Consider the following 57,671-nt stretch of genomic DNA (forward strand, 5'->3'; position numbering starts at 1 on the left):
CGCTGCCGCGGTGAAGTCGAGCATGCGCTTGAGCGGGCGAATCGCCTGAGGGATCAGCGCCGGCTCGACGAAGATCTCTCCTGAGCCCTCACGCAGGCACTGAAGCGTGCGCTCAAGGGTGTTCATCGCCATCCACGGGCAATGTGCGCAACTGCGGCAGGCCGCGCCGTTGCCGGCGGTAGGCGCCTCGATGAAGACCTTGTCCGGGCACAGCTGCTGCATCTTGTAGAAGATGCCACGGTCGGTCGCAACGATCAGGGTCTTGTTCGGCAGGTTTTGCGCAGCGGCGATCAGCTGGCTGGTGGAGCCTACCGCGTCGGCCAATTCGATCACCGCTGTCGGCGACTCCGGGTGCACCAGAATCGCGGCGTCCGGATACAGGGCCTTCATGTCTTCCAGCTGCTTGGCCTTGAACTCTTCGTGAACGATGCAGGCACCGTCCCAGAGCAGCATGTCGGCGCCGGTCTTGCGCTGAATGTAGGTGCCCAGGTGTTTGTCCGGGCCCCAGATGATCGTTTCGCCGTTATCCATCAGGCTCTCGACAATCTCCAGCGCGCAGCTGGAGGTCACCACCCAGTCTGCCCGCGCCTTTACCGCTGCCGAGGTGTTGGCATATACCACCACCGTACGCTCCGGGTGCTGATCGCAAAACGCCGAGAACTCGTCGACCGGGCAACCCAGGTCCAGCGAGCAGGTCGCCTCCAGGGTCGGCATCAGTACGCGTTTTTCAGGGTTGAGGATTTTTGCGGTCTCGCCCATGAACTTCACACCGGCAACCACCACGGTCTTGGCCGGGTGAGCGTTGCCGAAGCGGGCCATTTCCAGAGAGTCGGAAACGCAGCCACCGGTTTCTTCGGCCAGGGCCTGAATGATCGGATCGCAATAGAAGTGGGCAACCAGCACCGCGTCCTGAGCCTTGAGCTCGGCGGCGATGGCGGCGCGGTAATGGGCTTGCTCTTCGGCGCTCAGCGGTTTGGGCTGTTTGGCGTCGAGGTGGGCTTGTACCAGAAGGCGTTCTGAAATTTGCGTCATGATCGCAAGACCTACAGGCGCTTTCGCGCGAAAGTCGAGTATACACCCGGCTCCGGACCACAGAAGGTACCGCCGGGAGAGTGAGTATTCATCAGGCATGGACAGCATTGAAGCTGCGCAAGGCTACAGAATATCCCCGAGATGCAAAAGATCATTCTGACCTGCGTCACGCGGTGCAACACCCGGATTGAGCCAGGCTCAAATCGCGGGCAAAAAAAAACCCGGAAATCCTCACTTACGTGGGCCTTCCAGATTTTTTAAAATGGTGGGTCGTGTGGGATTCGAACCTACGACCAATTGGTTAAAAGCCAACTGCTCTACCAACTGAGCTAACGACCCGCTGTGTGGTGGCGCGTATAATACTGATTTTTAAGGACTATTCAACACCTAATTTGAAATAAATCAAAAATAAACGGTTGGGTCGCTGATTCCGGCCGCCAGGAAGCCTTCCGCACGCAGACGGCAGCTGTCGCATTTGCCGCATGCACGGCCGTTATCGTCCGCCTGATAGCAGGAAACCGTCAGCCCATAGTCGACGCCAAGCTTCACGCCCGCCTGGACAATTTGCGCCTTGCTGAGGTTTTGCAGCGGTGCCTGGATACGGAAACCGTTCCCCTCTACCCCGGCCTTGGTCGCCAGATTGGCCATGCGCTCGAAGGCTTCGATGAACTCGGGACGGCAATCCGGGTAACCGGAATAATCCACCGCATTCACGCCGATGAAAATGTCGCGCGCGCCGAGCACTTCGGCCCAGCCCAATGCCAGAGACAGGAACACGGTATTGCGGGCCGGCACGTAAGTGATCGGGATACCTTCGCTCGGCGCCTCAGGCACATCGATGGAGCTGTCGGTCAATGCCGAGCCACCAATGCCGTTCAGGTTCAGGCCAATCACTTTATGTTCGATGACGCCCAGATCACGCGCTACACGCTCAGCAGCGTGCAACTCGGCGCGGTGGCGCTGACCATAGTCGAAACTCATGGTGTAGCAGCTGTAGCCGTCAGCACGGGCCATCGCCACGACCGTTGCCGAGTCCAGACCGCCAGACAGCAGGATGACCGCACGTTTTTCAGTAGTGTTCAGTTGCTCAGTCATTTCAGCGCCCCGGCTCGTCGTTCCAAAGATATTTATGCAGCTGCAATTGCAGGCGCACCGGCAGGTTGTCCGCGACAATCCAGTCAGCCAGCTCGCGCGCGCTCAAGTCATGGTGACTTGGCGAGAACAGGACTTCGCCAGCACGCTGGTCGAGACCGTACTGAATCAGCTTGGAGACCGCCCAGTCGTAGTCTTCGCGAGAGCAGATCACGAACTTGACCTGATCGTTGGCCGTCAGCAGGGCGATGTTCTCGTAGAGATTGCGGTGCGCTTCTTTCGATCCGGGTGTTTTCAGGTCAAGCACCCGGCTGACTCGTGGATCGACAGCTGAAATATCCAGGGCGCCACTGGTTTCCAGCGACACCTGGTAACCGGCGTCACACAGCTGCTTGAGCAAAGGAATGGCGTTAGGTTGTGCCAACGGCTCACCGCCGGTGACACAGACGTAGCGCGGACGAAAGCCGGCCACTTGCTCGAGGATATCCTCGAGCGGGCGAACGGTGCCGCCAGTGAAGGCATAGGCGCTGTCGCAGTATTGGCAACGCAATGGACAACCGGTCAGGCGCACAAATACAGTGGGCAGCCCGGCAGTCCGCGTTTCACCCTGCAACGAGTAAAAAACTTCGGTAATTCTCAATGTGTCTTGCATAGTCGCCACGGGCGTAACAGCTAAACAGGCTGTCCGCCTCCGTCAGGCACTTAAAGGAACCCCGCCAACGCGCAGATCCCCAAAAGCGGTGTTTCATAAAAAAGGGGGGTGAATTCTAACGAAAAAACCCGCGGCAAGCGCGGGTTTCTTGTAAACGGGTCAAACAGCCTTACATGCGCTGCAGATCGCGTTGGGCCAGCTGAGCGGCGGAAGTACCCGGGTATTGGGAAACCACCTGCTGCAGAATGCCTTTGACCTTGTCGGTATGACCCAGGCGGCGCTCTACATCAGCGAGCTTGTACAGCGAGTCAGGCACTTTGGCGTGCTTGGGGTACAGCTGCGAAACCTTGGCAAAAGCCTGACCCGCACCTTGCAGGTCGCCCTTGGCCAGGTTCACTTCGCCCAACCAGTATTGGGCATTGCCCGCGTACTGACTGTTCGGGTATTTGCGCAGGAATGCCGCAAACGCCTGGCTGGCCTTGTCGAAATCCTTGGCTTTGATCAGGTCGAAGGCCGCATCGTAATAGAGCTTTTCCTTCGCCGGATCACCCGGTTCGCTGCTGGCCGCAGGGGCTTGAGTGGCAGCACTCGCACCTGCAGCTGCACCGGTGGCATTATTCATATCGCCACCGACTGGAGAATTTTGAGGAGCCGCAGCGGGTGCACCGCCGGTTCCAATACGCCGATCAAGATCCTGGTATCGCTCCAGGCTTTCCTGCTTCATGCGCGCTACATCATTTTGCAGAACTTCGATCGCACCTTGTTGGCGCGCGATTTGTTCCTGCATTTGTTGCAGTTGGTTGAACAGCACGCCCTGTGCCGAGGCAGGGGCCGTAACCCCTCCCCCGGCATAGGCGCCGTTCGTACCGTAACCCGCAGGCGGATAACTGCTCCCGCTATTGTTATAACCGGAGTTGTCATCGACCACAGGAACCGCAGCCCACACCGCAAGCGGTGCGAGACTGAGAGCCAGAACAGTTACAGCACGACGGCACGTTCGCATGACGAATTACTTACGCAGTTCGACGCGACGGTTTTGAGCCCAGGACTGCTCGTCGTGGCCAGTAGCAACTGGACGCTCTTTACCGTAGGAAACCAGTTCCAGCTGAGCTGGGGAAACACCTTGCAGTACCAGGTAGCGTTGAACGGCTTTCGCACGACGCTCGCCCAGTGCCATGTTGTACTCACGAGTACCACGTTCGTCGGTGTTGCCTTCCAGAACAACGCGAGCGCCGTTTCCTTTCAGGTCTTTGGCGTGAACGTCCAGAGCGCGCATGGCTTCTGGCTTCAGGTCCGAACTGTCGTATTCGAAGTAGAAGGTGGTGATTGCGCGCAGAGCAGCTTCTTCGCTCAGGGAGCCGTCAACTGCACCAGTGTTAGCGCCGTAACCAGCGTTTGGATCTACAGCGCCTGCACCGGCGTTGTCGCCGCCTTTGGACGAGCAACCTACAGCTACAGCCATGGCCAGGGCCAGCGCAGCAAACTTACCAAACTTCAGCATTTCCATCGTGAAACTCCTAATGAACCCCAATGTGTTAAGTAAAACGTGTAGCGCCGCGTCAGTTCAGGTAAGGGGACCAGGAAGGTTCTCTGACTTCGCCTTGAGCGGTAGGAAGCGGGAGCCTTACGCGTCCATTGATGGACACGAGCATCAAGACTCCCCGGCCCTGCTGGGCGGTGGCGTAGATTACCATGGTGCCGTTGGGCGCAACAGTGGCTGACTCATCTAGGTTGGTGTCTGTCAGGATCTTTACACTACCGCGCTGCAAATCCTGAGCCGCCACCCGGAAATTGGTGAAGCCATCCTGACGGTGAATCATGACAAGCGTCTTTTCGTCAGCCGACAGTTTCGGGTTGGCGTTGTAGTTACCGATAAAGGTCACACGCTCCGCACCACCACCATTGACGTTGGTCTTGTAGATCTGCGGCTTGCCGCCACGGTCGGAGGTGAAGTAGATGGTCGAACCATCCTTGCCCCAGAACGGTTCGGTGTTGATGCCAGGACCAGCCGTCACGCGATTGATCTGACGCGACCCCAGGTTCATCACGTAGATGTCCGGGTTGCCGTCCTTGGACAGCACAAACGCCAGGCGAGTACCGTCCGGAGACCAGGCTGGCGCGCCGTTGAGGCCTTCGAAGTTGGTGATCTGCTCGCGGCGACCGGTGTCGATGTTCTGCATGAAGATGCGCGGACGCTTCTGCTCGAACGACACATAGGCGATGCGCTTGCCATCCGGAGCGAAACGCGGCGACAGGATCGGCTCACGCGATTGCAGCAGGGTCACGGCACGAGCACCGTCGTAGTCCGAACGCTGCAGGGTGTAGCGCGTGTTGTTCACCGAAAAGCGCTCGGCCGTTACATACAGCAGGCGTGTGGAGAACGCGCCCTTGATGCCGGTCAGCTTTTCGAACGACTGGTCGGAGATGTAGTGCGCCATGTCGCGCAGTTGATCGACACCACCCGACACGCTACCGGTCAGCACTTGCTGCTCGGTGGCGACGTTGAACAGTGCGTATTGCACCTGCAGGCGACCGCCCGCCGGAACGATGCTGCCGACCATGATGTACTGGGCGCCCAGGGCTTTCCAGTCACGGTAGATGACTTCGCTGGCCGAAGTTGGCTGGCTGATCATGTTCTGCTTCGCAATTGGCGAGTAGTAACCCGAGTTGCGCAGGTCGTTACCGATGATTTCCGCCATGTCGTCCGGCAGGACGCTACCGCCCTGCCAGCCAAATGGAACAACCGCAATCGGTGTTGCCCGGTCACTGCCGCTGGTGACCAGAATGTTCTTTTCATCTGCTGCCGCTATCCCTGCCATGCAGCAAATAACGACAAGCATTCCTCGAAGAAGGTTTCTCACAAGGCTAGATCCTCAGGTGTGAATGTCATCTTGAATGAACGATAGGGAGCGAAATCGCTCGACTTCATTCCCTGCATTTCTGTCAAACGTCCAATATTCTTGACCGCCGCTACAGCCGAAGCGTCAAACGGACCATCGCCACTGGACTTGGCCACGCTGACCGAAGTCACCGTACCATCGGGCAACATGCCGATTTGCAGCACAACCGTCATGCCTTTGCGTGCCGAAGGAGGACGAGCCCAACCTTCCGCTGCCCGAGCACGAATCAGATCATCGAAACTGCCCGCGGTTTCATCGCCCTGCTCATCGGCCAAGGCCTGCTGACGCTGCGGCGTATCGGAAAGCAAATCAGCCAGGGCCTGAGCCTTTTTCTCTTCGGCAGATTTACGTGCCGCTTCCTGCGATTTTTTCTTCGCAGCATCGGCAGCAGCTTTCTTCTTCGCTTCCTCGGCGACTTTCTTCTTCGCCTCGTTTGCTTCAGCTACCTTCTTGGCGTCTTCCGCGGCTTTCTTCTTCGCGTCTTCGACTATCTTTTTCTTCGCTTCTTCAGCGGCCTCTTTCTTGGCCTCTTCTTCAGCGGCTTTCTTGGCTTCTTCTTCAGCTTTCTTCTTGGCTATATCAGCCAATTGTTTCTGTTCGGCCTTTTTGGCTTCGGCGGTCTTCTTCGCTTCATCGGCTTTCTTGGCTTCATCAGCCTTTTTCGCCTCTTCCGCTTTCTTCGACTCGTCGGCCTTCTTGGCTTCCTCGGCTTTTTGAGCCGCCGCTTCTTTCTTTTGTTCCGCAGCCTTCACCGCTTCCTGCTCGACCTTCTTCTGTTCCATCTGTTCGACTTCGGTCTGGCGCGCAGCGGATTTCTGCGCTTCACCCGCAATCTTCTGATTGGTCTGGGTGGTCGCCCGACTTTTCGATTTCAGTTGGTACAGGGTCGCCTGGACGATCGGTTTGGCCGGCGGCAATTCCGGTGTCATGGAAAAACTGACGAACAGCATGCCAAACACCAGCACGTGCAGGCCGATCGCCCAGACACTAGGCCAGAAATAGCTTTCCGAGGCTGTCGGCTCTCGCTGTTGCTGCATCAGGGCGCCTCGGTAATCAAGCCAACATTACCGACCCCGGCTTTCTGCAACCCACCCATGGCGCCCATGACGGAGCCGTAATCGACGCTCTTGTCGCCACGAATGAAGACCTGGGTGTGCTTGCCGTTTTCATTACCGGCGCTGATGATCTTGGTCACGGCGCTGGTCATCTGCGGCAGGGTCATGGCCCTGTCCTGCTGCTTATCGGTGTCGACTTCGCTGCCAAGGTTCCAGTAATAGGTCTTGTCAGCCTTGATCGAAATGGTCAGGACCTGGGTGTTGTTGTCTTGCGGCAAGGCTTCGCTGGAAACCTTGGGCAGATCAACTTTCACGCCCTGATTGAGCATCGGTGCGGTCACCATGAAGATAACCAGCAGTACCAGCATCACGTCGATGTAAGGCACCACGTTCATCTCGGCAACCGGCTTGCGCTTTTTGCGAGCTCGAGCGATTAAAGCCATTGGGAATTACCTGCTTATTCTTCGCTGGTGTGCACTTTGCGGTGCAGGATCGCCTGGAACTCGTCGGCGAAGGTGTAGTAACGGCTAAGCAAGGTTTCGCTGCGGGCAGAGAAACGGTTGTAAGCGATAACGGCCGGGATCGCCGCGAACAGGCCGATGGCCGTTGCAACCAGTGCCTCGGCAATACCTGGAGCCACGGTGGCCAGGGTTGCTTGCTGGGCAGTTGCCAGTCCACGGAAGGAGTTCATGATGCCCCAGACTGTACCGAACAGGCCGATGTACGGGCTGACGGAACCGACGGTCGCAAGGAACGGCAGGCTCTGCTCGAGCTTTTCTTCTTCGCGGGAAATGGCCACGCGCATGGCGCGCGCCACACCTTCCATGACCGCTTCCGGATCAACGCCTGGCTGCTGACGCAGACGGGAGAACTCCTTGAAACCTGCACGGAAGATCTGCTCTACGCCGGAATCCGGGTCAGGGTTGCTGCCGGCCTGACGGTAGAGTTTGGACAGGTCGATGCCGGACCAGAAGCGCTCTTCAAAGCTCTCCAGGGCACGTCGACCGGCGCGCAGCAAATTGCTGCGCTGAAAGATCATGATCCACGAGGTCACCGATGCGGCTACCAGGATCAGCATTACCAACTGCACCACAACGCTGGCATTGCTGACCAGGCTCCACATGGAGGAATGGTCGACGACGTTAGCTTCCACGCTTTATCTCCTGCTCTGAGTGTGTACCCGCGCCGCTCACGTCGGCAAAGGCCGCACGTAGAGCTTCGGGAATGGCCCGGGGTTTCAAACTATGGGTGCGCACACAGGCCACCAAAAACTGCCCTTCGCAGAGCAGTGCATTATCCGCGGCTCGCCTGACCTGCTGTTTAAAGCGCAGGCTGACGCGGTTCAATTCGATTACTTCTGCACTTACCAGAAGCTCGTCGTCCAGTCGCGCCGGCGCGTGATAGCGCGCTTCGCTGGAATGCACGACGAACAACAGGTCCTCACCAGCAAGCTGCGATTGGGCAAAGCCCAGATCCCGTAGCCGCTCGGTTCGAGCCCGCTCCATAAACTTAAGGTAATTAACGTAATACACGATGCCGCCGGCATCGGTGTCCTCGTAATAAACGCGACAACGATGTGCGAACGACTCAAGCCCGTTTTGCGCGCGCATACTCTAGTGGTTACTCCTCAGGTTGCCAATCCGGCCAGGCAACTGTTTTTTCATTCTCGAACGACTTTCGTGCGAAAGATCGGCAATCGCAGTCCCCTAGGACCGCACAAAGCCGAAATAAATCGGCACGCAGAGGTCGTCATTCGTCTACTGCATCAAGAAACTCGTCTGGCACGGGCATTTCACCTAACCGCGACGGGATATTCAAACCGAAATGCAGGTACGCATGCCGGGTCACGACCCGTCCACGCGGGGTCCGCATGATATAGCCCTGCTGAATCAGATAGGGTTCCAGCACATCCTCGATGGTGTGCCGCTCTTCGCTGATCGCCGCCGCGAGACTGTCCACCCCGACCGGGCCGCCATCGAACTTCTCGATCATGGTCAGCAGCAGACGCCGGTCCTGGTGATCGAAGCCACGCTCATCGACGTCCAGCAGGTTCAGCGCCAGATCGGCAATCGGTTTAGTGATATGCCCCTTCGCCCGGACTTCGGCAAAATCGCGCACCCGGCGCAACAAGCGGTTGGCGATACGCGGCGTACCACGGGCCCGACGGGCGATTTCAAAGGCACCCTCCGGGTCCAGCGGCAAGCCGAGGATGTTCGCCGAACGGCTGACGATGGTCGCCAGATCCGCCGTGCTATAGAACTCCAGGCGCTGAACGATGCCGAAGCGGTCACGCAACGGGTTGGTCAGCATCCCGGCACGGGTGGTGGCGCCGACCAGGGTGAACGGTGGCAGGTCGAGCTTGATCGAACGCGCCGCCGGCCCTTCACCGATCATGATGTCGAGCTGGAAGTCTTCCATGGCCGGGTACAGCACTTCTTCGACAATCGGCGACAGTCGATGGATCTCGTCGATGAACAGCACATCATGCGGCTCGAGGTTGGTCAGCAACGCCGCCAGATCCCCCGGACGCTCGAGGACCGGCCCCGAGGTGCTTTTGATCGACACGCCCATTTCCTGGGCAATGATGTTGGCCAAGGTGGTTTTACCCAGCCCCGGTGGACCGAAGATCAGCGTGTGATCGAGGGATTCGTTGCGCCCGCGGGCAGCCTGGATAAACAACTCCATCTGCTCGCGAACGGTCGGCTGGCCGATGTATTCGGCCAGGCTGACGGGACGAATCGCGCGGTCCTGGACTTCTTCGCGGTCACGGGGGCCACCCGTGGCGGCGATCAGACGATCAGCTTCAATCACTTAAATCATTCCCTTCAGGGCGCGACGAATCAGGTCTTCACTGCTCAAGCCTTTCTCCTTGATGGCAGAAATCGCCTTGCTGGCCTCCTGCGGCTTGTAGCCCAGGGAAATCAACGCACTCACCGCGTCATTTTCGGCGGTGGCCACGGGTATTGGCGCATCCGGCTGATTCGGCACCAGGGCGAACATGCTTGGCACGGTCTCCCAGGCCTTGAAACGATCCTTGAGCTCCACCAGCAAACGCTCGGCGGTCTTCTTGCCGACGCCCGGCACCTTGGTCAACGCCGATGTGTCCTGCGCCTGCACGCAGCGCACCAGCTCATCGACTTCAAGGCTCGACATCAAGGCCAGCGCCAACTTGGGGCCCACACCATTGAGGCGGATCAATTCACGGAAAAAATCGCGCTCACGCTTGCCAATGAAGCCGTAGAGCAGCTGGGCGTCTTCACGCACAACCAAATGGGTGTGCAAGGTGATCGGTTCTCCGACCGACGGCAGTCGATAAAGCGTGGTCATCGGCACTTCCAGCTCATAGCCCAGACCATTTACATCCAGTATCAGGTGCGGCGGCTGCTTCTCAGCCAAGGTGCCGCGCAAACGTCCAATCACGTTTCAAATCCTTAAGCGTTGGCCAGATCTGGCTGACGAGTACCAAAGTGAGCGTGGCGGCCGGCAAAACAGGCGCAAAACGCTCAACGGATAAAATGAGTGGGCTGATGCTATCAGATCAGAGGCGAAGGCGACCGCCACGACTGCGAGCCGTCCCCAGACCATGGGGTAACAGGCTGGAACGGGTGTGAGCATGACAAATGGCGATTGCCAGGGCATCCGAGGCATCGATTTGCGGTTTGCTGGTCAGTTTCAGCATGTGCATGACCATCATCTGCACCTGCTCTTTATTCGCCGCGCCCGTCCCGGTCACCGCCTGCTTGACCTGGGTTGCGGTGTATTCGGCAATTTCCAGGTTTTCTTCGGCGCCGGCAACGATGGCCGCGCCACGAGCCTGGCCCAGCTTCAGGGCCGAGTCGGCGTTACGGGCCATAAAGACCTTTTCGATCCCCATGGTGACCGGGCCGTAGGTCTGGATGACTTCACGCACACCGCGATAAACAATTTGCAGCCGTTCATGCAACTCGCCGCTGCCGGTACGAATGCAACCCGAGGCGACATACACGCAGCCACGGCCGGTATCGCGTACCACGCCGTAACCGGTAATGCGCGAACCGGGGTCGATACCAAGAATTAAAGTCATAACGCCTGCGGGTTTAGAGAGTTAGGCCAGCACAGAGCAGGCTGTGCCGAGTGCACATTTTGCGGCCCTGCCGAAAACCCTGTGGGAGCCGGGCTTGCCCGCGATAGCGGTAGAACATTCAACATCAATGTCGAGCCTGCCGACGTCATCGCGGGCATCGGAACGCCGCCCGGCCCGCTCCCACACCAGATCTGCGTCGCCCATCAGCCCAGCTGCGCGGCCACCGACTCTGGAATATCCGCATTGGAATAAACGTTCTGCACGTCATCCAGGTCTTCGAGCATGTCGATCAGCTTGAGGATCTTCTCGGCGCCTTCCAGGTCCAGTTCGGCACTGGTGGTCGGCAGCATGACGATTTCCGCGTCATGACCTTTGAAGCCAGCAGCTTCCAGAGCATTACGAACCGAGTAGAAGCCGGCGAACGAAGTGAACACGTCAATCGAGCCGTCTTCGTGGGTGACCACGTCATCGGCGTCAGCTTCCATGGCCGCTTCCATCAGCGCGTCTTCGTCGACGCCCGGCGCGAAGGAAATCTGCCCCTTGCGCTCGAACAGGTAGGCCACCGAGCCGTCGGTCCCCAGGTTGCCGCCACACTTGCTGAAAGCGTGACGAACAGCCGCTGCGGTGCGGTTGCGGTTGTCAGTCATGCACTCGACCATCACCGCTACGCCGCCCGGACCGTAACCTTCGTAGCTCAGCTCGACCATGTCGTCGGTGTCGGCAGCGCCAGCACCACGAGCCACCGCGCGATCGATGATGTCACGGCTCATGTTCGCGCCAAGGGCTTTATCCAGCGCCAGACGCAAACGCGGGTTGGAGCCCGGATCACCGCCACCCTGACGGGCCGCGACAGTCAGTTCACGAATCCACTTGGTGAAAATCTTGCCCTTCTTGGCATCCTGACGTTCTTTGCGGTGCTTGATGTTCGCCCACTTGGAATGACCCGCCATAACTCGCTCCGAATTCTCTTTAAAACAATTCTCTATAAAACAATGCCCGCACGCCCATAAAGGCGAGCGGGCAACACAATCTGGATCTGACACCCTGGCGCATCGCTTGATGTGCCAGGGTGCTAGGTCTTACTCAGCCTTAGGCTGTTCGCGCAGGCGAATGTGCAGCTCGCGCAGCGCCTTGGCGTCGACCAGGCCAGGAGCCTGAGTCATGACGCAGGCAGCGCTCTGGGTTTTCGGGAAGGCAATCACTTCACGGATCGACTGGGCGCCGGTCATCAGCATCACCAGACGGTCGAGACCGAAAGCCAGACCACCGTGCGGCGGCGCGCCGTATTTCAGGGCGTCGAGCAGGAAGCCGAATTTCTCTTCCTGTTCCGCTTCGCTGATACCCAGCAGACGGAAGACCGACTGCTGCATTTCCTTGCGGTGGATACGGATCGAACCGCCACCCAGCTCGGTGCCGTTCAATACCATGTCGTAGGCACGGGACAGAGCGGTCGCCGGGTTGGCTTCGAGCTCTTCTGGCGTGCACTTCGGTGCGGTGAACGGGTGGTGCAAGGCGGTGAAGCTGCCGTCGTCGTTCTCTTCGAACATCGGGAAGTCGACAACCCACATCGGTGCCCACTCGCAGGTCAGCAGGTTCAGGTCGTGACCGACCTTGATCCGCAGTGCGCCCAGCGCTTCGCTGACAATCTTGGCCTTGTCGGCACCGAAGAACACGATGTCGCCATCAACCGCGCCAACGCGATCGAGGATCACATTGAGGTTGGCTTCAGGGATATTTTTGACAATAGGCGATTGCAGCCCTTCAACGCCCTTCGCGCGCTCGTTGACCTTGATGTACGCCAGGCCCTTGGCACCGTAGATGCCGACGAACTTGGTGTAGTCGTCGATCTTGCTGCGCGGCATGCTCGCCCCGCCTGGAACGCGCAGAGCGGCGATACGGCTTTTCGGGTCGTTGGCCGGGCCACTGAAGACCTTGAAATCGACTTCCTTGAGCTGGTCGGCAACGTCAACCAGTTCCAGCGGGTTACGCAGGTCCGGCTTGTCGGAACCGTAACGACGCATGGCCTCGTCCCAGGTCATGTGCGGGAATTCACCGAATTCCAGACCCAGCACTTCCTTGAACAGGTTGCGGATCATGCCTTCGGTCAGACCCATGATCTCGGCTTCGTTGAGGAAGCTGGTCTCGATGTCGATCTGGGTGAATTCCGGCTGACGGTCGGCACGCAGGTCTTCGTCGCGGAAGCATTTGGCGATCTGGTAGTAACGATCGAAACCGGCAACCATCAGCAGTTGCTTGAACAGCTGCGGCGATTGCGGCAAGGCGAAGAAGCTGCCAGCGTGAGTACGGCTCGGCACCAGATAGTCACGCGCACCTTCCGGGGTGGCACGAGTCAGGATCGGCGTCTCGACGTCGAGGAAGCCATTCTCGTCCAGGTAGCGACGGATGCTGGTGGTCATGCGCGAACGCAGACGCAGCTTCTCGAGCATTTCCGGACGACGCAGGTCGATAAAGCGATAACGCAGGCGGGTTTCTTCGCCAACGTCGGAGAATTCGTTGAGCGGGAACGGCGGGGTTTCCGCTTCGTTCAATACTTCCAGCTCGTAGCCCAGCACTTCGATCATGCCCGAAGCCATGTTGGCATTACCGGCACCGGCTGGACGCAGGCGCACCTTACCGGTGATCTTGACCACGTATTCGCTGCGCACACGGTCGGCGGCGGCGAAGGTTTCAGCGCGATCCGGATCGAACACCACCTGGGCCAGACCTTCACGATCACGGATATCGAGGAAGATCACCCCGCCGTGGTCACGACGACGGTGGACCCATCCGCAAAGGGTAACTTCCTGACCTTCCAGGCTTTCGTTCAGTTGGCCGCAATAATGGCTGCGCATCATGGTAGTGGTTTCACTTCTCGTAATTCGAAATTCGTTTGGAGGCCTTGCCGCACCACCGCACTTCAATAAGGTGCCTGATGATGCAAGAGCTCACGCGTGTCGTTCAACTTAGTCAGCTTTGTCGCCGCCGGCCAGATTCTTCTTCGAACCGGTTTTGAAATCGGTCTCGTACCAGCCGGTGCCGCTGAGGCGGAAGCCTGGCATGGACAGCATCTTTTTCAATTCGGGTGCCTGGCAGGCAGGGCAGTCGACCAACGGTGCTGCGCTGATCTTCTGAATGGCTTCCAACTGATGACCACAGGAAGCACATTGATAGTCGTACATCGGCATGGGGTTGTCTCGGCAATCAGATTATCACCGCGCAAACGTCGGGTTTCGCGGCAAAGGGCGGGATTATATCCATTAAATCGAGCCTGTGCAGCCGTAACGCTGCACAGGCACATGCTCATTCGGATGACGCCTGGTCACACGAGCCGTCCCCAACACCGAGCGGCACGTCATTCAACGCTACAGGCGTCCTCATTCAAACTGTGTACGACGCACACCACCCGTACCAGCCCGCTGAAATTTTTCACCCCGCCATGACGCAGGTGCACCTCTCTATCAACGTAGGAAAGCAAAGCGCTCACCGAGCAACAGTTGATTTTCGCCATCCTGGCCAAAATGTCCCAATAGACCTGCTCAAGGCGCAAACAGGTGGCAAATCCATTCAAACGCACTGATCGGGACAATGGACGCGCCAACCCCATATCAAACTCCCGAACAAAAGGATCTCTCTTCCCCTCCTGCTTTCCATCTTGAAACCGAGCGACTTCGATTGTCCCTTGCCCTATTCCTCGACTCATACTGCTGACACTCCTTTGTCATACTTGCTTTCAACAAGAGCAACCCTCTGTTTCCTTATAGAAACGCAGGCGGATAGTTATATCCAGATGACTTTATGACCATCAACGTAGGACAAGCCAACAACCGTAGGGAGACCGTTAACACGGTCCTACATCTGCCTATAAAGCGGAATTTCAGCGCGGGAAAAGTCAGAACCACCGAGCGAATAAAGCCGAAAAAGGCTCGGACATCGCCCTATCAGAGAAGCATCTCAGACCACGGACAGGAGAAGCACTGACGGCGCCGGGCACCCTCTGACACTCGCGCACCTCTTTCCCCTCTATAGAAGAAAACACCCTGAATCCGCGAACTCAAAGCGTTTTCTCTGCCCGCAGCAGGCCAAAAAACCGATCGAGCTCTCTAGAACAAGCCTTCAGGCAACACCTGCGACCAGCACGCACAAACCGCCATCCGCCTCCGCCGCCGTGCCCCCTGCACTTGATTTGAGAAGGCCTGGGCTTTGCTGTTAAATAGAGGCGTGTCGCTGCCTCTATTTTCCTGGGTGCAGCGCATAGGCTGATAGCGGGTACGTGCCCAGCGCCTCCCATTGTTCAGAAGCGAACCGTGCTCAATCAGCTCTTCCTTGTGATCCGTCTTAACGTGAGTCAATCAAAATGTTGAAAATCGTCCACCTGCTAACGGGCGCAGCGGCTTTGCTGCTGTCCTTCATCCCTAGCTTGCGAACCGAAGCCGCACCTTACCTGCAACAACCTGACGCGCTGTACCTGGCGTTCTTCGGCTTGCTCAACCTGACCCTCGCGCCGGTTATTCCTTACTGGAACAAAGGTCCACGTCACCAACTGCAAAATCTGGTCAGTGCCTTGCTGGTGCTTGCCGTCGTCGTGCAAACCCTGACCCTCCTCGCACCGATGCCGGTCATTGGTGGTCAGCCCGCAGTCCTGCTTAGCCTCATCGTCGCCCTGATCGCCGTACTTCTGCACCTGGCCATCAGCTTTTATAAATCCTCTCCTGCTGCCGCTACGCAAAATTACGACATGACCAATCGTGATACCGGCACCGTCAAATGGTTCAACACCTCCAAAGGCTTCGGTTTCATTTCTCGCGATTCCGGAGACGATATTTTTGTGCACTTCCGTGCAATCCGTGGTGAAGGTCACCGCGTCCTGGTCGAAGGCCAGCGCGTGGAGTTTTCTGTCATGAACCGTGACAAGGGCCTGCAAGCTGAAGACGTGATCGCCGCGTTGCCGCGTCGCTGATGTAAGTTCCGCTACGCCCACACTAAAAAACCGCGATGCAGCCTGGCTGCATCGCGGTTTTTTATCGACTGCCGATGTGTCGCCCCGGCCGGCACTCAGTAATGCGGTGGTGGAGCCTCTTCTTCGAAGGACTCGAACTGCCCGGCCGCTTCTTCCTGGCGCTTGAGCAACGCTTCCATTTGCAACTGCAAGCGCTCGACCACCCGCTGCTGTGTCACCAGCACATCATTCATCGCTTCAATCGTGTCATCCTGAAACGCCAGACGACTTTCCAGTTCGGTAATGCGCTCTTCCAGGCTCATGGTTCAGCCCTCCAGAAACGTGAAGTCATCGGTCAAGACCAAACGCAGCCGTTCGCGAATTACTGCCACTTCTTCGGCACTGTAAGGCTTGGCCGGGTGTTTGCCCCAAACCGGGGCTGGCCAGGCGGCATCATTGCGCTTACGCACAATGACATGCATGTGTAGCTGACTGACAACATTCCCCAGGGTCGCGATATTCAACTTGTCGGCGTCGAACGAATCCTTGAGCGTTTCGGCCAACTCGGTTGTTTCCCGCCACAACTGCTGCTGGTCGGCGACATCCAGTTGAAACAACTCGCTGATATCCTCACGACGCGGCACCAGGATAAACCAGGGGTAATTCGAATCATTGGACAGCAACAACCGACTTAGTGGGAAATCCCCAATCGGCAGGGTGTCTTGTTCAAGTCGTGGATCTAAGGCGAACACCGCGCGCACTCCCGCACTTTGCATGAGACTCAGTTTAGCGCCCAGCCCGAAGGCTAATCGCCCGTATATAACAGCAGCATACCCGCGAACGCCGCACGGATCACTGCGAAAAAACAGGGCACACAGCCCCGAGCCGGACGACCCGATACAAACGCTCAACGCACGAACGCCCCGGCACTGAACATTTTCATTCTCGACGCACCACCTCAGCACCAGACCTCGGCGCTTCGTCAAAAAATCAACGACCTATCAGTGGATGTAGATCTGCATTCGAGGTCTTCGCTGTACGAATTTCGTACAGTCTTGAAAATTTTTTGCACCAAATCTGCACACTGCGTCTACGCTGAAAACGTCGAGCATCCGCCGTCTACTCACCCGCGAGGGTGGAGCAGTAACATTTGTGTGCTAATACTCATGCTCTTTGATGGTGCAACACTAGAAGAACCGCGGCGTCAAGCTCAAACAGATCAGCCCTGAAAGCCCCGGTTTTATGCGGCTTTAGTCATTAAGGCAGGTTTTTTTGAAAAAACCGGCAACAAAAAGCCGATTTGTGCACGCTTGTTGCATTCATACACACATCGCCTGTAAGGCATCCGCTGGAAGTCGGAACCTAAAGGCTCATAACAATAGCGGCATGGCTGCCCAGGGAGCTTCAAGTGCAAGACAGGGATTTCTTTTTCTGATACTGAAGCCTTGGAAAACAACGCTGAAGTTGTCAGTCCGAAGGCAAAAAAATTGTGAAATTACGACCTCTACAGCGCATTTTGCGACAGGGCCGTAAAGAAGCTGAAAGGTTAGATACGCAAGTATCGCCAACATTGTCGGCGTGATATAAGTTTGCGCCGACACAAAAAGAAAGAGCCGCCCAGATAATAAATCAGGTGGGACGGCAGTACTCTTCTAAAACCAAAGGAGCAAATCACGATGCGCGTGATGAAGTGGAGCATGATCGCCCTGGCTGTTACTGCAGCTACCGGCGCCCAAGTCGCTATGGCCGACCCGTTTGTAACCGACCAGGCTGACGCAAAAGGTTTCGTTGAAGGCGCCTCCGCTGGCGTGGTACTGAAGAACTACTACTTCAACCGTAACAACAAAAATGGCGCTGAAGACCAGAAAGACTGGACTCAGGGCGTACTGGGCAAGTTCAACTCTGGCTATACCCAGGGTACGGTTGGTGTGGGCGTTGAAGCCTACGGCGATGCCGCCTTTAAACTGGACGGTACTGACGCGCAGTCGGGTACGGGCAACATGAGCCGCACCACCTTCCGCGACGCAAACGGCAAAGTTATTGGCCACGACGTCAACAGCGAAATGGGTAAAGCGGGTGCAGCACTGAAGGTTCGCATCTCCAAAACCGAGCTGAAAGTGGGTGACTTCACACCTTCCACCGCCCCGGTATTCGCTGTTGGCGGCTCCCGCATGTTCCAACAAACCGCTAGCGGTTTCCAACTGCAGAGCAGCGAGATTAAAAACCTCGATCTCGAGGCCGGTCACTTCACCGGTGGTAGCAGCCAGGACCAAACCCGTCACAATGGCGAGCTTTGGACCCAGTACGCTGGCACCAAGGTCGAAGCTGCTGATTACTTGGGTGGTAAATACGGCATCAATGACAACCTGAGCGTTTCGCTCTACGGTGCCAAGTTCCAGGACACCTGGACCCAGTACTACGGCAACGCGAACTACACCATTCCGTTGGCGACTGACCAGTCCCTGAACTTCGACTTCAACCTGTATCAGACAAACGATACCGGTGCAGCGAAAGCAGGCAAAATCGATAACACCACCTACTCGCTGGCAGCGGCCTACTCCTTCCTGAAGGCGCACACCGTTACTCTGGCCTTCCAGCAGGTTCACGGTGATACACCATTCGACTACATCGGTGTAGGCGATAACAACCGCGGTGGCGACTCGATCTTCCTGGCCAACTCGATTCAGTACTCTGACTTCAACGGCCCTGAAGAAAAATCCATCCAGGTACGTTATGACCTGAAAATGGCTGAGTACGGCGTACCAGGCCTGAGCTTCATGGCTCGTTATGCTCACGGTCAAGGCATCGACGGCACCAAGATGGCTGCTGACAGCCCTTACCGCCTCTACGGCTACGGCGAAGACGGTCGTCACAACGAGACCAACCTGGAAGCCAAATACGTTGTCCAGAGTGGTCCTCTCAAAGACCTGTCCTTCCGTGCTCGCCAAGCTTGGCACAGAGGCAACAACGACCAGGCCGAAGGCAATATCGACGAGTTCCGCCTGATCACCGAGTACCCAATCAACATCCTGTAATCGCTACGACTACAGTTGTTCGGTTGATATAAAAAAGGCCCATCAGTGATGGGCCTTTTTTTTATGACTGCTTGATGACAACATGAAATTAGCTACCAATAAATAGCCTGCTAATAATAAGCCCGCACTCTATTCCGCTTTCAGAACAACAAAACAGCAGACTGTAAAAACACTCAAGGGGCTTATCGCCCCTTGAGTTCGTTACCGATACTTGACCAACAGGCCAAGTAATAATCCGCTACTTGTTACGCCGTTTCCTGAACCATACGAATCATTCGTTGCGGGTACGGGATATCAATACCTGCCGCCTTCAGACGATCACGGGCGTGTTCATTGAACATGAACATCACATCCCAGTAGTCCGCCGTTTTCACCCAGACGCGCAGGGAAACCGTAATCGAGCTATCGCCCAGGGTCGACACTACCGCTACCGGCGCAGGATCAGCCAACACGCGCTCATCCTTGGCCAACTCCAACAGCACCTCACGCGCCTTCTGCAAATCGGCGTCGTAATTCACAGCGATGTCAAACACCACTTTACGGGTCTGTTGACGGTTGTGGTTGGTGATGATGCCGTTCGACAGATTACCGTTAGGCACGATGACGGTTTTGTTGTCACCGGTGCGCAGCAGGGTATGGAAGATCTGAATGCTGTCGACGGTGCCGGTAATGCCCTGTGCTTCGATCACATCACCGATACGGAACGGACGGAACAACAGAATCAACACGCCGCCAGCGAAGTTCGCCAGACTGCCTTGCAACGCCAGACCGATCGCCAGACCGGCAGCACCAATGGCGGCCACGAACGAGGTGGTCTCAACACCGATCATCGACGCGACGCTGACCATCAGCAGCACTTTGAGGATGATGTTCGCCAGGCTGCTCATAAACCCCTGCAACGCCAGATCGGCGTTGCGCAGGGCCAGCAGCTTGCCAACCTTGTGGGTCAGCTTGTTGATCAGCCACCAGCCAATGGCCAGGGTAATGGCCGCCAGCAGCACACGGCTGCCGTATTCCATGATCATCGGGATCCAGGCCTGGGAAGCCTTGACCAGGTTGTCCACTTCAGCATTTATGTCCATCTATCTCTCCTGATTCCCGGCTACCCGGCACGTAAAAACTGCACGGCAGAAAGACCGAGCCAAGGATGATGGCTCAATCGTTTCTGCCGTTACATGGGCCTCGGACGTCATTAACGCCCGGAGGTTCCCTGAAGACTGATCAGTCGCGGAAGTTGTTGAACTGCAGCGGCATGCCAAATTCCTTGGCGCGCAGTGCCGCAATGGCTTCCTGCAGGTCATCACGCTTCTTGCCGGTGATCCGTACCTGCTCGCCCTGGATGGCGGCCTGGACCTTGAGCTTGGCGTCTTTGACGTGAGCAACGATCTTCTTCGCCAGCTCCTTGTCGATGCCTTCCTTGAGCACAGCATCCTGCTTCATCAGCTTGCCGGAAGCATAGGCGTCTTTTACCTCAAGGCACTGCACATCGATCTTGCGCTTGACCAGTGCCAGCTTGAGGATCTCGATCATCGCTTCCAGCTGGAAGTCGGCCTCGGCAGTCAGATTGACAGTCAGGTCCTTTTCCTTGAACTCGAAGCTGCCCTTGCCTTTCAAATCATAACGACGGTCGAGTTCCTTGACGGCGTTCTCGACCGCGTTGGTGAGTTCGTGTTTGTCCAGTTCGGATACCACGTCGAACGACGGCATGTAATCTCTCCAATAAAAAAGGGCGCGCTCAATAGCGATGGAACACGCCTGGCTTGCGGTTAAAATCCGCGCTGATTATAACGGGTCTTTACCTTCCTACGCTGCGAGCCTCACATGCGCCTGCCAATCCGAGCAAAAAACTGATGTCGACCACCTGGCACGTCCTTGGCGCCGGCAGCCTGGGCACCCTGTGGGCCACGCGCCTGGCACGGGCTGGCCTGCCGGTGAAACTGATTCTGCGCGACACGGCGCGCTTGCAGGCCTATCAGGCCGCTGGCGGGCTGACCTTGGTCGAACAGGGCGAAGCGCGGCAGTATGCGATCCCCGGCGAAACTGTCGACAGCGCGGGCCCGATAGACCGCTTGCTGGTGGCCTGCAAAGCCTACGACGCCGAAAGTGCAGTCGCGCAACTGGCAGCGCGTCTTGCACCCAACGCCGAGCTGATTCTGTTGCAGAACGGCCTCGGCAGTCAGGACGCCGTCGCCGCACGTGTCCCGCAGGCGCGCTGCATCTTTGCCTCAAGCACCGAAGGCGCGTTTCGCGATGACGACTGGCGCGTGGTGTTTGCCGGTCATGGGTACACCTGGCTCGGCGATGCCAGCCACCCTACCCCGCCGATCTGGCTGGATGACCTGAGCGCCGCCGGCATCCCGCACGAATGGAGCACAGACATCCTGACCCGTCTGTGGCGCAAGCTGGCGCTCAATTGCGCAATCAACCCCCTGACCGTGCTGCATGACTGCCGCAACGGCGGTTTGCAACAGCATCATTGCGAGGTCGCCACTCTCTGTGCCGAGCTGAGCGAGCTGCTGGAGCGTTGCGGTCAACCTGCCGCCGCACATAACCTGCAGCAGGAAGTCGAGCGGGTGATTCAAGCGACTGCGGCCAACTACTCGTCGATGTACCAGGACGTTGCCAGTCAACGCCGAACCGAGATCAGCTATCTGCTGGGGCATGCCTGCACTGTTGCCTCGAGACACCAACTGGTGCTGCCGCACCTCAATCAATTGCAGCAGCGGCTGATTACGCACCTGCACGCACGCGGATTGCCCAGCGACTGAGCAACGGCTACGCTGCCTTCCTGTTCCTTTTTAGCGACGACCCCGATGCCATTGCGCCAGCGCCTTGAAAACCTGCCGGTCGGCCAGAAACTGCTGGCCGCCCTGTTGGTGCTGTTGACCACCGTGTTGCTGGTGGCCAACCTGACCTTTATCAGCGCCGCCTATTGGATCTCTCAGGAAAGCATGGCCCCGCAGGCCTTGCAGACCATCGGCCGGCTGGTGGCCAACCCGTCCATCGCCGACCAGGCGCTCAACTCTCCCGAAGAAGCCCAACGGCTGCTCAACGAACTCAACAGCTATTCACCGCTGCGAGCCGCAGCGCTGTATGACGGCAAAGGCCTGCGCCTGGCGCAGGTGCAGCACGGCGACAAACTCAAGCTGCCGGAGCACTATCGAAATATCGAAGCCTGGCAGGCCTCCGAGTTTCGCAGCAATCAGCTGATCACCCTGTTGCGCCCCGGCGAGGCGCCGGGTCATCTGCTGCTGGTGGCCAGCAGCGAATTGCCGATGGCGTTCTACACCGGCACCCTGACCGCCAGCCTCGGGATTCTGATTTTCAGCGTGCTGCTGTGGCTGGTGATTGCCCGGCAGATCAAACGCCTGATCACTCGGCCGATTCATGAACTCGAAGAATTGTCCCGACAGGTGACTCGCGAAGAAAACTACGCCTTGCGTGCGTCACGCGGCAACCACGACGAAATCGGCAGCCTTGCCGAAGCCTTCAACACCATGCTCTCGCGCATCGAAGCCCGCGAACAGCAACTCAAGCGCGCGCGGGACGACTCCCAGGCCGCCTACGACCAGGCCCAGGGCCTGGCCGAAGAAACCCGTCATACCAACCGTAAACTGGAACTGGAAGTCCAGGTGCGGAGCAAGATCGAGAAGAAACTCACCGGTTTCCAGAACTACCTCAACAGCATCATCGACTCGATGCCTTCGGCGCTGATTGCCCTTGATGAACAGCTCTACGTGACCCAATGGAACCAGGAAGCCAGCGCACTTTCCGGTACTCGCCTGGACGAAGCGCTGAACCAGCCGATCTTCCTCGCCTTTGAACCACTGAAACCGTTCCTGCCGCAGCTCAAGGAAACCGTCGAGCAGCACAGCGTGGTCAAGATCGAGCGCGTCACCTGGATCAAGGATGACGAACCCAAGCATTACGCACTGACATTTTATCCATTGATGGGCGGTGCCGGACGCGGCGTGGTAATCCGCATCGACGACATTACCCAGCGCCTGTCCCTCGAAGAAATGATGGTGCAGTCGGAGAAGATGCTCTCGGTCGGCGGCCTCGCCGCCGGCATGGCCCACGAAATCAACAACCCCCTGGGAGCGATCCTGCACAACGTGCAGAACATTCGCCGGCGCTTGTCGGCCGACCTGCCGAAGAACATCGAAACCGCCGAACAGATCGGCATCGAACTGGACAGCGTCAATCGCTACCTGCAAAACCGCGAAGTACCGCAACTGCTCGACGGCATTCAACAGGCCGGCGCCCGAGCCGCAAAGATCGTCACCCACATGCTCAGTTTCAGTCGTCGCAGCAACCGCCAAATGGCACCGTGCGACTTGCCGGCACTGATCGATCAAGCCGTGGAGATCGCCAGCAACGACTTCGACCTGGCCATCGGCTTCGACTTCAAGGGCCAAGCCATCATTCGTCAGTTCGACCCGCAACTGGGGCCAGTCCCCGGCACCGCCAACGAGCTCGAACAAGTGCTGCTCAACCTGCTGAAAAACGCTGCTCAGGCGATTCACCAGCGTGAAAACGCCACAGAGCCGGGACGCATTATTCTGCGCACCCGACTGAACCCGCCGTGGGCGGAAATCCAGGTCGAGGACAACGGCGTGGGCATGAGCGAGAACGTGCGCAAGCGCACCTTCGAACCGTTCTTCACCACCAAGGAAATCGGCCAGGGCACCGGCCTCGGACTGTCGGTGTCGTATTTCATCATCACCAACAACCACAAGGGTCAGATGGAAGTGCAATCGACCCTCGGCCAAGGCACGTGCTTCACCTTGCGCCTGCCATTGGCGGGCACTACTCCGCTCGCCTCTCACGAACTCAAACAACTGGAGCGCTAAGCATGGGTTTTCGCTTGTCGAAGATTTACACCCGCACCGGCGACAAAGGTGAAACCGGGCTTGGCGATGGTCGCCGCGTACCGAAGGACCATCCACGGGTCGAAGCCATCGGCGAAGTCGATACGCTGAACAGCCAGCTCGGGTTGCTGTTGGCTGGCTTGGCCGAGCAACGCCACGCTCATCCTGGCCTGGCCGAGGTGATTGAGGTGCTTGAACCGTGTCAGCACCGGTTGTTCGATTTGGGGGGTGAACTGGCTATGCCGGTGTATCAGGCCTTGAATGCCGCAGAAGTCGAACGCCTGGAAGCGGCGATCGATGTCTGGAACGAGGAGCTGGGACCGCTGGAGAACTTCATTCTGCCCGGCGGTTCAGCCTTGATTGCCCAAGCCCACGTCTGCCGCAGCCTGGCACGCAGCGCCGAGCGACGTTGTCAGCATCTGAACGCGCTGGAGCCATTGGCCGGGGTTGGCCTGGCGTACATCAATCGCTTGTCGGACCTGTTGTTTGTGGCGGCTCGGCTGATTGCCAAGCGCCAGGGGATTGCCGAGATTTTGTGGCAGGCGGCGGCGAAGCCTGAAGCTTAACCAAGCAGAACTCCATCGCCTGTGAGGCCGCCATCGCGAGCAAGCTTTGCTCCTACGGATTGATGTCGTTCACTAGTCTTGTGAACAACCCTGCCCTGTAGGAGCAAGGCTTGCCCGCGATGAGGCCCTCAGAATCACCGCCAATCAATCAGGCCAAAACGCCCGAATCCCCGCCACGCCCTGTGCACCCGCTTCCCAGGCTTTTTGCCGTTCGGCAGGCCCCACACCACCCAGTAGAAACACCGGTTTGCTGAACCCTGCAATCAACTGCGAGGCCTGCTCCCAGCCGAGTGGTGATGCATCTGGATGAGTCTGGGTTGGCTGAACCGGTGACAGGGTGACGAAGTCCACGCCCATCTGTTCCGCCAGGCTCAGCTCTTCAGCGTTGTGGCAGGACGCCGCCAACCAGCGCGAGGCTGGCACCGGACGCCCGGCACTGGCGTATTTGCGAAGTTGCGCTGCGGTGATGTGCCAACCGGCGGCCGGGAAATCTCCCAACCACTCGAACGGCCCCTTGAGCATCAGTTGCGCCTTACCGGCACACAAACCCACGGCATCCACCGCCAGATCGCGGTATTGCGGGTCGTAGCCATTCGGCGCGCGCAACTGGATCAGCTTGATCCCGCTGGCGATGGCTTTCTGAATACCGCGCAGCAGGGCTGGCGTTTCCAGGCCTTCCGGGGTAATCAGGTAGTCGCCTGGCAGACGCGCAGCCGCCACGATCGGCTGGTTGGCGGCCGGGAACTCGTAGTCGCGCAGTTCACGCGCCGTCACCCATGCCAGAGGCTGGCCTTCGGCGCCATGAGGTTCGCCGGTAAACGCCGAGACCTCCCAGACATCCAGCAACACTTGCTTGTCTGGATAGTCATGCTGAACCTTGATCAATGGCCGAGCGGCACTGACCACGATGCCCAACTCTTCCTGCAGCTCGCGAGACAGCGCGGCTTGCACCGCTTCGCCGTCCTCGACCTTGCCGCCGGGAAACTCCCACAGGCCGCCCTGATGCTGGGTATCGGCGCGGCGAGCGATGAGGATCTTGCCGCTGGCATCACGGATGACAGCCGCTGCTACATGAACTCGTTTCACCGCACTATTTCCTCTAGACCGGCTTTCTGCCAGGCCTTGAAGGCTGGCCATTGGTAAATCGCTTCAACATAGGCCGCATCCACCGCCGGTAGCGCGACTTGATAAGTACGCAGGCGCACAGCTATGGGCGCGAAGAAGGCATCTGCCAGGCTTACGCGACCAAACAGGAACGGGCCAGGTTCGGTTGCGACCGCGCGGCATTCAGCCCACAACGCCAGCATCCGCTCGATCTCCACCTGCACTTCGGGCGGCATTGGCGACAACGGCGCATCGTGGCTCAGGTCAAACGGCATGTTGCTACGCATGGCGAAAAAGCCGCTGTGCATTTGTGCGCACGCCGAACGGGCCTGGGCGCGGGCGGCGATATCCTTCGGCCAGAGGTTGGCGTTCGGGAAACGCTCGACCAGATACTCGGCGATGGCCAACGAGTCGGCAATGGTCCCGTGTTCGGTTTTCAGCAACGGGACTTTGGCGGTCGGTGAATGCTTGAGCAGGCGTTCACGGGTGTCCGGCTGGTTCAGTTTGATCAGTTCTTCGGTGTAGGTCGCGCCGGCCAGTTCCAGCGCCAAAGCGCCGCGCAGGGACCAGGAGGAATACAGTTTGTCGCCGATGATCAGGTGGTAGCTCATGTTCAGGCGCCTTTTGATGAGGGACAAGCGGGAGGCCTGCGGCCTCCATCGCGGGCAAGCCTTGCTCCTACAGAAGCATGACTTGCCCACCATGAATTACGTGCGGTATTCGGCGTTGATTTTCACGTATTCGTGGGACAGGTCGGTGGTCCAGATGGTTTCGCTGCAATCGCCGCGACCCAGTTCGATACGAATGGTGATTTCTTCGCGCTGCATTACAGCCGAGCCCTGGGCTTCGGTGTAAGTCGCGGCACGGGCACCGCGGCTGGCGATGCAGACTTCACCGAGGAACACGTCGATCTTGCTCACGTCCAGGTTCGGCACACCGGCACGGCCAACGGCTGCCAGGATACGACCCCAGTTGGGATCGGAGGCAAACAGCGCGGTCTTGATCAATGGTGAATGCGCCACGGTGTAACCAACGTCCAGGCACTCCTGGTGATTGCCGCCGCCGTTGACTTCAACGGTGACGAACTTGGTCGCACCTTCGCCGTCGCGAACGATGGCCTGGGCGACGTCCATGCACACTTCAAACACCGCCTGCTTCAGCGCCGCGAACAGTGGACCGCTGGCGGAGGTGATTTCCGGCAGCGCGGCTTTACCGGTGGCGATCAGCATGCAGCAGTCGTTGGTCGAGGTGTCGCCATCGATGGTGATGCGGTTGAACGACTTGTTGGCGCCGTCCAGCAGCAGGTTCTGCAACACCTCGCGGGAAACCTTGGCGTCGGTGGCGATGTAACCGAGCATGGTCGCCATGTTCGGACGAATCATCCCGGCGCCTTTGCTGATACCGGTGACGGTGATGGTCACGCCTTCATGCTGGAACTGCCGGCTCGCACCCTTTGGCAGGGTATCGGTGGTCATGATCCCGGTAGCTGCAGCTTCCCAGTTATTCTCCGACAAGTCGTCGAGGGCAGCTTGCAGCGCGCCTTCGATCTTCTCGACCGGCAGCGGCTCACCGATCACGCCAGTGGAGTACGGCAGCACGAGGCTGGCGTCGACGCCGGTCAATTCAGCCAGCTTGGCGCAGGTGCGCTCGGCGGCAGCCAAACCAGGCTCACCGGTACCGGCGTTGGCATTGCCGGTGTTGGTCAACAAATAACGTACCGGGCCCTGTACACGTTGCTTGGCCAGAATCACTGGCGCAGCGCAAAAGGCGTTCAACGTGAACACACCGGCCACCGTGGAACCTTCGGCGCAGCGCATGACCACGACATCTTTGCGCCCGGGGCGCTTGATGCCGGCCGAAGCGATACCGAGTTCAAAACCGGCAACCGGGTGCAACGTTGGCAAAGGACCAAGACCAACAGCCATGAAAGCGCTCCTCTTAATGTAATGTCTGCACCGTCGTCGCCCTGTTCTTTTTAACCTGGCATCGGTGTTTTAAATGGTAAAACGCCGCGACGGCTGATGCCGGTCGCGGCGCGGGTATTTCAATGTCTGGCAGAAATCTTAGTTGATCTGGCCGTGACAGTGTTTGAACTTCTTGCCCGAACCGCAGTAGCACAGCTCATTGCGGCCCAGCTTCTGCTCGTTGCGCACCGGAGCGGCAGCGAGCGCCACATCGACCTCTTCACCCAACAATTCCGGTTGCTCGAGGCCTGGGGCTTCGTCGTGCTGGAATTGCATGCGTGCGGCCAATGCCTCGGCTTCCTGGCGCAGGCGCGCTTCCTCTTCGACCGGATCTTCGCGGCGAACCTGAACGTGCGACAGCACACGAATCGAGTCGCGCTTGATCGAATCCAGCAGTTCGGAGAACAGCGTAAACGACTCGCGCTTGTATTCCTGCTTCGGGTTCTTCTGCGCATAGCCACGCAAGTGGATGCCGTGACGCAAGTGGTCCATGGTCGACAGGTGGTCTTTCCACAGGTCGTCCAGAACGCGCAGCACGATTTGCTTCTCGAAGGTGCGCAGCGCTTCGGCGCTCGCCTGCTCTTCTTTCTCGTTGTACGCCGCCAGCAGCTCGTGCATCAGCTTCTCGCGCAGGGTTTCTTCGTACAGGTGATCGTCTTCGTCAAGCCATTGCTGGATCGGCAGTGTCACGCCGAAGTCGCTTTGCAGGGCAGCTTCCAGACCGGCAACGTCCCACTGCTCTGGCAACGATTGCGGCGGAATGTGCGCGCTGACCGTTGCATTGAGCACGTCCTGACGGAAGTCGGCAATGGTTTCGCCGATGTTGTCCGCGGCCAGCAACGTGTTACGCATGTGATAGATCACTTTACGCTGTTCGTTGTTGACGTCGTCGAACTCGAGCAGTTGCTTGCGAATGTCGAAGTTACGGCCTTCAACCTTGCGCTGAGCCTTTTCGATGGCGTTGGTCACCATGCGGTGCTCGATCGCTTCGCCAGGCTGCATGCCCAGGGCCTTCATGAAGTTCTTCACCCGGTCAGAGGCAAAGATGCGCATCAGGCTGTCTTCCAGCGACAGGTAGAAACGGCTGGAACCGGCGTCACCCTGACGACCGGCACGACCACGCAGCTGGTTGTCGATACGGCGCGATTCGTGACGCTCGGAGGCGATCACCTGCAAACCGCCCGACTCGAGCACTTGCTGGTGACGCTTCTGCCAGTCGGCCTTGATCTGGGCGATCTGCTCAGGCGTCGGATCCTCAAGGGAAGCGACTTCCACTTCCCAGTTACCGCCCAACAGGATGTCGGTACCACGACCGGCCATGTTGGTGGCGATGGTCAGTGCACCCGGACGACCGGCCTGAGCGATGATTTCAGCTTCTTTTTCGTGGAACTTGGCGTTCAGAACCTTGTGTTCGATGCCTTCCTTCACGAGCAGGCTGGACATGTGTTCGGACGTTTCGATGGTCGCGGTGCCCACCAGTACCGGCCGGCCCTGAGCCATGCTTTCCTTGATGTCGGCAACGATGGCCGCGTACTTCTCGTCCGCGGTGAGGAACACCAGGTCGTTGTAGTCCTTACGTGCCAGCGGTTTGTTCGGTGGAATGACCATCACCGCCAGACCGTAGATCTGGTGGAATTCGAACGCTTCGGTGTCCGCCGTACCGGTCATGCCGGACAGCTTGCTGTAAAGACGGAAGTAGTTCTGGAACGTGGTCGACGCCAGGGTCTGGCTTTCGGCCTGGATGTTCAGGTTTTCCTTGGCTTCGATGGCCTGGTGCAGGCCTTCGGACAAACGGCGACCCGGCATGGTACGACCGGTGTGTTCGTCGACCAGTACGACCTGACCGTCCTGGACAATGTATTCAACGTTGCGGTGGAACAGTTTGTGCGCGCGCAGACCGGCATAAACGTGGGTCAGCAGGCCCAGGTTGTGCGCCGAGTACAGGCTCTCGCCTTCAGCCAGCAGGCCGATACCGGTCAGCACTTCTTCGATGTACTGGTGACCGGCTTCGTTGAGCTCGACCTGACGGGTCTTCTCGTCGACGGTGTAGTGACCGGCCTGGGTCACTTCGCCTTCGACTTCCTCGACGTGCAGCTTCAACTGCGGGATCAGCTTGTTGACCTCGATGTACAGCTTGGAGCTGTCCTCGGCCTGACCGGAAATGATCAGCGGAGTACGGGCTTCGTCGATGAGGATCGAGTCGACTTCGTCGATCACGGCAAAATTGAGTTCACGCTGGAATTTTTCTTCCATGCTGAACGCCATGTTGTCGCGCAGGTAGTCGAAACCGAATTCGTTGTTGGTGCCGTAGGTAATGTCGGCGGCATAGGCCGCACGCTTCTCTTCCGGCGGCTGGAACGGCGTCACCACGCCGACGCTCAGGCCGAGGAATTCGTAGAGCGGACGCATCCAGTTGGCGTCACGACGAGCCAGGTAGTCGTTCACGGTAACAACGTGCACGCCCTTGCCGGACAGCGCGTTCAGGTAAACCGCCAGTGTCGCCACCAGGGTCTTGCCTTCACCGGTACGCATTTCGGCAATCATGCCTTCGTGCAAGGTCATGCCGCCAATCAACTGAACGTCGAAGTGGCGCATACCCATAACCCGCTTGCCGGCTTCACGGGCAACCGCAAAGGCTTCAGGCAGCAGTTTGTCGAGGCTTTCACCTTTGGCGATGCGGGCCTTGAACTCATCAGTCTTGGCGCGCAGCTGATCGTCCGAAAGGGCCACCATTTGCTCTTCGAAGGCATTGACGATCTGTACCGTCTTGAGCATGCGTTTGACTTCACGCTCGTTCTTGCTTCCAAAAAGTTTCTTTAACAAAGGCGCAAACATATCGGCAGGATCTTCCACACAAAGGGATGGAGGGCGGCCCCGTGAGTCGCCCGTGCAGCCCTCATGGCCGCATGCGAACGAGCATTCTACCCGGAAACGATGGTGAGGAAAGTGGCGTTGTTCCACGATGCATGCACAGCGCTGTTACGGGGCTCACTTAAAATAAGGGCATTTTGCTGAACTTCAAGCCATTCACGCCAGAAGTTACTCGTTGATTTAATGAGTAAAGCGCTCACAAAGCAATGGCTCAGGCGCATCAAGTGCTTTCTGCTACCATGGCGGCTCTGTTACTTCAGGTGTCTGATCATGGCATTTCGCCCTCTTACGGCCAGAGCACCCGCCGTTCTGCTTCGCGAAGCCAAACCGTTAAAAGCCATTTTCGGCCACGCACAACGCCTGGGTCATTTACAGCGTTTGCTGGAAAGCCAGCTGCAGCCGGCCGCCCGTGAACATTGTCATGTGGCGTCGTGGCGCGAGGGCAGCCTGTTGCTGATCGTCACCGATGGTCATTGGGCAACCCGTCTGCGCTATCAGCAGAAGCGTCTGCAACGGCAATTACAGATGTTCGACGAGTTCGCCAGCCTGACGCGAATCCTGTTCAAGGTACAACCACCGACCGTGCAACAAGGCGCCGTCGGCCACACCATGGATCTGTCGAGCGATGCGGCGGCGACCATTCAGGCCACCGCCGACGGCATCAGCGATCCGAAATTGCGCGCAGCGCTGGAACGCCTGGCGGCGCACGCCAAACCCAAACAGTAAGCCTTGCTCCTACAGGAGCTATCGGCGCTTGCAGCCGCCGAGCAACGAGCCCATCAAACCGCGGACCAGTTGTCGCACCAACTGATTGGCCGCCTGTCGCGTCGCCGATTTCAAGCCCCTAAGTTTTAGTCCTGCGCAGCCGATAGATACAAGCAAGAGACCAGACAGAGAATCAGGTCCGATAATTCCCGAAGGACAGACGGAAATATCAGCTTATGTGCGACAGCGCCTGGTTTGCGCGCTTTTCAAAGCAACACGCCCCAACAATAAGACATTAGCGGACACCCCAAGCCATGAACAAAAACCTGCGCTTCAGCCACAAAATCCTGCTTGCAGCCGCGCTCATCGTCATTGCCGCCTTCGCTTCGTTCACGCTGTACAACGACTATTTACAGCGCAACGCGATTCGCCAGGACCTGGACAATTACCTGCATGAGATGGGCGATGTCACGTCCTCCAATATCCAGTCCTGGCTCGCCGGGCGGATTCTCATGGTGGAAAACCTGGCCCAGAACATCGCCCTCAACCCCGAACAAGGCAACGTTTCCAACCTGCTTGAGCAGAATGCCCTGGCGTCGACCTTCATGGCCCGGTACCTGGGCGATGCCAGCGGTACGTTCATCAACCGCCCCGATTCCAAGATGCCGGACGGCTACGACCCACGCGTTCGTCCCTGGTACAAAGGCGCGGTAAACAGCAATGGCTCGACGCTCACTGAACCGTATATCGATGCGGCGACCGGCCAGACCATCATCTCCATCGCCACCGCCTCGAAAAAAGCCGGGCAAAGCGTGGGAGTGGTCGGCGGTGACCTGAGCCTGCAAACCCTGATCGACACCCTGACCGCGCGTGACTTTGGCGGCATGGGCTACGCCTTCCTGGTCAGCGCCGACGGCAAGATCCTGGTTCACCCGGATCAAACCATGGTGATGAAGTCCCTCAGCGAGGCTTACCCGACGAACACCCCGCGTATCGGTGGTGGCATCAGTGAAGTCGAGGTCAACGGCAAAACCCGTATCGTCACCTTCACCCCGATCAAAGGCCTGCCATCGGTCAACTGGTACGTCGGTCTGTCGGTGGACAAAGACAAAGCCTTCTCGATGCTCAGCAGCTTCCGCACCTCGGCGATCATTGCCACGATCATTGCCGTGGCAATCATCATCGCCTTGCTCGGCATGCTGATCCGTATCCTGATCCAGCCGCTGCACGTCATGACCCGCGCGATGCAGGACATTGCCGACGGTGAAGGCGACCTGACCCGCCGCCTGACCATCCAGAGCCAGGACGAGTTCGGCATCCTCGGCAGCGCGTTCAACCGCTTCGTCGAGCGGATCCACGGTTCGATCCGCGAAGTGTCGTCGGCGACCGAGCACGTCAACGAAGTCGCTCTGCGAGTGGTCAGCGCATCGAACTCGTCGATGCTCAACTCCGACGAACAATCGAGCCGGACCAACAGTGTGGCGGCCGCGATCAATCAGCTGGGCGCTGCAGCTCAGGAAATCGCCCGTAATGCGGCGCAAGCCTCGCACCAGGCCAGCGATGCGCGCAGCCTGGCCGAAGACGGCCAGCAAGTGGTCGACCGCAGCATTGCGGCGATGAATCAGCTGTCGAGCATGCTCAGCGCCTCCAGCACCAACATCGAGTCGCTGAACAGCAAGACCGTGAACATCGGGCAGATTCTCGAAGTGATCACCAGCATCTCCCAACAAACCAACCTGCTGGCCCTCAACGCGGCGATTGAAGCGGCGCGGGCCGGTGAGGCTGGGCGTGGTTTTGCGGTGGTCGCCGATGAAGTGCGTAACCTGGCGCACCGCACCCAGGAATCGGCACAGCAAGTGCAGACCATGATCGAGGAGCTGCAAATCGGCGCCCGCGAGTCGGTCAGCACCATGAGCGACAGCCAGCGTCACAGCCAGGACAGCGTCGAGATCGCCAACCTCGCCGGTGAGCGCCTGAACAGCGTGACCTTGCGCATCGGCGAGATCGACGGCATGAACCAGTCAGTGGCCACCGCCACCGAAGAGCAAACCGCCGTGGTCGAGTCGATCAACGTCGACATCAATGAAATCAACACGCTGAACCAGGAAGGCGTGGAAAACCTGCAATCGACACTGCGCGCCTGTTCCGACCTGGAGCAGCAAGCGGCGCGGCTGAAGCAGTTGGTCGGCAGTTTCAGAATCTGACGCGCCCTTGAAGGCCCCATCACGAGCAGCCGGGCGACGTTCCGTCTGCTCGCGATAACGGCCTGTCAGCCACCACAACACTTCACTGACACCCCGCCACACATCCCCATCCGAACATCTATTCTTCATAAGGGTCATCCCTAAGGAGAACAATGGATAGAACGGAGGGTTATCGTGCATATCGCTGACATCACCATGTTCTACGCACCGGCCAGCGGTGGCGTGCGGACTTATCTGGATGCCAAGCACCGCCGCCTGGGCCGTAAGCCGGGGATTCGTCACAGCTTGCTGGTCCCAGGAGCACGGCGGAGCGAGCAGGACGGTGTCTACACGGTGCCCGCCCCGGCCCTGCCCTTCGGCAAAGGCTATCGCTTCCCGCTGCGACTGACGCCCTGGCGCAATGCCCTGCACGACCTGCAACCGGACCTGATAGAAGTCGGCGATCCTTACCTGACAGCTTGGGCAGCGCTGGATGCGCGGCGTGAACTGGATGTTCCAGTGATTGGCTTCTATCACTCCGACTTACCGCTTTTGGCGAGCAACCGTGTGGGCAACTGGGTCACGCCGAATGTCGAAGCGTATATCCGCAAGCTGTACGGCAACTTTGACCGGGTGCTGACGCCGAGCCAGATCATGGCTGACAAGCTCATGGGGCTTGGGGTCAAAAACGTTTACGTCCAACCCTTGGGCGTGGACCTGCAAACCTTCAATCCAGACGCTCGTGACCCGGATCTGCGGGCGAAGCTGAAGATTGCCGAAGACACTCGACTGCTGATATTCGCCGGGCGAGGTTCCAAGGAGAAAAACATTCCCGTCCTGCTCAATTGTATGAAGCGTCTGGGAAACCGTTATCACCTGCTGCTGGTCGGCACCTCGGTGTCGGCACAGGTACCGGATAACGTCACGCTGGTCGATGAGTTCTGCCCGGCATCACAAGTGGCCCGGCTGATGGCCAGCGCCGATGCCTTGCTGCACGCAGGCGATCAGGAAACCTTTGGCTTGGTCGTTCTCGAAGCCATGGCCTGTGGCATTCCAGTGGTCGCGGTAGCTGCGGGTGCCTTCAACGAAATCATCAATGAGCACTGCGGCATACTCTGCGCCCCCAACAATCCAGTGGCGATGGCCAACGCTGTGCGCGAACTGTTTGCACAGCGTAACGATCTCGGTCGATACGCCCGCCGCCATGTCGAACAGCATTACGCCTGGGATTCAGTGGTCAACAGCCTGCTGGGTCACTATTACGCAGTCCTCGGCGCCCCTTTGCCGCGGCTGAGCAATGGCTGATGCCATGAACACGCCCAGCCTGCTTCTGGTGCTGCATGACGTCACCCCGCAAAGCTGGGCCGACTATCAGCCGTTTGTCGAAGCGGTGGACGCGCTCGGCGAGGTGCCGATGACCTGGCTGGTCGTCCCCGACTTTCACAAACACCACCACCTCGATAGCCATCCGGATTTTCGGCGCGTGCTGACCCACCGCATCGAGCGCGGTGACGAACTGGCACTGCACGGTTACTACCATTGCGATGACAGCCCGCTAACGGCGCACCCCCGTGACTGGTTCATGCGCCGGGTCTACACCCATGAAGGCGAGTTCTACAGTCTTTCGCAACCGGCTGCGCTGGCCCGCCTGCTCGCCGGGATCGAATTGTTCAGCCGTTACAACTGGCCACTGGAGGGGTTTGTTGCACCGGCCTGGCTGATGAGCGAAGGCACGCGTCAAGCCCTGCGCCAGTTACCGCTGAGCTACACCAGTGATCCGCAGCACCTGTATCGCCTGCCGGATTTCTCCCGGGTCAACGCCCCAGGCTTGGTCTGGAGCGCGCGCAGTACCTGGCGTCGTGGCGTGTCGAAAATTATCAGCGCTCAACGCGAACTGCGCTGGCAGCACGCCCCGGTGATTCGCCTGGGCGTACACCCGGTCGACCTGCGCCATGAGTTCTCCCGCACTTACTGGCTGCAGACCCTCGAACGCTTGCTCAATAACGGCCGAGTGCCAATGACCAAGGCTCGGTGGCTGCGCACGCAAAGCGCTCAGGTCAGTAGCGCCGCATGAGTCGCGTCCTGTGGCTGGTCGCCGCCCTGCTCTGCGCGGTGCTGATCCCGCTATTGCTCGGTGCCAATGAACTATGGCCACGACTGCAGCACTTCCCGCCGACATTGTTGCTGGCGATGCCGGGCATGATCCTGCTCTGCTGGTTCACCAACTCAATACGCTTGCGCTTGTTGCTGGGTGAACAGCGCAGCCGGATAGGCCGCCTGAAATGCCTTGGGGTGGTGATGTCCACCGAGTTCGCGATTTGCGCGACCCCGGGCGGCGGCGGTGGACCGCTGACACTGATGGCCCTGCTGGCGCGCAATGGTGTGCGCCCAGCCCATGGCAGTGCGGTGTTCGCCATGGATCAGTTGAGCGATTTGCTGTTCTTTCTCTGCGCGCTGATCGCCATCGTGGTGTATGCACTGTTTCAGCACTTGAGCCAGAACCTCGAGTGGATGCTGACGCTCAGCGCCATTTCGATGGTCGGCGGCCTGTTCAGTTGCGGGGTGGTGGCACGCTACCATCGCCTGCTGATTCGCCTCAGCGGTCGCGTGCTCAAGCACTTCAAGCTCAACGCTGCCACCCGGCGCCGTTGGGCACGCAAGCTGCTGCACTTTCTTGCGGCCTTCACGGAAACACTCAAGTTGCCTGCGCACACACTGATCAGCGTATTTGCGCTGACTTGCGTGCACTGGTTATTGCGCTACAGCGTGTTGTATCTGGCTTTGCGGGGGTTGGGCACGGATCTTCAGTGGGCCTGGAGCTTTTTGATCCAGATGCTCTCACTCAGCGCCGGGCAGTTCAGCCTGTTGCCGGGCGGTGCCGGCGCAGCGGAATTGACGTCGGCAGCGCTGTTGGCGCCCATGGTGGGAAAATCGACGGCGGCGGCCGCGATTCTGATCTGGCGAGCAGTGACCTATTACTTCTACTTGTTGGCCGGCGCACCGGTGTTCCTGGTGATGGCCGGTAAACCACTGCTGAACAAGCTGATGAAGATCAAACAAGCTTAGGGGCAATCTTTTCAGGATCCACCGATTCATCACCAACATCTGGCTTCAACTGCTCCCACAATTGCGCAGCGCCGGGAAACTCCGTGCCGTCTTCAGGGCTCAGCTCATCCGGGTCGTACCGACTCAGACAGCCCTCGCCCAATGTCGCGGGGGCTTTGGATGTTGCCTTATCCAGTGGATCAGCCATCTCCCCTACCTCACTCCGAAAAAAGGGCCTGAAGCGATTGAACGCTCAGGCCCTGTTTTTTTCAATCAGCACTCGGCAATCAGAACACTACGGTCTTGTTGCCATGCACCAGCACGCGGTCTTCCAGGTGATAGCGCAGCCCGCGGGCCAGCACCATCTTCTCGACGTCACGGCCGAAACGCACCATGTCTTCAATACTGTCGCTGTGGCTGACACGCACCACGTCCTGCTCGATGATCGGACCGGCGTCCAGCTCTTCGGTCACGTAGTGGCAGGTCGCGCCAATCAGCTTCACGCCACGCATCGACGCCTGGTGGTACGGCTTGGCACCGACGAACGATGGCAGGAAGCTGTGGTGAATGTTGATCACCTTGTGGGCGTACTCGGTGCACAGTTCCGGCGGCAGGATTTGCATGTAACGCGCCAGCACCACCACTTCGGCGTCGTGCTGTTTGACCAGGCGCGAAACGTCGGCAAAGGCCGGCTCTTTGTTCTGCGGGTCCACCGGCACATGGTAATAAGGAATGCCATGCCACTCGACCATGCTGCGCAGGTCGTCATGGTTGGAAATCACGCAGGAGATTTCGCAGTCCAGCTCGTCGCTGTGCCAGCGGTGCAGCAAGTCGGCCAGGCAGTGGGATTCGCGGCTGGCCATCAATACCACGCGTTTTTTCTGCGCGGTGTCGGTGATGCGCCAGTCCATCGAAAACTCTTCGGCGATCGGTGCAAAGGCCTCACGAAACGCCTCAAGGCCGAACGGCAGCGAGTCGGCACGAATTTCGTGACGCATGAAGAACCAGCCACTGAGCGTGTCCGAGTGATGGCTCGCTTCAGTGATCCAGCCATTGTGTGACGCCAGAAAGTTACTGACTTTAGCAACGATACCGACGCGGTCCGGGCAAGCAATCACTAGCCGAAAAGTGCGCATGGGGGGGAAACTCCAGAACTTCGCAAAGGCCGCTATTCTAGCGATTGCGCAGCAAAACTGCAGTATTCCTGACACCAGGCCCGGTAATTCACGGCCTCGCCCTACCGATTGGCGGCCTCTGAACGCTCAACAATGTTCTATTGGCGAAATACGCAAGCGGGCTTTTGTGAGTATCTGTGATGAAACCCTGACAAGTTTTAACAGCGGCATGAGGCTTTTTTCACTGAGCACTCTAATTAAATTAAATAAAAGCCGGCTTAAATGTTTACTTGATGAAACACCCTGACTATTATTGCGCCACTGTACCCTGTCATCCAGCGCCCAACATAAGGTAGTCCTCATGTCCTTGATCAACGAATACCGTGCCACCGAAGAAGCTATCAAAGAGCTGCAAGCCCGTTTGAAGAACCTGTCCCAAGACGACAAACTGCAAACCGAGCTGGAATTCGAAGGCAAACTGCGCACCCTGATGGGCGAATACTCCAAGTCCCTGCGCGACATCATCGCCCTGCTGGATCCAGAGTCCAAAGTTAAAGCGCCACGCGGTGCTGTAAAAACTACCGGCACCAAGCGCGCTCGCAAGGTTAAACAATACAAAAACCCGCACAACGGCGAAGTCATCGAAACCAAAGGTGGCAACCACAAGACTCTGAAAGAGTGGAAAGCCAAGTGGGGCGGTGACGTGGTTGAAGGCTGGGCTACCCTGTTGGGCTAAGCCGCAACCCGCTTCGCAGGTTCATTTGCGAGCACCCAAAAACGCCAGCGTCCGCTGGCGTTTTTTTATGCCCCGCCTTCAGGTATTTGTACAGCTTGTTTCAAAGCTCCAAACGCTTGCGTAATGAGTCGACATACTCGCGCCACTCGTCCAGTACCTGTTGCTGAATCGCTGTAGCACTAAGCGAGCATTGCGCCATTGCCTCATTAAACCCCTGCAAGGTATTCGGCGCGCCCCATCCGGCGTCTGACAAACGTTGCTGACAGAATAATCTCCAGCGCTCGTGCTCCTCGTGACTCAAGGTCTCGGGAAAGTTACGAGCACGATAACGAAATAATAATTCCGGCAAACGTTCATCATCGAACGGCCATTGCTCTTGCGCTAATTGCATCGGGTCCGCATGTCGGACTTGTTCGCATAAACGCCGGTCCCGATCGCCAATGAAGCCGTCGTATAACTGTTGTTCAGGGTCCTCGCTCGGCGTGAAATCCTCGCGGGCATAAATGGCCAGAACTTTATCTCGCCATACTTCCTGTGCGTCACTTAGACGCAGTGCGCGCGCTTCATACTGCGCCATGTCCAGTTGCAATCGTTGCCGGTCTTCGGCGCGCAACACCGACAACGGTGCCACCACCGGGCAACGGTTGATGTGAATCAGTTTGAGCGGCACCGGTAATTCGCCTTCGGCCAGATCTTCGCGGCGAGTATACAAACGCTGACGCAAGGTCTCGGCGTCCTGGTCGAGTAACCCCTGCGGGTCGAGATGCAGGTCGCAGACAATCAGTGCATTGCGATTGCGCGGGTGCCAGGCCAACGGCAAGACCACCCCGACATAGCTGCGGGCTGCCGAGAAACGCCCGGAGATATGCACCATCGGTTGCAACAGCCGGATCTGATCCATGACCTTCTGCTTGCTGCGCAGCTTGAACAGCCAGTCGTAGAGTTTTGGCTGCTTGTCGCGGATCAACCGCGCCAGGGCAATCGTCGCGCGCACATCGGACAACGCATCGTGAGCCTGGCCATGGTCGAGGCCATTGGCGGCAGTCAGGCGTTCGAGTTTCAACGTGACGCGACCGTCTTCTTCAGGCCAGACAATACCGTCCGGGCGCAACGCGTACGCCGCGCGCACCACATCGATCAGATCCCAACGACTGTTGCCGCCCTGCCACTCCCGCGCATACGGATCAAAGAAATTCCGGTACAGGCTATAACGGGTCATTTCATCATCGAAGCGCAAGGTGTTGTAACCGGCACCACAGGTTCCGGGGGCCGCGAGTTGCGCATGTACCCGGGTCATGAAGTCGGCCTCACTCAAGCCTTGCTCGGCCAGGCGGCCGGGGGTGATACCGGTAATCACGCACGCCGCCGGGTGCGGCAGGATGTCGTCGCTCGGCTGGCAGTAGAGATTGACCGGATCGTTGATCTCGTTGAGGTCAAGGTCGGTGCGAATCCCGGCCATTTGCAGCGGACGGTCGCAGCGCGGTGAGATGCCAGTGGTTTCGTAGTCGTACCAGAAGATGGAGGTCACGGGGCGTTCCTGAACTTGAGACGGGCAAAGTCTAGGCGCTCAAGCGCGGCGCCGACCAGCAATCTTGCTATTCAAGCATTTCTGGTTGATACCTTGTCATACATAGTTATGTCGTTAGCGCTGCGAAGGCTGCTAGCATCGAATCGTTATTGAATCCCAACCATCAGGTTGATCATGCGCAAGACTTCAGCACCGCCAAGGAAAGCAACGCTGCCCCCGCCACTGGACACGCGGCATCAGGTTGAAACGCCGGAAGGCATCGATCTGCCGCTGCGACCTGCCGGGTTGATGCCCCGTGTACTGGCGTTTGCCATCGACCTGGGGGTGCGCGGGCTGGTGCTGGGCTTGCTGTTTATTGTCCTGGCCTTGCTGGGGAGCGTCGGCATCGGGCTGGGCTCGGTGCTGCTGTTTCTGGTCAGTTGGTGGTACATGGTGCTGTTCGAGGTCCTCAATCAGGGCCGCTCGCCGGGTAAACAGCTGATGGGGTTGCGCGTCGTACATGACGATGGAACGCCCGTTGGCTGGCCGGCCTCGCTGATCCGCAACCTGCTGCGGTTCGTCGACATGCTGCCGTTTGGCTACAGCCTCGGTGCCATCAGTTGCCTGCAGCATCCGACCTTCAAACGGCTGGGCGATATTGCAGCCGGCACACTGGTGATCTACCGCGAACAGGCGGTCACCCGACCACAGATTCCGCAAGCCCTGGCACTGCACCCGCCCTTTGCGCTGAACCTCAATGAGCAACGCGCGGTGCTGGGTTTCGCCGAGCGTCAGACGGAGCTCTCCAGTGAACGGGTCAATGAGCTGGCGGCCATCCTCGCCGAGCCGCTCCATGTCTCACCGCCCCACGCAGTCGCCAAACTCAATGGCATCGCCCGCAGTTTGCTGGGGCCGGCATGAAGCAGAGCCTTTTCGAAAATCGCCATCGAGCCGAATGGGATCAATTTGCCCAGCGGCTCGATCTGCTTGAACGCGGCAAAGCCAATGCCCTCGATGGCACCTCGTTCCCCAAGGATTACCGACGGCTGTGCCAGCACCTCGCGCTGGCACAGGAGCGCGGCTACAGCAGCTACCTGATCGACCCCTTGCAACAGCTGGTACTGCGCGGGCACCAACAGCTTTACCGGCATCGCGGTCGGGTCGGCGCCCATCTGCTGGCCTTTGTCCTCGCCGGCTTTCCTCGACTGGTCCGTGAGCAATGGCCTTTCGTGCTGGTCTCAAGCCTGCTGTTTTTCGGCTCGCTGGCGGGCATCGGTGTGCTGGTGTACCTGTACCCCGAGCTGGTTTATAGCCTGGTCCCGGCCGGACAGGTGTCCGAGATGCAAAGCATGTACGACCCGGCAGCCGGTCACTTGGGGCGCTTGGGTGAACGCGCTGCCAGCGACGACTGGGTCATGTTCGGTTACTACATCATGCACAACATCGGCATCGCCTTTCAGACCTATGCCAGCGGATTGCTGTTTGGCCTGGGCAGCGCGTTTTTCCTGTTCTTCAACGGTTTGATGATCGGTGCGGTTGCCGGTCACCTGACGCACATCGGCTACGGGGAAAACTTCTGGTCATTCGTCATCGGCCATGGCGCCTTCGAACTCAGCGCCATCGCCCTGGCCGGTGCGGCTGGCCTGCAACTGGGCTGGGCGCTGATCGCCCCCGGGCGCTTGCCACGCGGTGAAGCCCTGCGCCTGGCGGCTCATAAAAGCGTGTTGATGATCTGCGGCGTCATGCTGTTTCTACTGCTTGCTGCGTTTATCGAGGCCTATTGGTCATCCCGCAGCGGGCTTGCCCCGTTGATCAAATACCTGGTGGGTGCAGCCCTCTGGTTAGTGATGGCGACTTACCTGATGGTTGCCGGACGTACACGCCATGCGCCTGAGTGACGCCAGCGTGGTCATTCGCCCTCGTACCACCTGGGAAGCCATGGACCTCGGGGTTCTGCTGAACCAGCAACATCGCCGCCTGCTGATGACCAGTTGGGCAATCGTCACGCTGCCGGTGTTTGCCCTGCTGAGCCTGTTGCTGTGGGACTCGCCCTCAATGGCCGTGCTGCTGTTCTGGTGGTTGAAACCGGCGTTCGAACGATTGCCGCTGTACATCCTCTCGAGCGCCCTGTTCGGCGAAACCCCGACCTTGAGACAGGCGCTGCGCCAATGGCCGCGACTGCTCAAACCGCAGTTGCTGGCCAGCCTGACCTGGCGGCGCTTTGGCCTGAGTCGCAGCTTCATCATGCCGGTCGTGCAACTTGAAGAACTCAACGGTCTGGCACGCCAGCAGCGCCTGGCCGTGCTGCAACAACGCGATCGCGGCGCAGCACGCTGGCTGACGCTGATTGGCGCGCATCTGGAAGCCGCCCTGTGGATCAGCCTGATGGTGCTGTTCTATTTTTTGCTGCCCGCGCAAATCGAACTGAACTGGGACTGGCAAACGCTGATCGCTACCCCTGAACAGGACTGGCTCTGGCTGGACCACCTGATCAATGCGCTTTACGCGCTGATCCTGATCATCTGGGAGCCGATCTACGTCGCCTGTGGTTTCAGTTTGTACCTGAACCGTCGTACCCGACTCGAAGCCTGGGATATCGAACTGGTGTTCCGTCGTCTGCGCCAGCGCCTGAGCAGCGTCGCCGCCTGCCTGCTGATGCTCGGGCTACTGTGGTTGCCCGCCACGCAGCCACTCTGGGCCGCCGAACCCGCCAACGCCCCCGACAGCCCGCGCCTGCTCCAGCAACCGCTGACCAGCCAGGCCGCCAGTAACAGCATCAAGGCCATACTCGACACGCCACCGTTCAAGAATCCGCAGACCGTCACCCACTATCGCTTTGGTAAAGAAACGCCCGATCAACCTGCCGACACGCAAACACCGGGTTGGCTCAAAGCGTTTTTCGCACTGCTCGACAGCCAGCGCTTCGCCGGTCTGGCGCAGGTCATCGAGGTGCTGCTGTGGGCGAGTGTCATCGGCGCCATCGCGTTGCTGATCTGGCGTTACCGCGACTGGCTACGGACCTTTGTCAGCCGCCGTCAAAAACTGCGCCAAACGCCCACACACCCGGCGCCGGCCCAACTATTCGGCCTTGATCTCGATCGGGAAACCCTGCCGGACGATATCGCCGCCAGCGTCGAAAACCTCTGGTCGACCCAGCCCCGCGAAGCCCTCGGCTTGCTCTATCGGGCCTTGCTCAGCCGTTTGCTGCACGACTTCAACCTCCCGCTGAAAAGCGCCGACACCGAGGGCCAGGTGCTGGAACGGGTCCAACAGCTACAAGAACCGGCTCTGCATACCTTCAGCAGCACGTTGACAGTCCACTGGCAGAACATGGCCTATGGGCATCGCTTGCCACCGGCACACCTGCAACAGGAACTGTGTGACGGCTGGCGGGCGTTGTTCGGCCCGGGAGCTTCGCGTTGAATCGGCGCCTGATCCCTGGCCTGCTGATTGCCGGGCTGCTCGCGGCATTGGCGGTTTATCTGTACCAGCAGGCCACGCCCTATCAGGAAGTCATCGACCACGGCCCTTCCCCCGAAGCCCGGGCCAACCCGTACCTGGCGGCCGAAGACTTTTTGCGTCAACAAGGGCTGACCGTGACTCACGCCAACAGCCTCGACATCCTGCAGTTTCTGGAACCGCATCAACAGAGCCTGTTACTGCTCGGTGATCGCGCCAACATGACCCCGCGCCAGGCCGATCAGCTGCTGAACTGGACCCGTGCCGGTGGTCGTCTGCTGTTTGTGGCCGAAGCCTTGTGGGATGAAAAAACCGGCAAGAGCGGCGACCTGCTGCTCGACCGGGTGCAACTGCATCAATCCATGAGCAAGGATCTCAAGGATCCACCGCCTGATGCCGAGCCTGATCCTTACCCGAACCTGACCAAACTCTATCTCGAAGACGAAGACGCTCCGGCCTACGCCAGCTTCGATCCGCAGTTCCACCTCGAAGACCCGAAAAACCTCGCGCAGTCGTGGGCCAACAGCGCGTTGGCCACTCATATGATGCAACTCGGTTATGGCCTGGGTTCCATCACGGTGGTCACTGACGCCGAATTGTGGAAAACCCCGAACATCGGCCGATACGACAATGCCTGGCTGCTTTGGTATCTGTATTCAGACACGGGCGTGACCCTGCTCTACACGATTGATCACGAGAACCTGCTGACCTTGCTGCTGCGTTATTTCCCGCAGGCACTGGTGGCGCTCGTCGCGTTGATCGGCCTGTGGATCTGGCATGTCGGGTTACGTCAGGGCCCCGCGCAGGCACCGGCACCCAAAGCCCGTCGGCAACTTCAGGAGCATTTGCGTGCCAGTGCAGACTTCATGCTGCGGCGCAACGGTCAGCACAGCCTGCTGCTGGCTCTGCAACACGATGTGCTGCGCCGCGCCCGACACCGTCACCCAGGCTTCGAACAACTCGGCGTTGCCGAACAATGGCAGGTGCTCGCGCGCCTGACCGGCCAACCGACCCGCGCCATCAGCCAGGCACTTGGCCCGCGGCCCGAACAGCGGCTCTCCAGCGCTGAGTTCAGCCGTCAGGTCGCCCACCTGCAAACCCTCAGGAATGCCTTATGAATGACTCCACCGAACCTGCCGGCCTGACCCATGCCGCCCAACAACGCCAGCGCGCCAGCCAACTGGCGCAAGCGGTGCGCCTTGAATTGCAGAAGGCCGTCATCGGCCAGGACACGGTGATTGACGATGTGCTTACCGCGCTGATTGCCGGTGGCCATGTGCTGCTCGAAGGTGTTCCGGGGCTAGGCAAAACCTTGCTGGTGCGTGCCCTGGCCCGCTGTTTCGGTGGCGAGTTTGCGCGCATTCAGTTCACCCCGGACCTGATGCCCAGCGATGTCACCGGGCATGCGGTGTACGACCTGCAAACCGAGCAGTTCAAACTGCGCAAAGGCCCGCTGTTCACCAACCTGCTGCTGGCCGACGAAATCAACCGCGCACCGGCGAAAACCCAGGCTGCGCTGCTCGAAGCCATGCAAGAACGCCAGGTCACCCTTGAAGGCCGCGCCCTGCCCATCGCGCAACCGTTTATGGTGCTGGCGACGCAAAACCCCATCGAACAGGAAGGTACTTATCCGCTGCCCGAAGCGGAGCTCGACCGTTTCATGCTCAAGGTGCGCATGGACTACCCGGATGCTGCTCAGGAGCTGAACATGGTCCGTCAGGTCAGCCGCTCGACCCGCGCCGACATGCTCGATGTGCAACCGCTGCGCACCGTCCTGCAAGCCAAGGATGTACTGGCCTTGCAGCGAATCGCCAGCGACCTGCCGCTGGATGAACAGGTCCTGGACTACGCCGTGCGCCTGGCGCGCACCACCCGCAACTGGCCCGGCCTGACCCTCGGCGCCGGTCCACGGGCGACGATTGCCCTGGTGCGGGTCGCACGGGCCCGGGCGCTGCTGCGCGGTGGCGAGTTCGTGATTCCGGACGACATCAAAGGCTGCGCGCTGGCCGTGTTGCGCCATCGCGTGCGCATCGCCCCGGAGCTGGACATCGAAGGTCTGGAGGTCGACCAGGTGCTCAGGCAACTGCTCGATCAGGTTCCGGCGCCAAGGATATGAGTATCGCGATCTTGCTGTCACCGCCCCCTGTGGCGAGGGAGCTTGCTCCCGCTCGAGCGCGAAGCGGTCGCAATCAAGCTGATACGCGATACCTGAAAAAAACCGCGGCAGGTTTCAGGACTGCTGCGCAGTCCAGCGGGAGCAAGCTCCCTCGCCACAATTCGTATGCCTTTCAAACAGGTGGGTGACCCTATGACCAGGAGCCCCATGCCATGAAACCCACTCGCCTCTTGCTGATCTGGCTCGCCGCCCTGCTGGGTCTGAGCATCGTGCTCGGCACTTGCAGGGCCTTGGGTTTCAGCGTTGCACCGAGCCTGCTGTCGATCAACTGGGGTTTGCTGCTGGCGCTTCTAGTGCTGGCGCTGCTCGATGCCGTCCGGCTGCTGCGCCTGCCGTCGCCCGGCGTAAATCGTCAGATGCCCGGCAGCCTCGCGCTCGGGCGCTGGAGTGAAGTCCATGTGGAGATTACGCACGACTATTCTCAGCCACTGAACGTGCATCTGTTCGACCACGTTCCCGACGGCCTGAGCTTCGAACACCTGCCGCAATCGGTCGAACTGCAACCGGGCCAGCACAGCCTGATCAGTTATCGCCTGCGCCCTCTGCGGCGTGGCCATTTCAGCTTCGAGCGCTGCGAAATCAACCTGCCCAGCCCCTTCGGTTTATGGTCCGCCCGGCGCTACCTGAACGTCACCGACAGCACCCGCGTCTACCCGGATTTCGCCCGTCTGTACGGTGCGCAATTGCTGGCCGTCGACAACTGGCTGAGCCAGCTCGGTGTGCGCCAGCGCCAGCGTCGCGGGCTGGGCCTGGAGTTTCATCAACTGCGTGAGTTTCGCGAAGGCGACAGCCTGCGCCAAATCGACTGGAAAGCCACCGCCCGCCAACGCACACCGATTGCCCGTGAGTACCAGGACGAGCGCGACCAGCAAATCATCTTCCTGCTCGACTGCGGCCGCCACATGCGCAGCCTGGACGGTGAACTGGCGCATTTCGACCATGCGCTCAATGCCTGCCTGCTGCTCAGCTACGTGGCGTTACGTCAGGGCGATGCCGTGGGTCTTTGCACCTTCGCGGGCGATCAACCACGCTACCTCGCCCCGGTCAAAGGTACCGGCCAACTCAATGTGTTGCTCAACACCGTCTACGACCTGGACAGCAGCCAACGCCCGGCCGACTACCAGGCTGCCGCCAGCCAATTGCTGGCCCGTCAAAAACGTCGGGCGCTGGTGGTGCTGATCACCAACCTGCGCGATGAAGACGATGACGAATTGCTCAGCACGGTCAAACGCATCGGCCGCCAACATCGGGTGTTAGTGGCGAGTTTGCGCGAAGGAATACTCGATCAGGTACGGCAGTCACCCGTGCAAACCCTGGATGAAGCCCTGGCTTACTGCGGCACGGTGGATTATTTGAATGCCCGGGCCGAACTCCATGAACGGTTGAGCGCTCATGGAGTGCCGGTGCTGGATGTGCGGCCCAGTGAACTGGGCGCGGAGTTGGTGACGCGGTATTTGAGCTGGAAAAAAGCCGGGGCTCTTTGAACCCCAATCAACCAACCACACCGCAGTCCTGTTACGGGTTACCTTGCGTGGGCTCACCGTACTCAATGCTCACTTCATCAGAATCGGCAGCAGATGCTGTGACGGTGAAACGTATGCCTGTAGATCCATCAAAAACAGGTGAGGATATGGCAATTCTAAATGATGACTCAGGCAGTGCCCCGACGTTCATCACCCACGAAAGCTCTGTCTCGATAGCACGGAGATCTCCAACTCTCGGTTCGAATTGCACATCGTTACGAGTGCAATAAATAGCAAGCTTCTGGCCACGTAGTCTGGAGCCATCAAGTAGTTTTAATCGGATTGTGATGTCTTTATGTTGACTCACCTTTCCCGAGGCCATTAACGGAAAAATAACAAGCGTCGTATTCACCCATAGCTCAGTTTTTCCTAGCGCAGGATTTTCACTGTTTTTATTGACCCAGACATCATTCGACAACGTCGATTCGACATCGGTCCCCGCATGCACCGTAGCGCTCACGTTCGCAAAGTTGCCGGCCGGAATCTGCGTCGGTGCAAACGTGCGAGTTGCCCATCCCTCGGTATTGGTTGAAGACGTGCTGTCCGGCATCCCGGTAAATTTCCAGAGCACCTCGGTCCCCTGTGGCGCGCCTTTGACATGAGCATCTGCAGTCAAGTCAGAGCCAAGAAGTACCAGCGAACTGGACACCTTTATCTCGGTTATTTCGTAAAGTTTCACAACAGTGAAAACCAACGACTTGCTGGCACCAAAACCAACCGTCGCCGTCAGCGGATGCTCCCCCGCCTCTGTCGGTGTGAAAGTTATCCGCGATGTTCCATCCTCCTCGGTGGCGGTTGGCGGCAAGGTCAATCCCGGGAACGCCCACCAGACTCTTATCCCCTCAACAGGCTGACCGTCACTCCGGGAAACCACTGTCACCACAGCATCTGTTTCTTGCCCCAGCTGAATACTCTGCTCAGAACTGGTCAACGACTCGATCACCGGGACCAGCCCGCCGTACAGCAACTGTGCCGTGTCCCAGCCACCCACACCGCCTCTGACCGTAGCCATCAGCACTCCGTTACCTCCCGCAGTCAGCGCGAAGGTCAACGTTGCAATGCCGTCCTTGTCGGTGACTGAGGACGGCAACGCTTGACCCGAAAAGTCCCACATGACCTCGACGCCTTCCAGCGGCTCTCCGGTACGACTGGAAACGACCTTTGCTTGTGCACGAGCCTCTGACTCCTCAGCAACACCATTTTCAATAGTATTGACCTCAATGAGTTCAAGGATCTTGCGTGGCTCGTTCAGCGTAAAGGTCAAGGATGCGGACTCGGAGTGATCCTGATCCCCCACCGTCGCGGTCAGCTCACCGGCTCCTGTGGTGACCGGTTTGAAGCTGATTTTTGCCACGCCGTAAAAATCGGTCACCGTTTTCACCACCCCAAGGTCGCGGCTGCTCCAGGTCACGATCCGGCCGACCATCGGCTTGCCACTAATGGCAGACACCACCTTGATCTGTTCAACAAGCTCCTGTTCCCAATCGAGCGTTTGATGAACGCGGTTGTTGACGATGACTTTCAGCACCTGCGAATCTGTCCCCAACGACATGGCATTGGCCGGTGACAGGTTCTGCAGCCTCGACGCCGCCAAGCGCAGCGCGAAGCTCCCGTCCATCAGATCATCACATACTAGTTTGTAGCTTAATTTCCCCTCACGAAACCGCTGCGGCACACCGAGGTCCGACGAGAACTTCAGGCCAAGGGCAGTAGGGCCAGTCCCGGTCAATCCAAGCGTCAGCTCTTGATCAAACAGCGCGCTGTCCGCGTCCACCTGCAGGTTGATACTGTGCTCGCCTTTGCGGCGCGGGAAATACGTTTTGGCACCCCAAGGCTGGGTGAGTTGCCGATCAAACTGAACGACAAGCCCCTTCCACGGATCGCTCGGCAGCACATTGACCATCATGGTGTGTTTGTCCTCGTAACCGTCATAAGGGCTGGCAACGAGTGCCTCGACGTTATGCGGTTGCGCGGTCGTCGGCAACAAGCCATAGCCGGACCACCCATTTTCATCGGTATCCACCCTGTTCGAAGTACTCGCCGTCCACTGCACAGGCACCTGCGCTACCGGCTGCCGGGTGAAGCTGGAGATCACCTGCACCCACTGCCAGGCACGATCCTGCCCGACCACCGGGTCCACGGCCGCTTTGCGCTGGTCGTCAATCCTGACTTTGTTATGCCCCAGCTGCATCACATTGGCCGTGGACGTCAGCTTGAGCTGAGGCAGCTCCAGCGCCAGTGCAAACTGACCGTTGTTCTGACTGATGGTGAAGTTCAACGCCCAGGGCGCGCCCCCAGCGCTGATCACCTGAGGCAGGTGCAACGCAGGCTCCACGGTGGCGCCCAATTCCTCGGCAGGTGTGCCCGACCAAGTCAGCATGACATCCAGCCCGATCAGCGGGCTCAGGGCATTGGGCAAGAAGTTGTAACGATGAACAGCCCCCAGACACGGGAAAAATGTCCCATCCTCCTTTGCCGACACCTGATCAAGCCGCGCACTCGCTTCATCTGCCAACTCGCTGGACAGCAAACGCCCGGACAACCCCCGTGTTTCAGGCAACGCGTCGCTCTTGAGCGACAACTCGAACAACCCGCTGCGGCTGGAACCGAACACAGAGCTCAACCGCCACTCCCAGCCTCCTTCCGGCGTGGCGGTCGGCGCCCCGATCGTCAGCCCCAGGCCTGGATCGGCAGCACGCCAGGTCAAGGTCATGGGTTTATCTTTTAGCGGACTCCCGGCCGTCGGCGTCACGCGAAAGGTAGGCGATCCCCCCCGCAGGCAGGCGATGCCAACGGTGGCCAAATCCACTGGTACGCCATCCAGATCAAACTCGGCTTTACCACGCCAGGAACTGGTTGCCTGTGGCGTCACCTCAAACTGACGCTCAATCGGCGGCATGTCCGCATGTGCCCGGACCTGTACGGTGATGCTGTAAGGATCCGCACTTTCCGGTGTGTCCAGTACACTGGCCCAACCACCGGCCCCCGTGACGGTAGAAACCGTGCCGTTGGGTCCCAGCCACTCAACCAGTGCATTGATCACCGGATCACCAAGGCCGCTGGCAAGGACGTGCAACACCTGCACCATCAACAGCACTCGGCCCTCCTCGTCCACCACCGGGGACGTGTTAAACGTTCGCACCTCGCCGATCTCGACCACATTGCGCGCCAGCGACATTGGTTTTTTACGCGAAGGTAGCAACAGCTTCGAGCAGCCCAGCAGCAGTTCGAATTTGCCGTCGAGACGATCATCGCAGGTCAGCCACCAGATCAACTCGTCGACGGTGACCGGCACCGGCTCCTTGAGTTCAGGACTCACCGCCACCCCCAATTCGGCAGGCGAATCGCCTTCCCATTGAAGCCACAATTGAGTTCTCAGTAACGGACTGTCGGCAGGCAGTTTCAGCGTCACCGGGTATTGGCTGCCACGATTTGGGTAACCGGTCTTCTCGGCCCAAAGGGTTTCCTTACCGTCGACGACCGCCATGACCTCTTCCCAGGGATCGGTCGCCAGCACCTGAACGTCAAACGATTGAGTGATCACTGCGCTGGCGTAGTACAGGCTCTCCACCGACGCCTCGATGACGTACTGACCAGCGCCCGTCGGCACATGGTCATAATAAGCCCAGCCATTGTTCTCAGTGAGGACAACGGCCCCCGGTTTTTGCCCGTCGAATCTCCAGGTCACTGCCAGCCCGGCCAGCGGTTCACCGGTGTAATACGACACCACCTGAACACCCAGCTGAACACTTTGCCCGTATTTGAAAACCGGATAATAGGCCGCCTCCTGCGTCTGACCGAACTTGAGTCGATGATGCCCAAGCGAAGCCTTGATCGGGTAAGCCTCGGCGGTGTATTTACTCAGCAGGTTGAACCAAAATTCATAGGGCGCGTCAGCACCCTCGATCACTGGGCAATCGAGCGACCACAGTTTATCGAGCGGATGATCAACACCCAGAGCCGGCGTCGTGACCACCGCGCCTTGTGGGTTGTCGTCGCTGATCAAGGAGGCATGGGTGTCCAGCCAGGGGTTATTTTCGACAGGCACAAAACCAAGGCTGTGCGGCAAATCCCCGGTCGCCCCCAGACACAGGTACAACAGACGATCTGGCGACTGTGGCATGCAGTCAAACGTCACCTCCTGCAACTTTAATTCCCCCAGATGCAGGTGGACGTTGATCCGGGTGATGTAGATGATCTTCGAATACTCACCGTCCTGGTTTTTTGGGCTGAACACGCTGACACGAACCTTGTCGTTTTGTTTGAGCGGCAGCGTCAGCTCGACCTCGTACTCGACAGGCTCGAATGCCAACAGTTGCCCATCAGCACGATGCACCTTGTTCACCTGGTTATTAGTCCGCTGACCAGGAGCAAGTGTGATCACCTGTGCAGGCTCCGAACTCCCTTCAATGCTGACTTCCAGCCTGCCGGCTTTGTCATGCCACGACTCGCAGAGAAAGCCGATGACGTAACGAGCATCAGCGCGAGGGTCCTTTGGCGCCTCGATAATCTGACTGACCGACGCTTCATTCCCGACCGTCAGACAATAAACGTCTTCACCCTGATAGCTGACTATTACGCGATCGACCCAGTCTGAATTGATCGGACATTTTACCCAGGGAGAATACCCTTCGCGAAAATCACCATTGAGTACCAGGCTCGCATTGGCCTGGATGACCGGTTCACTCATGACTGCCAACTCCTGTCCCTGTTTGGTTTAGCCGCTGTGTATCAGTGTTCGATCCGCCATCTATCAATCGACACGATTGACCAGCTCTTCGACTTTTCGGGTGAATGTCGGGTCGCCCACCTTGGCGGTGTAATGAACGCGCAGGATGATGTCGGTCAGCGAGGCCAACATGGATTGTTGTGGCTCCTTGAGTGGCCACGGGAAGTGCAGTGTCCAGCGCGAGACTGCCCCGGTGCATTCGAAGGGGTTGAGCAAACCTTCATCGGATTTCACCGTGATCATGCCGGTGTCACCAATGCCCACCGACAAAGCGATTTTCTGGCCACTGCGCAGGTTGAACCGCACATCCGCCGGAGCTATCTTTTCGAGGTTATGCAGGTACTCCACCGAACGGGTCGAGGCCTTGGTGGCGGTGATACTGCTGACCTGCAACAACGTAGCTTTGATATTTTCGTGAGGCCCTATCAGCGCGGGGATATCGACATCCAACCTGCCGATCTGCCGGCAGTAGTGGCCCGGGTGGTCGCGATCGAAGAGCAACTGCGTGAGTTTGAAATCCAGCGTGCCAGTGCGTTGCAGCTCCACCAGCGCGTCCTCCCAGTTTTTAAAACCTTCTTGCGGATCCACATCCTTGTCATTGAACAATTGCCGCAGGGAAATCGTCTTGACCAGCTCCAGCCTTCGCTCATGGCGATGCAAGTATTCATGCTCCATGCGCAACAGGTGCACCCGCAGATGTTCACCCGCCGTAAGACCGTGACGCTCGTCCAGCCAGACCTGTGGCAGGAGAATCTGCGAATCGTAGTCTCCGGTCTCAAAGCTCAACGAGGCCTGCGCACTCATGCACAAGCTGACGACGGCGTCATGGGCTTGATAATGCAGGGCCTTGAGTTGGCCCAGCAGCCAGCCGAACAGCTCGGCATTGGTCGCGCGTTTTTTGATGAAGGTGTAGAGCGTCAGCGCGTGGGCATTGGCCCGCAGGGTTTGCCGCAGGTTGGCCCTGGCGGCTTCGACGGCATGATTTTGCGCGGTGATTTGCTCGGTGAGTGCGCGCTCTTCAGCCCGTGCCTGTTGACCTTGCAGTTCCCATTCGCCGCGACGACGGCGGTAGGTTTCGTTGGTGGCGGTTCGCTCGGCTTGCAGGGAATGCACAGCGGCAACAATATCGAAAGCGCTACCAATCCCTTCGAGTATCCCCCCGGGGTTCGCCACACCGAATGACGTACCGGCTTTATTCGGGACGACTGTTTTAGCGACTGCTCCCGCCGCTTTGAACCCTGTACCCACACCGTTGAAGATTTTCGCCAACAACAGGGCATCCATTACCTCATATTCCGCAGCACTCACATTGCTTTCAACCTTTGCCTCATACGCAACAGCACGCTCAGTCGCCACCGCCTTGCTCTGCGTCAACGCGGCCACGCTCGCTGTCATCTGCTCGATGATTTGCTCCTGCAAGGTCTGGGCGTACGCCCCCAGGTCCACCAGATGACTGTGCCGCAACGTTTCCATTTCAGCCCGATCACGCTGTTCGAGCAGGCGCAGTATCTGGTTGCCATAATCCTGCAACGTCTGCACCGCCCGCAGCGCGGCTTCGAACATGACCCGCCAACGGAACGCCACGACTTGCACCTGCCCGCCCATTGGCCGTGGCGAACCAGCGCCGCCAGCCGCCAGATCCTGCAGCAACCGTTTGGGGTCCGTCGGCGGGCTGAAGAGCAGAATATCCAGCGTTTTACCATCGATAGTGAGATTGGCGCGCAGGTTACTCAGGCGCATGCCGGACAAGGCGAACAGTTCGAGCAACTGCTCATTGATCGGTATATCAAAACCTTTGATGCCGAGCATGCCCAGCATGGGTGCCACCTCGGCCTTGGCTGGCAGATCCGCCAGAGTGAACGCGAGTTTTTTCTCGAACGCTTCCAGCGCAGGTCGGGAAGAGGTATCAGCCAACAACTGGCCGACGGTTTTCGTCGTCCAGCGGTTGACGGTTCTCCCCGTAGGGGGCTTCCCCATCAAAAACTCGGCCTGCACATAACACAACCTCGCCGCTACCAGGCTGTCACGGGTAAGTTGGCGGTAATACCAGTCACCCCAGGCGATCAGGTTTTTTACATACTCGGTGAACGCCACAATCCGAAAATGCCTGGGTGTCGAATAACCGATCTGATCCGGGTCGGTAACCGCCTCGGCTTCCCAGCCCGGGTTGTCGGGCCCCGTCAAGGGGCGGCAGCGCCAGTAAAGGGGTTTGTGTGGGTCGGTTTTAGAATCTACCGGGGCCTGAGGATCGAACAGGTAATGCAGCCATTGCTGCGCCTCCAGAAAACGGTTTTCAGCGTTCAACCGTGACGCCACCAGGTGCGGCAGGTGGAAAAACAGTTCCCAGAAGAACAGCCCGTTGGCGCCATCGAACGGCCCGTTTGGCTCGTCGAAAGAACCGGATGCCGGGTTCGGCTCTTTCAAATGCTGGGTCAGCCAGTCCAACACGGCCTCGACCGAAATATTGGCGCGCTGCACCAGATCGGGACCGAACAGCGAGTTCAGACGCACCTGTTTGAGGTACGGTACAGGCAGGTTGAGCGTGAGAAATTGCGCGCCCTGGGCGTTGGTCTTGTCCAGAGACGGTGGGTCAAAAGAGGCAACCTTGCCCACTGTCACTACATATTTTTGGCGCCCGAGGCGATCCTCTGGGGCAGAACCACCGAATGTATAAGTGATAGGTCCGGTAAAATCGTCCGCCCCCCGGCGAAGAGGCATCCAGGGAGTACTCCAGCCACCGCTATCGGAAAAAAGTCCTTTGATCAGAGCAGGATCCCCTGGTGCCGGATTGAGCAATGTCAAATCGAAGGCCTTGTTCGTCCCGGCGAAATCAGGCTTCACCGCGCAAAGCCCCCTGACCAGAAGAACATCGTCCTTGCCAACACGCAAAACAACCGCTTGCAAGGAGTAGTAAGGCGTCAACGTACCGGTAGGGTCGCTGGACTCGACAATAGTCGGAAGATTTTGTCGCAAGATCGGATGTTGCACGATGCCTGAATCGACAAAGCGATAGTCTGCCAATGGCCCCAACCAACGCCCATCTTCAGTAACCTCACGGAACAGGACATCGCGTACCAGGTACACATCGACAGGATTCGCGGGAGCCGTCGTACCCTGGCGGCTACGGTTGGTCAACAACACCCCCAACTTGCCTTTGGGATGCTGCTCATCGACCAACACCGTCGCGATCAAACGGCTGCCGAGCGAGACGTCGGTATTCTGCTCCTTGCTGTGCAATAAAAACGGTGCTGACCAATGACCGTTCTGAGCCATGAACGCCAATTTGATCTCCAACTTGGGAAGCACGGGAGGAACGAAGTCCACACTCGCTGCAATGCCTTCACGCCACTCGCCCCACACCACACACAAACGTCCGCCCCAGAACACCAGCCGTATATCCAGCACCTTATCCCCGACTGGAATCTCGAGCGGCTGCCACTCACGCCACGCGGCCGGGTTGATAGCCCGGCTACTGGACGTCAGTTCAACCTCGGCCTTGCGCCAGAAATACTGAAAAGGCTGAATCCGCTGCCGGGCAACCAAGTAATAATCTGCTTTCGTGGGTGTAAGGGGCGCTGTGAGCGAGGTGCCGTCCATATAGCAGCTGATGACATTCAGGTTGCAGGTCTGCTCGAACTCTTGCAGGTATTCCTGCAATGCCACCTGCACGGAATCAGTGCTCAGGCGCGTCTGGTTCAGGTTGTCCTCAAGGGTTTTGAACAGGCTGGTCTTGCGCCGACGTACATAGGGGGTGATGTAGTTTTCCGGGTACAGGGCGATCATCATCAACGCCGCCCAATCCGGGTAGTTGTTGTAGAGCTCCCAGGTTTGCAGATCCCGTTTATCGAACTCGCAATCTGAATACCCCGGTTCCAGCTTGCGATACGCCGCATGGATGAATTGCTGGGCACTACTGATGGCTTGGGCGACCCAGGAACTTTGCACCGAGTAGCTGTCCAGCGGATCCATGCGCAGGAGTTCAAGCAGGTCCGCCGGTGTTCTCAGGAAATTGAACTTATCGTCAGCAGGAGGTGAGCCCTTTCTCACCTGCCCGATGCAATACTCAAGCAATGCCATGCGACGCTGTTCGAGCAGCCCTGCGATCTTGTTGTTTTCCATAACCCTTGCTCCTGAGGTCTCACCAAGGTGTACGCGTCGGTGCAGAGGGCACCTGACCGTCAAGCATCCGCTTCAACGACGGGAGGAGCGGCGAAGGTAATAGCGTCAAAAACTGCTGTTACAGAACCGTCCCGGCTGGTGACGCCGACCTCGAATGTCCCGCCTGTGGGACTGGAGACGAAGACTCGCGTGATCCCCTCCTGATTGGTTACACCCTCGTCTGGCCGGATAAACAAGAAAGGCATGATCCCGGGATCAGACCTGACCTTACTGGTCCACTTCACTGGCATGCCAATACCCCGATTGCCATAATGGTCCTGCATCACGGCATACAACTCGACTTGCGCACCAGCCTTCACGACGCCATCCGGCACCTGGGACTTGAGCGGCCCCGGAAAAAACATTGAGGTTTCATCGGCACCGATTTTCACACTCTGCGCTGTCTGCTCCTCATACAGGTCCAGCCAGAAGCGTGGCGTTGCCGTGCCCATGACCTTGTCCGGAATAAACTCGGCGGTCGCCACTCCATCTGTCCAGGTAGCGGTCTGCTTGATGCTGCCCAGTGAGGTCTTCCAGTACACGTTGACCCCGCTCAAGCCCTTGCCTGCATGGTTCTTGACGGTCACTTTGAAGGTGGCTTTTTCCCCCGGCTTATTAGCCACCAGCACCCTAGGATCCACCTCGCTGGTAAGCGTGACCATATGTTCCAGGGCTTCATCTTCATTGGGGATCAATGGCGCGGGCGAGGCATTCAGGCTGAGCAGTGCATGCTCGGCAGCCAGTGCGTAAGCCGGTTTGTCGATTTCTGCCGGGAGCATGCCCATCAGGAAAATCGTCTGGGCATCCATGCCACTACGGGCTGACAGCTCACGGACGCGGATCAACAGATCCAACTGCGCGAGGTTCTTGATCAGCATCTTTTCCGGGTCGACCCGTCTTGCGCACTCGCGCACTTCCTGGACGCTCCAGGCGAAAAAAATCGCCAGCCTGATCGCCGCAGTCTCTTGGGCCAGCGCCAGGGCATCGTCAGAGAGAGGCTCAGGTAGTGCGTTGACCTGACGCAGGTAATCAAGCAGTTTTTCCGGTGGCTGCTGACCCAACGCAAAGGCCTGGTTGAGCACCGTCAGGTAATAAAGGGTACTCAGCGTGAACTCATGTTTGTTGTCGCGGCTCAGCCACGATATATAGCCGTAGGCCAGGTAGTCCTCCAGCAGTTCGACGCTAAGGTCCAGCTTCACCACCACCGCACTGCGGCGCTGCACATCGGCCAATAGTTCGAGCAGCGGATCAGCTTCGTCTGCTTGTTGCCGCCGACGTCCACTTGCGGCGCCGTCATCGTGCCTTGCACCTTCGAGCGCAGACTTGAGCACCTGATAAACCGTCCCGCCTGCCCAGGTGAGTACCGTTAATACCAGCTCGGACTTCAGACCGGCATAGACCGCCAGGCATTCCTTGATCACCGACACCTGGCCAGCCCTGGCTTGCAGCAATACGCCGAGCATTTTTTCGACGATCAGCGCACGCGACTCTTTATCGCCTTCGCCAATGCCGATTCTCACCGCCTCATCGAGCCTCTCGCGGGCAAAGGTCAGGTAATCGAGTTCAATCGCCTCCGACAGCACTTGAACCAACCCGTTGCTGTCGACCAGAGCGGTCAGTAAATCCAGCCAGCTCGCACCGCCCGCCAGCGGCGGGACACCGGCCATCAGTAATGCAGTTTCGGAAAACAGGGCCGCAGACAGCAGACTTCGCAGTTGTTCGAACAACTCCTGCTCATTCGACGATACCGCCGATACCACAACCGGTGAAGCGTGTTGCAGCATCCAGAGCACCGACAGCTCACGCTCATTGCACCAGCGAACACAGGCCTCCATGGCCTGGATGATGTTCAGCGCATCCGGTACGCCTTCGTGTTTGTTCGACTTGAGCACGGGCACGCCGGCCAACGCCTTGAGCCAACTGTCCCCCCCCAGAATAATGAGCAACAGAATGCCCTCGACCGGACTGATGCCCAACATTCGGGGCAGTTTCACCATGCGGTAAAAGCTTGAGAGGGTTGCCAGGTCGCAGATCAGCGTGTCCTCGCGACCATGGGCATGGGCAATTGCCTGTGCCAGGTGACGGTAGGTATGCAGGTCAATCTTCAGGCCACTGCAGAGTTGATTGACGGTTAACGCGTCCTCGCCCGGCACCGGAAACACCGGAAACTCGTGGCCATCGAGTTGCAGCGGCT

At 58.7% G+C, this 57,671-nt stretch carries 48 protein-coding genes, 1 tRNA gene and 2 pseudogenes (1 of these 51 running past the window's edge); 18 read left to right on the top strand and 33 right to left on the bottom strand.

Annotated features, from left to right (window positions below; all coding sequences use genetic code 11):
* The 18 genes from nadA to AC1RJ3_RS10605 form a co-directional block, all read right to left on the bottom strand.
* The coding region (nadA, locus tag AC1RJ3_RS10520) for a quinolinate synthase NadA (protein WP_493078807.1) at window positions 1-1,032 on the bottom strand (1,032 nt) is incomplete at its 3' end.
* A gap of 263 nt (window positions 1,033-1,295) precedes the next feature.
* Window positions 1,296-1,371, bottom strand: a tRNA-Lys gene (locus AC1RJ3_RS10525).
* 63 nt (window positions 1,372-1,434) lie between these two features.
* Complete coding sequence (gene queC / locus AC1RJ3_RS10530; RefSeq protein WP_493078809.1) at window positions 1,435-2,127, bottom strand: 7-cyano-7-deazaguanine synthase QueC; 693 nt, start codon at window positions 2,125-2,127, stop codon at window positions 1,435-1,437.
* 1 nt (window position 2,128) lies between these two features.
* Window positions 2,129-2,776, bottom strand: coding sequence for a 7-carboxy-7-deazaguanine synthase QueE (gene queE / locus AC1RJ3_RS10535; RefSeq protein WP_054593708.1), 648 nt, complete (start codon window positions 2,774-2,776; stop codon window positions 2,129-2,131).
* A 169-nt stretch (window positions 2,777-2,945) separates the two neighbouring features.
* Window positions 2,946-3,779: a tol-pal system protein YbgF gene (gene ybgF / locus AC1RJ3_RS10540; protein ID WP_493078811.1), complete on the bottom strand. Its 834-nt coding sequence runs from the start codon at window positions 3,777-3,779 to the stop codon at window positions 2,946-2,948.
* Window positions 3,780-3,785: 6 nt separating this feature from the next.
* Window positions 3,786-4,283, bottom strand: coding sequence for a peptidoglycan-associated lipoprotein Pal (gene pal / locus AC1RJ3_RS10545; protein WP_054593710.1), 498 nt, complete (start codon window positions 4,281-4,283; stop codon window positions 3,786-3,788).
* Between the two features lie 52 nt (window positions 4,284-4,335).
* A complete protein-coding gene (tolB, locus tag AC1RJ3_RS10550) occupies window positions 4,336-5,616 on the bottom strand; it encodes a Tol-Pal system beta propeller repeat protein TolB (RefSeq protein ID WP_489110997.1) in 1,281 nt (426 codons plus the stop codon).
* A gap of 17 nt (window positions 5,617-5,633) precedes the next feature.
* On the bottom strand, window positions 5,634-6,713 hold the full coding sequence (gene tolA / locus AC1RJ3_RS10555) for a cell envelope integrity protein TolA (RefSeq protein WP_489110895.1): 1,080 nt from the start codon (window positions 6,711-6,713) through the stop codon (window positions 5,634-5,636).
* Window positions 6,713-7,165 (bottom strand): protein TolR, encoded by a 453-nt coding sequence (gene tolR, locus AC1RJ3_RS10560; protein ID WP_162174768.1) that lies wholly within the window; start codon window positions 7,163-7,165, stop codon window positions 6,713-6,715. The genes tolA and tolR overlap by 1 nt, the downstream gene beginning before the upstream one ends.
* A gap of 23 nt (window positions 7,166-7,188) precedes the next feature.
* A complete protein-coding gene (gene tolQ / locus AC1RJ3_RS10565) occupies window positions 7,189-7,884 on the bottom strand; it encodes a protein TolQ (RefSeq protein ID WP_019693256.1) in 696 nt (231 codons plus the stop codon).
* On the bottom strand, window positions 7,874-8,341 hold the full coding sequence (ybgC, locus tag AC1RJ3_RS10570; RefSeq protein ID WP_347927834.1) for a tol-pal system-associated acyl-CoA thioesterase: 468 nt from the start codon (window positions 8,339-8,341) through the stop codon (window positions 7,874-7,876). Before ybgC ends, tolQ begins: the two co-directional genes overlap by 11 nt.
* A 139-nt stretch (window positions 8,342-8,480) precedes the next feature.
* Window positions 8,481-9,542: a Holliday junction branch migration DNA helicase RuvB gene (gene ruvB / locus AC1RJ3_RS10575; protein WP_054593713.1), complete on the bottom strand. Its 1,062-nt coding sequence runs from the start codon at window positions 9,540-9,542 to the stop codon at window positions 8,481-8,483.
* Complete coding sequence (gene ruvA / locus AC1RJ3_RS10580; RefSeq protein ID WP_054593714.1) at window positions 9,543-10,151, bottom strand: Holliday junction branch migration protein RuvA; 609 nt, start codon at window positions 10,149-10,151, stop codon at window positions 9,543-9,545.
* 118 nt (window positions 10,152-10,269) lie between these two features.
* Window positions 10,270-10,794, bottom strand: a complete 525-nt coding sequence (ruvC, locus tag AC1RJ3_RS10585) for a crossover junction endodeoxyribonuclease RuvC (protein ID WP_019693260.1) — start codon at window positions 10,792-10,794, stop codon at window positions 10,270-10,272.
* A 203-nt stretch (window positions 10,795-10,997) separates the two neighbouring features.
* Window positions 10,998-11,744, bottom strand: coding sequence for a YebC/PmpR family DNA-binding transcriptional regulator (locus tag AC1RJ3_RS10590; RefSeq protein ID WP_054593715.1), 747 nt, complete (start codon window positions 11,742-11,744; stop codon window positions 10,998-11,000).
* A 129-nt stretch (window positions 11,745-11,873) separates the two neighbouring features.
* Window positions 11,874-13,649, bottom strand: a complete 1,776-nt coding sequence (gene aspS, locus AC1RJ3_RS10595; RefSeq protein WP_054593716.1) for an aspartate--tRNA ligase — start codon at window positions 13,647-13,649, stop codon at window positions 11,874-11,876.
* A 108-nt stretch (window positions 13,650-13,757) separates the two neighbouring features.
* Entirely contained in the window at window positions 13,758-13,979 is a 222-nt protein-coding gene (locus AC1RJ3_RS10600; RefSeq protein ID WP_010457489.1) for an FmdB family zinc ribbon protein, read from the bottom strand.
* Between the two features lie 167 nt (window positions 13,980-14,146).
* Window positions 14,147-14,494 carry a ribbon-helix-helix domain-containing protein gene (locus tag AC1RJ3_RS10605; RefSeq protein WP_173859946.1) on the bottom strand — a complete coding sequence of 116 codons (348 nt, stop codon included), beginning with the start codon at window positions 14,492-14,494 and terminating at the stop codon, window positions 14,147-14,149.
* Window positions 14,495-15,148: 654 nt separating this feature from the next.
* On the opposite strand from AC1RJ3_RS10605, the gene AC1RJ3_RS10610 reads away from it, so the two are divergent.
* On the top strand, window positions 15,149-15,751 hold the full coding sequence (locus AC1RJ3_RS10610; RefSeq protein WP_054593717.1) for a cold-shock protein: 603 nt from the start codon (window positions 15,149-15,151) through the stop codon (window positions 15,749-15,751).
* A gap of 95 nt (window positions 15,752-15,846) precedes the next feature.
* Here the strand turns inward: AC1RJ3_RS10610 and AC1RJ3_RS10615 are convergent, their stop codons facing one another.
* A complete protein-coding gene (locus AC1RJ3_RS10615; protein WP_019693266.1) occupies window positions 15,847-16,053 on the bottom strand; it encodes a SlyX family protein in 207 nt (68 codons plus the stop codon).
* A gap of 3 nt (window positions 16,054-16,056) precedes the next feature.
* The gene (locus AC1RJ3_RS10620; RefSeq protein ID WP_054598166.1) at window positions 16,057-16,482 is read right to left on the bottom strand and encodes an HIT family protein; all 426 of its coding nucleotides are present in this window, start codon (window positions 16,480-16,482) and stop codon (window positions 16,057-16,059) included.
* A gap of 924 nt (window positions 16,483-17,406) precedes the next feature.
* Here AC1RJ3_RS10620 and AC1RJ3_RS10625 point away from each other — a divergent pair.
* On the top strand, window positions 17,407-18,765 hold the full coding sequence (locus tag AC1RJ3_RS10625) for an OprD family porin (RefSeq protein ID WP_493078818.1): 1,359 nt from the start codon (window positions 17,407-17,409) through the stop codon (window positions 18,763-18,765).
* A gap of 245 nt (window positions 18,766-19,010) precedes the next feature.
* On the opposite strand, the gene AC1RJ3_RS10630 is transcribed toward AC1RJ3_RS10625, so the two are convergent.
* Complete coding sequence (locus AC1RJ3_RS10630) at window positions 19,011-19,847, bottom strand: mechanosensitive ion channel family protein (RefSeq protein ID WP_054593719.1); 837 nt, start codon at window positions 19,845-19,847, stop codon at window positions 19,011-19,013.
* 139 nt (window positions 19,848-19,986) lie between these two features.
* Window positions 19,987-20,472 carry a YajQ family cyclic di-GMP-binding protein gene (locus AC1RJ3_RS10635; protein WP_019693270.1) on the bottom strand — a complete coding sequence of 162 codons (486 nt, stop codon included), beginning with the start codon at window positions 20,470-20,472 and terminating at the stop codon, window positions 19,987-19,989.
* A gap of 143 nt (window positions 20,473-20,615) precedes the next feature.
* Here AC1RJ3_RS10635 and AC1RJ3_RS10640 point away from each other — a divergent pair, with 143 nt between their 5' ends.
* Genes AC1RJ3_RS10640 through AC1RJ3_RS10650 form a run of 3 tightly spaced genes read left to right on the top strand, consistent with a single transcriptional unit; the run spans window position 20,616 to window position 24,202 of the window.
* Window positions 20,616-21,533, top strand: a complete 918-nt coding sequence (locus AC1RJ3_RS10640) for a putative 2-dehydropantoate 2-reductase (protein ID WP_493078820.1) — start codon at window positions 20,616-20,618, stop codon at window positions 21,531-21,533.
* A 45-nt stretch (window positions 21,534-21,578) separates the two neighbouring features.
* Entirely contained in the window at window positions 21,579-23,618 is a 2,040-nt protein-coding gene (locus AC1RJ3_RS10645; RefSeq protein WP_493078822.1) for a sensor histidine kinase, read from the top strand.
* A 2-nt stretch (window positions 23,619-23,620) separates the two neighbouring features.
* The gene (locus AC1RJ3_RS10650; protein WP_054593722.1) at window positions 23,621-24,202 is read left to right on the top strand and encodes a cob(I)yrinic acid a,c-diamide adenosyltransferase; all 582 of its coding nucleotides are present in this window, start codon (window positions 23,621-23,623) and stop codon (window positions 24,200-24,202) included.
* Between the two features lie 144 nt (window positions 24,203-24,346).
* Here the strand turns inward: AC1RJ3_RS10650 and AC1RJ3_RS10655 are convergent, their stop codons facing one another.
* The 4 genes from AC1RJ3_RS10655 to secA all read right to left on the bottom strand — a co-directional run bounded on the left by AC1RJ3_RS10655 (window position 24,347) and on the right by secA (window position 30,105).
* The gene (locus tag AC1RJ3_RS10655; RefSeq protein WP_493078824.1) at window positions 24,347-25,288 is read right to left on the bottom strand and encodes a Nudix family hydrolase; all 942 of its coding nucleotides are present in this window, start codon (window positions 25,286-25,288) and stop codon (window positions 24,347-24,349) included.
* Window positions 25,285-25,917 (bottom strand): glutathione S-transferase family protein, encoded by a 633-nt coding sequence (locus AC1RJ3_RS10660; protein WP_103315020.1) that lies wholly within the window; start codon window positions 25,915-25,917, stop codon window positions 25,285-25,287. Before AC1RJ3_RS10660 ends, AC1RJ3_RS10655 begins: the two co-directional genes overlap by 4 nt.
* Before the next feature lie 96 nt (window positions 25,918-26,013).
* Complete coding sequence (gene argJ, locus AC1RJ3_RS10665) at window positions 26,014-27,231, bottom strand: bifunctional glutamate N-acetyltransferase/amino-acid acetyltransferase ArgJ (RefSeq protein WP_054593724.1); 1,218 nt, start codon at window positions 27,229-27,231, stop codon at window positions 26,014-26,016.
* A 138-nt stretch (window positions 27,232-27,369) separates the two neighbouring features.
* Window positions 27,370-30,105, bottom strand: coding sequence for a preprotein translocase subunit SecA (secA, locus tag AC1RJ3_RS10670; protein ID WP_103315021.1), 2,736 nt, complete (start codon window positions 30,103-30,105; stop codon window positions 27,370-27,372).
* Window positions 30,106-30,411: 306 nt separating this feature from the next.
* On the opposite strand from secA, the gene AC1RJ3_RS10675 reads away from it, so the two are divergent.
* Window positions 30,412-30,867 carry a DUF721 domain-containing protein gene (locus AC1RJ3_RS10675; RefSeq protein ID WP_054593726.1) on the top strand — a complete coding sequence of 152 codons (456 nt, stop codon included), beginning with the start codon at window positions 30,412-30,414 and terminating at the stop codon, window positions 30,865-30,867.
* An 18-nt stretch (window positions 30,868-30,885) separates the two neighbouring features.
* Here the strand turns inward: AC1RJ3_RS10675 and AC1RJ3_RS10680 are convergent.
* A pseudogene (locus AC1RJ3_RS10680) lies at window positions 30,886-30,981 on the bottom strand (hypothetical protein); the annotation flags it as partial.
* A 179-nt stretch (window positions 30,982-31,160) separates the two neighbouring features.
* On the opposite strand from AC1RJ3_RS10680, the pseudogene AC1RJ3_RS10685 reads away from it, so the two are divergent.
* From AC1RJ3_RS10685 to gpgF, 5 genes and pseudogenes are all read left to right on the top strand, one after another.
* Window positions 31,161-32,192: pseudogene (locus AC1RJ3_RS10685) on the top strand (HAMP domain-containing protein); the annotation flags it as partial.
* A gap of 93 nt (window positions 32,193-32,285) precedes the next feature.
* Window positions 32,286-33,050, top strand: coding sequence for a methyl-accepting chemotaxis protein (locus AC1RJ3_RS10690; protein ID WP_488656205.1), 765 nt, complete (start codon window positions 32,286-32,288; stop codon window positions 33,048-33,050).
* 174 nt (window positions 33,051-33,224) lie between these two features.
* Window positions 33,225-34,334: an N-acetylglucosaminyl phosphatidylglycerol synthase gene (gpgS, locus tag AC1RJ3_RS10695; protein ID WP_493078827.1), complete on the top strand. Its 1,110-nt coding sequence runs from the start codon at window positions 33,225-33,227 to the stop codon at window positions 34,332-34,334.
* 4 nt (window positions 34,335-34,338) lie between these two features.
* Window positions 34,339-35,103 (top strand): N-acetylglucosaminyl phosphatidylglycerol deacetylase, encoded by a 765-nt coding sequence (gene gpgD, locus AC1RJ3_RS10700; protein ID WP_493078829.1) that lies wholly within the window; start codon window positions 34,339-34,341, stop codon window positions 35,101-35,103.
* The gene (gpgF, locus tag AC1RJ3_RS10705) at window positions 35,100-36,095 is read left to right on the top strand and encodes a glucosaminyl phosphatidylglycerol flippase (RefSeq protein ID WP_054593730.1); all 996 of its coding nucleotides are present in this window, start codon (window positions 35,100-35,102) and stop codon (window positions 36,093-36,095) included. The genes gpgD and gpgF overlap by 4 nt, the downstream gene beginning before the upstream one ends.
* On the opposite strand, the gene AC1RJ3_RS10710 is transcribed toward gpgF, so the two are convergent.
* Together AC1RJ3_RS10710 and purU are read right to left on the bottom strand one after the other, a co-directional pair.
* The gene (locus AC1RJ3_RS10710) at window positions 36,082-36,282 is read right to left on the bottom strand and encodes a hypothetical protein (RefSeq protein ID WP_493078831.1); all 201 of its coding nucleotides are present in this window, start codon (window positions 36,280-36,282) and stop codon (window positions 36,082-36,084) included. The genes gpgF and AC1RJ3_RS10710 overlap by 14 nt on opposite strands.
* Window positions 36,283-36,361: 79 nt before the next feature.
* Complete coding sequence (purU, locus tag AC1RJ3_RS10715; protein WP_103315028.1) at window positions 36,362-37,210, bottom strand: formyltetrahydrofolate deformylase; 849 nt, start codon at window positions 37,208-37,210, stop codon at window positions 36,362-36,364.
* 340 nt (window positions 37,211-37,550) lie between these two features.
* Between purU and mvaT the strand changes: the two genes are divergently transcribed.
* Complete coding sequence (gene mvaT, locus AC1RJ3_RS10720; RefSeq protein ID WP_005790963.1) at window positions 37,551-37,925, top strand: histone-like nucleoid-structuring protein MvaT; 375 nt, start codon at window positions 37,551-37,553, stop codon at window positions 37,923-37,925.
* Window positions 37,926-38,025: 100 nt separating this feature from the next.
* Here mvaT and sbcB read toward each other — a convergent pair whose 3' ends face one another.
* Entirely contained in the window at window positions 38,026-39,453 is a 1,428-nt protein-coding gene (sbcB, locus tag AC1RJ3_RS10725) for an exodeoxyribonuclease I (protein ID WP_493078834.1), read from the bottom strand.
* Between the two features lie 174 nt (window positions 39,454-39,627).
* Between sbcB and AC1RJ3_RS10730 the strand changes: the two genes are divergently transcribed.
* The 6 genes from AC1RJ3_RS10730 to AC1RJ3_RS10755 all read left to right on the top strand — a co-directional run bounded on the left by AC1RJ3_RS10730 (window position 39,628) and on the right by AC1RJ3_RS10755 (window position 46,551).
* Window positions 39,628-40,353 carry an RDD family protein gene (locus tag AC1RJ3_RS10730; protein WP_054593734.1) on the top strand — a complete coding sequence of 242 codons (726 nt, stop codon included), beginning with the start codon at window positions 39,628-39,630 and terminating at the stop codon, window positions 40,351-40,353.
* Window positions 40,350-41,330: a stage II sporulation protein M gene (locus tag AC1RJ3_RS10735; protein WP_493078836.1), complete on the top strand. Its 981-nt coding sequence runs from the start codon at window positions 40,350-40,352 to the stop codon at window positions 41,328-41,330. Before AC1RJ3_RS10730 ends, AC1RJ3_RS10735 begins: the two co-directional genes overlap by 4 nt.
* Entirely contained in the window at window positions 41,317-42,855 is a 1,539-nt protein-coding gene (locus AC1RJ3_RS10740; protein WP_493078838.1) for a DUF4129 domain-containing protein, read from the top strand. The genes AC1RJ3_RS10735 and AC1RJ3_RS10740 overlap by 14 nt, the downstream gene beginning before the upstream one ends.
* The gene (locus AC1RJ3_RS10745) at window positions 42,852-44,009 is read left to right on the top strand and encodes a DUF4350 domain-containing protein (protein ID WP_493078840.1); all 1,158 of its coding nucleotides are present in this window, start codon (window positions 42,852-42,854) and stop codon (window positions 44,007-44,009) included. Before AC1RJ3_RS10740 ends, AC1RJ3_RS10745 begins: the two co-directional genes overlap by 4 nt.
* The gene (locus tag AC1RJ3_RS10750) at window positions 44,006-45,007 is read left to right on the top strand and encodes an AAA family ATPase (RefSeq protein ID WP_054593737.1); all 1,002 of its coding nucleotides are present in this window, start codon (window positions 44,006-44,008) and stop codon (window positions 45,005-45,007) included. The genes AC1RJ3_RS10745 and AC1RJ3_RS10750 overlap by 4 nt, the downstream gene beginning before the upstream one ends.
* A 212-nt stretch (window positions 45,008-45,219) precedes the next feature.
* Window positions 45,220-46,551 (top strand): DUF58 domain-containing protein, encoded by a 1,332-nt coding sequence (locus AC1RJ3_RS10755; protein ID WP_493078842.1) that lies wholly within the window; start codon window positions 45,220-45,222, stop codon window positions 46,549-46,551.
* A gap of 31 nt (window positions 46,552-46,582) precedes the next feature.
* Here the strand turns inward: AC1RJ3_RS10755 and AC1RJ3_RS10760 are convergent, their stop codons facing one another.
* The 3 genes from AC1RJ3_RS10760 to AC1RJ3_RS10770 all read right to left on the bottom strand — a co-directional run.
* Window positions 46,583-51,280, bottom strand: a complete 4,698-nt coding sequence (locus AC1RJ3_RS10760; protein ID WP_493078846.1) for an Ig-like domain-containing protein — start codon at window positions 51,278-51,280, stop codon at window positions 46,583-46,585.
* A 63-nt stretch (window positions 51,281-51,343) separates the two neighbouring features.
* On the bottom strand, window positions 51,344-55,438 hold the full coding sequence (locus tag AC1RJ3_RS10765; RefSeq protein WP_493078848.1) for a Tc toxin subunit A-related protein: 4,095 nt from the start codon (window positions 55,436-55,438) through the stop codon (window positions 51,344-51,346).
* A 59-nt stretch (window positions 55,439-55,497) separates the two neighbouring features.
* A protein-coding gene (locus AC1RJ3_RS10770) for a Tc toxin subunit A (protein ID WP_493078849.1) crosses the window boundary here: on the bottom strand, window positions 55,498-57,671 show its 3' portion. 1,579 nt of this gene lie beyond the right edge of the window; only the last 2,174 of its 3,753 coding nucleotides appear in the window; the start codon falls outside the window, past its right edge; it ends in the stop codon at window positions 55,498-55,500.

The organism is Pseudomonas sp. GW822-FHT04C11 (assembly GCF_058800905.1).

Excerpts from the sequence above, each read along its gene's own strand:
- pal (WP_054593710.1), bottom strand. The coding sequence starts at position 4,283 with ATGGAAATGCTGAAGTTTGGTAAGTTTGCTGCGCTGGCCCTGGCCATG.
- purU (WP_103315028.1), bottom strand. The coding sequence starts at position 37,210 with ATGCGCACTTTTCGGCTAGTGATTGCTTGCCCGGACCGCGTCGGTATC.
- AC1RJ3_RS10660 (WP_103315020.1), bottom strand. The coding sequence starts at position 25,917 with ATGAGCTACCACCTGATCATCGGCGACAAACTGTATTCCTCCTGGTCC.
- secA (WP_103315021.1), bottom strand. The coding sequence starts at position 30,105 with ATGTTTGCGCCTTTGTTAAAGAAACTTTTTGGAAGCAAGAACGAGCGT.
- mvaT (WP_005790963.1), top strand. The coding sequence starts at position 37,551 with ATGTCCTTGATCAACGAATACCGTGCCACCGAAGAAGCTATCAAAGAG.
- AC1RJ3_RS10760 (WP_493078846.1), bottom strand. The coding sequence starts at position 51,280 with ATGAGTGAACCGGTCATCCAGGCCAATGCGAGCCTGGTACTCAATGGT.
- AC1RJ3_RS10690 (WP_488656205.1), top strand. The coding sequence starts at position 32,286 with ATGCTCAACTCCGACGAACAATCGAGCCGGACCAACAGTGTGGCGGCC.
- AC1RJ3_RS10610 (WP_054593717.1), top strand. The coding sequence starts at position 15,149 with ATGTTGAAAATCGTCCACCTGCTAACGGGCGCAGCGGCTTTGCTGCTG.
- AC1RJ3_RS10635 (WP_019693270.1), bottom strand. The coding sequence starts at position 20,472 with ATGCCGTCGTTCGACGTGGTATCCGAACTGGACAAACACGAACTCACC.
- ruvC (WP_019693260.1), bottom strand. The coding sequence starts at position 10,794 with ATGACTTTAATTCTTGGTATCGACCCCGGTTCGCGCATTACCGGTTAC.
- AC1RJ3_RS10590 (WP_054593715.1), bottom strand. The coding sequence starts at position 11,744 with ATGGCGGGTCATTCCAAGTGGGCGAACATCAAGCACCGCAAAGAACGT.
- AC1RJ3_RS10755 (WP_493078842.1), top strand. The coding sequence starts at position 45,220 with ATGAAACCCACTCGCCTCTTGCTGATCTGGCTCGCCGCCCTGCTGGGT.
- queE (WP_054593708.1), bottom strand. The coding sequence starts at position 2,776 with ATGCAAGACACATTGAGAATTACCGAAGTTTTTTACTCGTTGCAGGGT.
- AC1RJ3_RS10710 (WP_493078831.1), bottom strand. The coding sequence starts at position 36,282 with ATGGCTGATCCACTGGATAAGGCAACATCCAAAGCCCCCGCGACATTG.
- AC1RJ3_RS10625 (WP_493078818.1), top strand. The coding sequence starts at position 17,407 with ATGCGCGTGATGAAGTGGAGCATGATCGCCCTGGCTGTTACTGCAGCT.
- ybgC (WP_347927834.1), bottom strand. The coding sequence starts at position 8,341 with ATGCGCGCGCAAAACGGGCTTGAGTCGTTCGCACATCGTTGTCGCGTT.
- AC1RJ3_RS10605 (WP_173859946.1), bottom strand. The coding sequence starts at position 14,494 with ATGAGTCGAGGAATAGGGCAAGGGACAATCGAAGTCGCTCGGTTTCAA.
- AC1RJ3_RS10730 (WP_054593734.1), top strand. The coding sequence starts at position 39,628 with ATGCGCAAGACTTCAGCACCGCCAAGGAAAGCAACGCTGCCCCCGCCA.
- gpgF (WP_054593730.1), top strand. The coding sequence starts at position 35,100 with ATGAGTCGCGTCCTGTGGCTGGTCGCCGCCCTGCTCTGCGCGGTGCTG.
- AC1RJ3_RS10740 (WP_493078838.1), top strand. The coding sequence starts at position 41,317 with ATGCGCCTGAGTGACGCCAGCGTGGTCATTCGCCCTCGTACCACCTGG.
- queC (WP_493078809.1), bottom strand. The coding sequence starts at position 2,127 with ATGACTGAGCAACTGAACACTACTGAAAAACGTGCGGTCATCCTGCTG.
- gpgD (WP_493078829.1), top strand. The coding sequence starts at position 34,339 with ATGAACACGCCCAGCCTGCTTCTGGTGCTGCATGACGTCACCCCGCAA.
- tolB (WP_489110997.1), bottom strand. The coding sequence starts at position 5,616 with ATGCTTGTCGTTATTTGCTGCATGGCAGGGATAGCGGCAGCAGATGAA.
- AC1RJ3_RS10765 (WP_493078848.1), bottom strand. The coding sequence starts at position 55,438 with ATGGAAAACAACAAGATCGCAGGGCTGCTCGAACAGCGTCGCATGGCA.
- aspS (WP_054593716.1), bottom strand. The coding sequence starts at position 13,649 with ATGATGCGCAGCCATTATTGCGGCCAACTGAACGAAAGCCTGGAAGGT.
- AC1RJ3_RS10750 (WP_054593737.1), top strand. The coding sequence starts at position 44,006 with ATGAATGACTCCACCGAACCTGCCGGCCTGACCCATGCCGCCCAACAA.
- AC1RJ3_RS10600 (WP_010457489.1), bottom strand. The coding sequence starts at position 13,979 with ATGCCGATGTACGACTATCAATGTGCTTCCTGTGGTCATCAGTTGGAA.
- AC1RJ3_RS10650 (WP_054593722.1), top strand. The coding sequence starts at position 23,621 with ATGGGTTTTCGCTTGTCGAAGATTTACACCCGCACCGGCGACAAAGGT.
- AC1RJ3_RS10675 (WP_054593726.1), top strand. The coding sequence starts at position 30,412 with ATGGCATTTCGCCCTCTTACGGCCAGAGCACCCGCCGTTCTGCTTCGC.
- argJ (WP_054593724.1), bottom strand. The coding sequence starts at position 27,231 with ATGGCTGTTGGTCTTGGTCCTTTGCCAACGTTGCACCCGGTTGCCGGT.
- tolA (WP_489110895.1), bottom strand. The coding sequence starts at position 6,713 with ATGCAGCAACAGCGAGAGCCGACAGCCTCGGAAAGCTATTTCTGGCCT.
- AC1RJ3_RS10645 (WP_493078822.1), top strand. The coding sequence starts at position 21,579 with ATGCCATTGCGCCAGCGCCTTGAAAACCTGCCGGTCGGCCAGAAACTG.
- AC1RJ3_RS10735 (WP_493078836.1), top strand. The coding sequence starts at position 40,350 with ATGAAGCAGAGCCTTTTCGAAAATCGCCATCGAGCCGAATGGGATCAA.
- AC1RJ3_RS10630 (WP_054593719.1), bottom strand. The coding sequence starts at position 19,847 with ATGGACATAAATGCTGAAGTGGACAACCTGGTCAAGGCTTCCCAGGCC.
- AC1RJ3_RS10640 (WP_493078820.1), top strand. The coding sequence starts at position 20,616 with ATGTCGACCACCTGGCACGTCCTTGGCGCCGGCAGCCTGGGCACCCTG.
- ybgF (WP_493078811.1), bottom strand. The coding sequence starts at position 3,779 with ATGCGAACGTGCCGTCGTGCTGTAACTGTTCTGGCTCTCAGTCTCGCA.
- AC1RJ3_RS10615 (WP_019693266.1), bottom strand. The coding sequence starts at position 16,053 with ATGAGCCTGGAAGAGCGCATTACCGAACTGGAAAGTCGTCTGGCGTTT.